Raw genomic sequence first — 57671 nt, forward strand, 5'->3', positions numbered from 1 at the left:
GCGGAGACCGCGGAGGCGACCGCGGAGGCGAGCGCGGCGGAGACCGCGGCGGAGACGGCGGCGGCGACCACTTCGACGACTGACCCCGAACCGACACACCCCGGCCCGCCGCAATCGAGCCGGAAACCACAACCCACACACGCACCACCGGGCCCGGACACCAGGCATCACACCCCTGGCGCCCGGGCCCACACCCATCCCCACACATCCCCCCACACACAGACCAGCCCACCCCCTCCCCTCATCCACTCCTCGGCACATCCCTGCACCAGGCCACTGATATCCACCCATTCGGCCGATAACAGCCGGCAGACCATAACCCCAGGAGATTCACAAACGTTTCACACAACGCGGGCAAGTACCCGCGATCACCTCCGAAAGGCAGACCCCATGAAACGGCCCATCCGCAACAGCGCGATCGCCCTCGCCGTCGCCTCTGGCGCCATGGCCGTCGCAGGACCGGCACACGCCGACTCCACAGCAAACGGCACCGCAACCGGATCCCCCGGCCTGATCTCCGGCAACGCCGTCCAACTACCCGTCCACATCCCCGTCAACATCTGCGGCAACACCATCGACGTCACCGGCCTCCTCGACCCCGCCATCGGCAACACCTGCATCAACTACGAACACACCACCCACACCCGCACACCGAGCCAGACCACAGCCGCCGCCCGCACACAGGACTCACCCGGCGCCATCGCCGGCAACGCCCTCCAACTCCCCCTCCAGCTACCACTCAACGTAAGCGGCAACACAGCCAACCTCGTCGGCGCAGGCAACCCCGCCCTCGCAAACGACTCCTCGAACTCCACGAACACCCCGGTCGACCACCCCAGCCAACCCGCCCGCACCACACCCCCCACCCACTCCACTCCGCCCATCCGCACCACACCCCCCACCAGCCCCGCACCACACAAGGCACCCACGCCACACACCACCCCCAACACCACACACACGACCACGCACAAACACACTGAAAGCTCACTCGCCCAAACCGGCGCTGACGGCACCTGGACAGCCGCTGCCGCAAGCATCACGGCACTCATCGGCGGAGCAACCCTCTACCGCCGCTTCCGCGCACCGACCACACGCTGAGAACGACCCCAGAGCAACACCACGCCCCCGCCCCCGCCAAGCACCCACCGACAAGCACCAGCCTGGCGGTGCAAGACACGCGGCACCGGTGTCACCCGGCGTTGAAAATGCCGACGAACTCTGACGGCGACGCCCCGCCGGTGGGTGTTCGGCGGGGCGTTCGCCGGCGAAGTGTCGCTCTCCTCGGCGAGGTGCCGGTGGATCAGTGCCTCCTGCCGGCCCGGGACTCTGGCCCGAGTCGACCGCCCTGGCCAGGTTGTGCTTCGGGATGCAGGCCGAGGCGCATGCGAACGTAGCGCGCGTTACCTGGACCAGGCCGATGATGTCCGTCCGGCCTCCATCCGTGCCGGGCGTAGAAGGCTTGTGCTCGACTGTTGTGTTCCCATGCCTCCAGCACGCCGGTGTCCAAAGACCCGTCTCGCAGAAACTGCACGAATGCCGCGTGCAGGTGGCTGCCGACGCCGCGTCCCCAACGGCCGGGGCAGACGTGAATCTGGTAGAGCTGCCCCACCGATGAGGCATCGACATCAGCTTCGCATGGAGGGCCCATGGACACGACGCCCACCAACTCGCTCTCTTGTTCCGCACACATCACAGTCCGGTCGTCGGACTGAATGGCACGCAGCCAGCTCTCCTGCCGGCTGGAGAGCATTCCGGCAGAAGCAAGCTCCATGTCCGACAGTCCACCTGCCTGGTAGTACGCCGTGCGAGCCAGAGTGTGCAGGTCAGCAATCCTGTCCACGTCATCAGGGTTCGCAGTGCGCAAGAACGTCCGAGAAGTCGTCACGCTCACGTGACGCACTCGCCTCGATCCGTGGTTCCCCGCTGACGGCAGCCCGGGCGGAGACCTCGTCGACGGGTTCCTACCACTGGCACACAGACGTACCGGCGCACACCGCAGGCTCCAAAGGTCGGACACTGGGCGACAGCCAGCCCCCACACCACACCCCACCACCCTGCGCCTGCACTAAGGAGACCACGGCCGCCACAACCCCTGGCGAGCGTTCCTCGTCAACGGCCGACGCGGACCGGAAGCCCTCGTCCTCCAAGGCGCCCCGAAACCCACCCCCTGGTCACCCGAACAACCCTGGACCACCTTCACCGTGTCCACATTCCTCAGCGTGAACCACCCCACCCAGACCTCCGGCCAATACGAATGCACCATCCACGACTTCTACCGAATCCACCCCCTCACCCCGCAAAGACACCCCCACAGACACCGCCGCCGAATGGAACACCGGCCTCCTGAGCACCCAACGCATCCTCATCGCAACAGGCGGCCTGCTCTTGCTCCTCGGAATGCTCGCCACCGCCTGGCACCGCCGACGCCGCACCGACAGCTCCGACGACTGACACCCCATCCAAAAGACGAACGGAAGCACCTCCGGACCCCGACCTCACACCACGTCAGGAACCCGAGACACCGCCATTCCAGCCGTACCAGCCACCGAACAACCCACCGCCGACAAGAGACCCCAACCACCCACGCCCGGACACCCCCGCGCCCCCACCCACACAACCGTCCCCAACGCGCCACCCAACCGCCGAACACACCAACACGCCATCCCCCACAGCCACATGAACCGCCGGCACACCACCGCCCGCCACTGCTCCACCATCCCCGCCACGCGGACCGGTACCAACACTCGGCACATCCCTCTTTCCCGGCACCTCGTCCGACACCCTCGGCGCCACCACCATCGGCGAACGCACGCCATCACCCGCCCCACGCCTCCCCGCAGAACGCACATGAACCAGCCGCCGCCCACGGTGACGACTCACACCGCCAGAACCACCCGACATGACCGAACGACCCGACACAGCCCGACGGCCGCGGCCCTCTAACCCACCCAGCCCCACAGAAGAACCACCACCCTCCGCAGAACCCGAGCCACCATCAGAGCCCGACGGGCTCGGTGAACCGGACGGGCTCGGCGAAGCAGAAGAACTCGCCGCACCCGACGACGTCGGACGAGGATCACGAGGACACAACACAGCAGGGTCCTTCACCCCGAAACTCAAACCCCACTCCCTGTCGCACCCGCCCCAATACGCCCTCACCCAACCGCAATACGGACCCTCATACCTACGACACGACCAACCCGCCCCTTCCCACCCCGGATCCGCGAACGGCAACCCCGACGACCCACCCGCACCCCATGAAGCCCCCACCGCACTCACCATCCGCACCGGCCCACCCCCAGAACTCCGCGACACCCAATCAGTGAAAAACAACGGCAACCCAATCACCGAAGCAGAAACCGCCACCCCCGCAGCAGCAACAACACACCGAGCCACACGCACGACAACTCCTCCCGACAACACAGCCAGCAAAAGACGCCAACAGACTCTGCGGACAGGTGCCGCCACAGCGAGCGCCGAAGCCGAACATATGCTTTACAGACCACCCAACAATTAACAAACCACCAACCAGACGACCATCCCTCACATAATTCACCCGGAAGGTCGAATCCAGGACTCCCGTACGCCCGGTGGAGTAGTCACAAAGGCTCCCCCCGCAGGACGACCGCGGGTGTGCGGTGGGCGATGCTGTGCGCTGTGACAGCTGATCTTTACCGAGCCGGAGACGGAGACGGACCCGCAGACGGAGATGGCGACGGAGACGGGGGCACCCGACCATCGTCCGCTCCACCGTCAAGCCCTGCCGAGCGCGCGCTCCGGCCACGCCGTGCCTGGCTGCGTCGGTGGCTGCGCCGCGCCGCTCTGGGCTGCGCCGTCGTGCTGGTACTCGTGACGGCGGCCTCGTTCGTCTACAACGGCGTCACGGCCGGGCGCGCCGCGCCGCCGCGGGGGCTCAGGTATGTGCAAGCCGCCGACATCCGCACGCGCTACCAGAGCTGGGGTACGGCCGGCCCACCCGTCGTCCTGGTGCACGGCGCCTTCGAATCCGTGGACACCTGGTCGCGCCTTGCCCCGCTGCTCGCCCGCAATCACCGCGTGTATGCGCTCGACCTGACCGGCGACGGATACAGCGAGCATCACGGCCCCTACACCGTCGACCATTTCACCCGGCAGCTCCTGGGCTTCCTGGACGCCATGCACCTCGGCGGTGCGGGCGAGGCCCCGCTGCTGGTGGGGCACTCCAGCGGAGCCGCCGTAGTCACCGAGGCGGCGTTGCGGGCTCCTGGCCGGCTGGGGGGTGTGATGCTCCTCGACGGCGACGCCCTCGACACGGGTGCCGGGCCGCCGCCGGCCTTCAAGTACGCGCTGATCGACCCGTACCGCACCAGCCTGCTGCGCATCGGGCTCGGCATCGACGCGGTGATCCGCAGCCTGTACGACGCTCAGTGCGGGCCCGCCTGTCCGCACCTGGACGCCGCCGGCCTCGATCAGTGGCGACGCCCGCTGCGGGTAGCCGGCGCGGAGAACGCGCTCTGGAGCATGCTGGCCGCCGGGGTGCCCGGTCTGCCCGCGGATGAGGTGGCCCGGCTCGCCGGGGTGCGCCTACCCAAGTCGGTGGTGTTCGGTGCCCAGGACGACGTGTTCACCCGGCAGACGCCGCAGGAGACCGCGCGACGCATCGGCGCACCGCCTGCAACGCTCATTCCGGGCGCCCGGCACCTGACGATGATCTCCAGTCCTGCGGCGGTCGCAGCGGCGGTAGACAGACTCACGGCGGCATCGACCGCGACCTCCCGGTGACTCCGCCTACCATCGCCCAACCGGCAGGAGAGAACCACAGAGCGTGGGGCTCCGGCCACATGCCCAGCCGGAGCCCCACGCCGTTCAGTACCTATCAGGCAGTACCTGTCGGGAACGCCCTCACGTCCGGCGTACGGCGCGGACGTGAGGGCGGATGCCACGGGCCGGGCGCGAGCCGGGTTCGGCCGCGGCCCGGCGCAGCGATCAGTACTGCTCGGTCTCCATGAAACCCGTGCCCCCGTTGTCGTCGGCGCCGAAGGCGTCCGCGGCGGCCGTGGGGTCGAATCCGGGCGGGCTGTCCTTCAGGGCCAGGCCCATGCCGGCCAGCTTCGCCTTGACCTCGTCGATGGACTTCGCACCGAAGTTGCGGATGTCCAGGAGGTCGGCCTCGGAGCGCGCCATGAGCTCACCCACGGAGTGGACGCCCTCACGCTTGAGACAGTTGTAGGAGCGGACCGTGAGCTCCAGCTCCTCGATCGGCAGCGCGAGGTCGGCGGCCAGGGCGGCGTCCGTCGGGGACGGGCCCATGTCGATGCCCTCGGCGTCGATGTTCAGCTCGCGGGCGAGACCGAACAGCTCGACCAGGGTCTTGCCCGCCGACGCCATGGCGTCACGCGGACGCATGGCCTGCTTCGTCTCGACGTCGACGATCAGCTTGTCGAAGTCGGTCCGCTGCTCGACACGCGTCGCCTCGACCTTGTACGTGACCTTCAGCACCGGCGAGTAGATCGAGTCGACCGGGATACGGCCGATCTCCTGGCCCACCTGCTTGTTCTGCACGGCCGAGACGTAACCGCGACCGCGCTCGACGGTCAGCTCCATCTCCAGCTTGCCCTTGCCGTTCAGCGTGGCCAGGACCAGGTCGGGGTTGTGCACCTCGACACCGGCCGGGGGCGCGATGTCGGCGGCGGTGACCAGACCCGGGCCCTGCTTGCGCAGGTACATCACGACCGGCTCGTCGTGCTCCGAGGAGACGACCAGCTGCTTGATGTTGAGGATCAGGTCGGTGACGTCCTCCTTGACGCCCGGCACGGTGGTGAACTCGTGCAGGACACCGTCGATACGGATGCTGGTGACAGCAGCGCCGGGGATCGACGACAGGAGGGTACGGCGCAGGGAGTTGCCGAGGGTGTAGCCGAAGCCCGGCTCCAGCGGCTCGATCACGAACCGGGAGCGGAACTCGTCGACGACCTCTTCGGTCAACGAAGGACGCTGAGCGATCAGCACGAGGTATTGCCTCCAGATTTTGGCGCCCGCTATCTGACGCCGTAGACACCACAAAGAGTACGGGCCTTGCGGCCTCATAGTGAAGCCGAACCGCCCGGCACCGCCCGTCTGCCGACCGACGAGCAGGCCCAACTCCTACCGAAGTGGAGTCGAACGATGAGCGAGGCAGCCACCAGCACGGGCGGTAGGCGCATACTAGGGGCAATGACAAAGCCTGCTGCACCGAAGCGACACTTGCCCACCAGCCCCTTCAAGGCTCCCGTCACACCGACCCCCAAGCATTTCACCGAAGGCGACCAGGTCACGCACGACGTGTACGGCCTCGGCCGGGTTATCAGCATCGAGGAGGGAATCGCAGCACTCGTGGACTTCGGCTCGGAGCAGGTGCGGGTCCTGAGCCCGTACGCCAAGATGACCAAACTTTAACCGCCCTATACCCGAGCACGACCATTGGCATAGACATCAGCACGCCCCCAGGATCGTCGCGCTGCTGGGGGCACCCCCCATGCTCCATCGCTCGGACCGGCTCCAGACGCTGGCCGACGCGTCGGCCACCGGAGCGGGGTCGGCTGGTTCGGCTGCGGCTGCGGCACGTCCTGCCGCAAGGCCGACGTCGCCAGGCAACTCGGCGCCCGCCCGCTACGCGGACAGCACCTCCGGCACACCGGTCGCCGAGTCTGTCCAGTCACTGGGCGGCGCCAGGGCTGTCCTCGCCACCGCCGAAATCCCCGAAACCGTTCACCACCACCCTGCCCGCCCCCGCTCCCGCCCTCGCGGGGAACTCGCGGTCGTCGGATCCGATGCCACCCCCTTTGGACGTCCCCCGCCCCAACCGCCCACAGGCGACTCCGTCCAGCACGGCATCCGGCCGATGATCGAGATCGTTCTGCTGGCCCGACGTGGACACCGCCTTCCAGACGATGCCGGCCGACGAGGCGCACTGGCCCGTCAGCGATCGCTTCGCCTTGGAAATCCGGTACGGCAGGAGGGCTTGCGGACAAACATCACACAGGCGCGGGCCGGCACACGCGCAGGCGACCGTCAGAACCCAGGGCCGGGCGTTTCCGAGCGATCGGACACCCCGGTCCGCACAACAGGAGGCGATCGACATGGGCGCAGGACCCATTCTTGTCACCGGCGTCGGCGGCACGGTCGGCGGAGTCGGAGACCTGGTTCTCGACCACGTGCGTGCCAACGGGGTGCCGGCGAGGGCTCTGGTGCATCACGACGACGAACGGGCCGCTGCGCTGCGGGCGCTGGACGGCGTGGAGGTGGTGGTCGGCGACCTCACCCGCGGCGCCGACGTGGTCGACGCGCTCTCGGGCTGCCGCCGCGCCTATTTCGGGATGAGCGTGTCCCCCGCGTACCTGGAGGCCGCCACGACGGTCGCGGCGGCCGTCCAGGAGGGTGACGGCCTCGATCTGCTGGTGAGCATGTCGCAGATGACGGTGTCGCAGATGAGCCTCACCAGCGCCACCGAATCCCGGCAGCAGCGACTGCACTGGCTGTCCGAGCATGTCCTCGACTGGTCGGGGGCGCCGGTCGTGCACGTGCGCCCCACCGTCTTCATGGAGAACCCTCTCTTCGCCCAGGTCACCGCCGCCTCGATCCAGCGTGACAGCACGATCCGCCTCCCGTTCGGCTCCGCCCGGACCTCTCCGGTCGCCGCGGCCGACGTGGCGGAGGTGATCGCACACCTTCTGCTCGCCCCGACCGCGCCCTCCCGCCGGGTCTACGAACTGACCGGCGAGCAGTCCCGTGACATGAATGCCATCGCCGCCGAACTCTCCACGGCCCTGGGTCGTACGGTGACCTACGTCGACGTGCCGTACGAGGAGTGGCTGGAGAGCGACCTGAAGCAGGCAGGCCTGCCGCCCCACGTCTTCGAGCACATCGCCACGATGGCCCGGCTCCACCGCGAAAACCGCTACGACCGCGCCACGAACGACATCACCGAACTCCTCGGGCACCCCCCGCTCGGGTTCGACCACCTCCTGAGGAACACACCGGCCCCGTAGCCCCAGATCCGGTCGTGATCTGGACTCGTTTGTCACGGCCTGGTGCGTCGCCGTGCATTACCGTGCATCGCCGTACGATGCCTGGCCGTCGGGCAATGCGTCTGGGGTCCGCCTACCCGAAGAGCTCGGTGCAGACCGTCGGCGCGGTCAGCTGAAGAACGGGCCGTCCACGACGTGGCCCCAGCCACACGGCACGTGCCGCGGCGCCTGCTCGCCTCACGAGGGGGATGTGCGGCTGGAGTTGGAATGCAGTGCTCTGTTGCCAGCTGGGCGACGAACGCACCGATGTACGCGGCCACCTGGTCGGCCACCTCAAGCGGCGAGACGTGCCCGGTGTCCTTCAGGACGGTCAGCGAGGCGGTCGGGGTCACCGACAGCAGGTGATCGGCGAGCACGGTTGGGGGGCGACCCTGACGTGACTGCCCCGAGCACCAACGCCGGCTCCACGATGGCCGAGACACCGGCCGAGACGTCCTGGACCAGGCCCTGGCACGGCCACGCGAGACGGACTTGGTCGCCACCGCGCAGGCCGTCCTCGCCCACCTGCCGGCGCAGTTCGGGACTCAGCCCGCCGTGGGCCAGCATCAGGTCGATGCTCTGAAGAACCGCCTCCTCGTTGTCACAGGCGTGGCCCCTCGGGCCTGCGGGCGGCCGGCATCTGAGCCACCGTGCCGCCCATCGAGTGCGCGACGAGCACATGGCTGGAGCATCCGAGCACGTCGATGACCCGCTGTGCGTCGTCCGCGAGCTGCTCCAGGTCATAAGGCCCCGGCACACTCGTGGAGTCACCCCCATCCGCGGTGGTCGTAGGCCACGGAACCCAGACCGGTCCAGGCGCTGCAACACGGGGATCCAGGCGATTCCACGACACCTTCGGCATCACGACCACGGCACATCGTCGCGCCTTCCAACACCGGGCTTCGAACTGCCCGCTGCGCGCTGCGAGTCAAGATCGATTGTCAGTGGTGCGTGAGACGGTAGGAGCATCGAGTCGGAACGAGAACGAGGGGGAGCTGTCTTGTCCGGAAGCCAGAACTACATCAATCACGTTGCCCTTGTGCTGGATGCCAGTTCGTCCATGTCGCATCTGAGTCGCAAGGTCGTCGAGGTCGCCGACCAGCAGATTGCCTATCTTGCCCGTCGGTCGAGGGAACTGGACCAGGAGACTCGCGTCACCGTGTACGTCTTCGCGGACAAGGTGGAGTGCGTCATCTACGACAAGGACGTGCTGCGGATGCCGTCGCTGAAGCAGTTGTACCGGGTCGGTGGCATGACTGCGCTGCTGGCGGCCGCTCTGAAGTCACAGCGGGAGCTGGCGCAGACGGCTCAACTGTACGGCGACCACAGCTTCTTGACGTTCGTCCTCACCGACGGACAGGAGAACGCAAGTCACCGCTGCTCCGATGCACCTGCCAGGGATCCGCGTGAGCTGGTCGAAGGTGTGGCCAAGATGATGGAGACCCAGGGGGACAACTGGACGCTGGCCGTGCTCGTGCCGGACCAGATGGGCAAGCGCGAGGCCATGCAGTGCGGTTTCCCCAAGGACAACATCGCCATCTGGGACGCCACGAGCACACAGGGCCTGGAGGAGGCCGGGCAGGTCATCCAGCAGGCCACCGAGAAGTTCATGGTGGGTCGCACCCAGGGTATCCGGGGATCGCGGGCGGTGTTCTCCACGGGCGCCGAGGCCGTCAACAAGGACACCATCAAGGCGGCCGGCCTCACCCCGGTGAATCCGTCGCAGTACCAGCTGATCCCGGTGACTCGCGACGCGGCGATCCGGGACTGGGTCGTGGCCAGTGGACACACCTACCGCACCGGTGGTGCGTTCTACCAACTGAGCAAGTCCGAAAAGGTCCAGGCGCGGAAGCAGATCGCGGTGCTGGAGAAGAAGACGGACCGGGTGTACACAGGACCTGAGGCCCGGGCCCTGCTGGGCCTGCCGGACGAGGAAGTTCGCGTCAAGCCGGACCACAACGACGACTTCACCATATTCGTGCAGAGCACCAGCGTGAACCGGAAGCTCGTCCCGAACACACGGCTCCTACTCATGGTCTGACGCCCCGAGGCCCACTGGACGGCCTGCGCGCCGGAGGCGACGACCCTGTGCACCGGCCGGTGTGTAGTGACTGTCCTGCCGCCCCGGCCGGCGCCCTCGACATCCCGCCCACACGGAACACCGCGCCCGAACGGGCCTATGGACGCCGGAACTTGGCTCGGCCCCCGGGCCGGTTGAGGCGCCCCCCTCATACCCTGCGAACTGAACCACGACAGCGTCACCGAGCCGCGTCGTACCACTCCCGCCACAACCAGGGCGCAGAAAGCAGGACAGGAAGCAGTGGCCGGACGCGGCCCGCCAGGACGGCTTGAGTCTGGTCCCCGGGGGGCAGGGGCCCTCAAGGTCTTTCGAGGGCGCCTGTCGCGTCCCGGGGCATGCCGGGGATCGGGGGCGTGTGCGTCGCGATGGCAGCCGGTCACGGGCGCGCGTCCAGGTCGTCGAGGCGTGATTCGTGGCGCATCAGGCCGCTCTTCCCAAGGAGCCCGGCATCCGTCGAGGGAGTCACCGGCGGCGGTGGGAACGTACCGCGGATGGTCTGGCGAACCGCCGAGCGTCCGCACGGGATGTCCCGGGGAAGGTGTGGGCAGGAGCGGCGGCAGGCGGTCCCCCGTCCGCAGCCGCAATCCGGGATCCAGGACGGGAGCGCTTCCGCCGCGCCGGACGCCTGGTCCGCTTCAGCGGGCAGGGCCCGACCACCTGGTTCACGGACAGCGTCGTGCCGAGCGCTTCCCCACCTACCGTTCCGCACCGCGCGGCCGGGGCGGACGGACAGGCCTCCGGCATGACGGCGGGCAACCGGCCGCTCCTCCCTGGAAACGGGTGCCGGACCAGCGGCCCGGCGGTGAGCGTGAGCGCCCGGCCCCACGACCTACCAGCCCCGGTGGCGATGTCGGATGGGTACGCGGTCCGGCGGGGAGGAGACACGGTCCGCCGTGCACCGAGGCAACGGCGCTTGATCCACAACCACGCCCGGGCACCCCTCAGGCAGCGGGACGTCGGCCTCAGCCGACCACCGCGTCCTGCCGGATACATCCAATGGAGGACGTTACATCCTGTTTGTTCTGCGCTCGGTGTGACCTCCTCCATTGCGGCTGGCGTGTCGAAACTGTGAGCCTTCGCGCGGGAGCAGTCACCAAAGAAGCCGAACAATTCTCCGAGTAACCGTTATCGGCGCCGCACCCAGCGGTCTCCCAGATATCGGACAGCACCGTTCGGCGTCGAGCACAGGGAAGTTTTGATGAGTACACAGCGCACGGAGGAGACGGCGGCACTGGTGAACGCCGCCCGAGCGGGAGATCCGGCGGCCCAGGACGCCCTGGTCAGCGCCTACCTCCCGCTGGTCTACAACATCGTGGGGCGGGCACTGAACGGCTCCATCGATGTCGACGACGTGGTCCAGGAGACCATGCTCCGCGCCCTCGACGCGCTCGGTGATCTGCGCACCCCCGAGAGCTTCCGCTCCTGGCTCGTGGCCATCGCCATGAACCGCGTGCGGGCATACCGGCACAACCGGCAGTTCGCCCCCGCCGACGTCGAGGAAGCCGGTGAACTCGCCGACCCGGGCGCCGACTTCGTGGACCTGACCATCATGCGACTCCAGCTGTCCGGGCAACGGCAGGAAACCGCCCGTGCCACCCGCTGGCTGGAGCCGGACGACCAGGAGGTGCTGTCGCTGTGGTGGCTGGAGTGCGCCGGTGAACTGACCCGTGCCGAGGTCGCCACGGCCCTGGAACTGTCACCCCAGCACGCCGCTGTCCGCGTGCAGCGGATGAAGGCACGCCTCGAAGCGGCCCGCGTGGTGGTACGGGCACTCGACACACGCCCGCTGTGCGAGGACCAGCGTGCCCTGCTGGCCACCTGGGACGGCCTGCCCTCGGCGCTGTGGCGCAAACGAATAGCGCGCCACGCCCGGGACTGCGCGCGCTGCGGCGGTCTGTGGCAGGGCCTGCTGCCCGCCGAGGGCCTGCTGGCCGGACTGGCCCTGGTCGCGGTGTCGTCGGCGCTGCTCGCCGCCACCCGTTCGTCTGTCGCCGCGGCCCTGGCCGCGGCAACCACCCCGTTCCCGGCGCAGCCGTACCCCGCCCCGGCTGATGCCGGCGCGGGGTACGGCGTCCCCTCCGCTGCCGAGCCGTACACGGGCGGCGGCTATGCGGCCGCTCGTCCGGGCTCCGGTCCGAGCGACGCAGCACCGGCCTCCGCGTCCGGCGAAGGCCCGGGCGGCGCCGGGCACCGTGCGACGCCCGGCCGCCAGGCGTCCCGCAGCAAGGCCCGGCAGCGCCGACGCATACGACGGCGAGCCGCCGGCACGGCCGTCGCGGTGGCGGGCCTGGCGGGCGCCTGCATCTGGTACGCCGGCTCGAACCCCGCACCGCACACCGCTGCCGCCGCCCGCTCCGCCGACGACCCGTCCGTCGACGCCGCGAAGCCCGACGCGGCACCGGCCTCGTCCTCGTCCGCGGCCTCCCCGTCCCCCTCCCCGGCCCACACGAAGAAGAAGAGCCCCGTCAGGAAGAGCCCCCGCCCCGCCAGGACGACCGGCACACCTGCTCCCCGACCGTCCGTCACCACCAGCGCTCCCGTCCCGCCGCAGGCACCGCCGGCGGCCTCCGGAGAGGTCGCCCAGGTCATCGCGCTGGTGAACCAGCAGCGAGCGGCCGCCGGATGCTCGCCGGTCAGCGAGAACGCGGATCTGGACAAGGCCGCCCAGGGTCACTCCGACGACATGGCCGCCCGCAACTACTTCGATCACGTCAGTCCGGACGGCACCGACCCCGGACAGCGCATCACCGCGGCGGGCTACCACTGGTCGACATACGGCGAGAACATCGCCAAGGGCCAGTCGACCCCGCAGGCCGTGATGGACGCGTGGATGAACAGCCCCGGCCACCGCGCCAACATCCTCAACTGTGCCTTCAAGGAACTGGGCGTGGGTGTCAACAAGGCCTCCGGCGGTCCACTGTGGACCCAGGACTTCGGCGCCAAACTCTGACAGGCCTCTGATCGTGGGTCGGCGCGCGCCGGACAGTCCGGTCGCCCGACCCACAAGGCCGGGACATGGTCCTGCCAGCCCTGCACTCGGGATCCGGGACTGCCTCCACGAGCTGCGGTCCCGGCTCAACTTCCGTGATCGGTAACGCCGGGCCATCCGGTCCCCGCATGGTGCCGGGTGCCATAGGAACTCCCTATGCCCCCTGCTGATATTTCGTCTTTGCCTCTCAATCTTTTCTCTACGTACCGTGAAGCAGCTCGCCGAGATGTCCAGCGAGATTCCATTTACACGATCGAGAGGACCGATGGCATGACGACGATCGACAACGGATCGGGAACGCGAGAACTCAAGGGAAAGCGAGCCTTGGTCACGGGTGGTTCTCGCGGAATCGGAGCAGCCGTCGTGCGCCACCTGCTGGACGCGGGTGCCGAGGTGCTCACGACCGCCAGGTCGGCGACGGGCACAGTGCCGGAGGGGGCCACCCTGGTGGCGGCCGACGTCCGGACACGTGCCGGTTCGGAGACGCTCGCCGCGGCCGCGCAGGAAGTGCTCGGCGGGGTGGACGTCCTGGTCCACAACGCGGGTGGGGCACGACCGTACAAGGACGCTTCGGCCATTCCCGACGAGGAGTGGCAGGACGCGCTGGACCTGAACTACCTGGCATCGGTTCGGCTGGACTCGCTGCTCGTACCGGGGATGCGGGAGCGGCGCTCGGGGACGATCGTGCACGTCTCCTCGGCCGTGGTCCCCACCCCGGTCGGCCCGTTCCTGCACTACACGGCGGCGAAGGCGGCGCTGGAGAACTACAGCCGGGGACTGGCCTCGGAGCTGGCCCCGTTCGGGATCCGGGTCAACACCGTGACTCCCGGCAAAGTCGCCACGCCCGGCGGCGAGGCAACTCGGGAGCAGTGGGCGCGCCTGGACCCGACGCAGGGCGGGAACACCGCCACCGTGCCGTTGGGGCGCGTCGGCCAACCCGACGACATCGCGCACGCGGTGTTGTTCCTCGTGTCCGACAGGGCGAGCTGGCTGACCGGGAGCAATCTCGTCGTGGACGGCGGCGAATTCCCCAGGGGGTGACGCCGCCGGATTTCCGGAATACGTCGTCCAACAAAGGGAATTCAGCAGCGCCTGCTTCCTTCCGGGCCGTCAGGAAACCGGTGAGAAGAAAGCGGACTCGGACCACGTCTCCTGACGCAGGAATTCGAGCAGGGCCGTCTCCGCCGGGCCCGCGCCGGCCCTGAGAACGGCGATGACGGGCTGGGACACGACCGGGAACACCGGGCGCACGAGGTGCTCATGACCGTGCGGCACCACGGAGGCCGGGACGAGTGTCACCCCCAGCCCGTGGGCCGCCCAGCGCACGGCCGTCGCCGTCTGGGACACGCGGGCGACCGTGGTCGGGGCCAGATCGTTCTCCCGCAGCACGTTCAGCAGCACGCCGTCGAGCGCGCTGTCGCGGTCGAACCGCACCCACGGCTCCCCCTCCAGCTCGCGCAGCTCGACCCGGTCCGCGGCGAGCTGCCGGTGCCCGGGGCCCAGCACCACGACGAACTCCTCGTCGCCGAGGTGGTGGGCGTCGGCCGGGCTCCGCTCGCACGCCGCCATCAGGGCGAGGTCCAGCACCCCCCGGCGGCACAGCCGCTCCAGCTCTGCGGAGCTCGGCTCCTCGAAGACGGTGACCTCCAGCCGCGGGTAGCGGTGGCGCAGCGCGCTCAGCGCGCCTGGCAACTGCCGCGTGCCGAAGCCCAACTGTGCCGCGACCACCAGCTCGCCCACCAGTTCATCGGCGCCGGCCCGCGCCGTCGCCCTCGCCCGCCGCGCCGCGCTGACCGCAGCCTCCGCCTCCCGCAGGAACGCGCGGCCGACCACGGTGGGCACCAGCCCGGTCGGGGTGCGGGCGAACAGTTCCACGCCGAGTTCCCGCTCCAGGTTACGGATCTGCTGGGACATCGACGGTTGGGCGACGTGCAGCAGCTCCGCCGCCGCCGTCACCGAGCCCTCCGCGGCGACGGCCAGGGCGTACTCGAACTGACGAAGGCTCATCGGCTCCCGTTCCCTCCCCGCGGCGGACCGCGAACCCGTCCGCTGTCAACGTCGTCATGGTAAGTGAGCAGGACGACGAGTCGCACTGTAGGGCAGCGAGGGCAGACCACCGTGGTGCCGAGGTCGCGCACCGTATCTGATGGCCGTTCAGCGGGCGGTGCCGGGGATCTCGGCTGCGAGGACGTCGGTTGATTCGATCGTCGGCGGGTGCGCGAACGGTTCCTGGAGCGGGGCGGAGGCGGAGTGCCCTCCGCACGACGGCGCCCGGTTCTCGCGCGGTGCCGGCCTCGCGCACGGCTGTGCGCGAGGCCGGCCGGTCCTGGGTCAGTGCCACGTCCCGTCGACCTCGACGCCGTTGCGGTCCCAGACCACCACCTGGCTCTGGTATCCGGGGCCGTCGTAGTACCAGGCGCTGGCGTCCGAACCGTTGGTGGTTATCTCGCGCGGGAAATCGCCGATGAAGCCCGTCGTCCCGTTGTGATCACGCCGGATCCCGGCCCAGCAGCCCGCCGAACCACCGTCGGTGTAGAACCGCATGTAGTCGTGGGCGAGTGAGCCCTGAAGCTCCACCTGCTCGTAGACGTGGCAGGTGACGTCCTGGTTGATCGCATAGCCCGCGGCACTGGCCGGAAGCGCCAGGGCCGCGGTGACGGCGCCTGCGCCCACCAGCATGACGCACAACCGTCGAGCGGTCCGCATCTTCAGCATTCCTCTTCCCTCCCGTAGGCAATGCGACGTCGCCCTGAGCCAGGGCAGAGGACTCGTCTCGCATCCCCCGCGCCGTCGCATCGGTCGGCCTTTCGACGCCCTCAAGCTACGGCGCGGGCACGGGACGGCGCTTTGGCGCCGAGTGCCTGGATTCTTGTCGCTGAGGCACCGTCGCAGGGTTGTGGCGGTAGTCCTTGGGCGAGGCGCCGTAAGCCGAGCGGAAGGCCTTGGTGAAGGTCGGGTGGTCCTTGGAACCCCAACGGGTCGCGATCAGGTGGATCGGCACGGTGTGCAGTGCCGGATCGGCGAGGTCATGGCGGGCGTATTCCAGACGTTGTCGGCGGATCCAGGCAGCGACAGTGGTCTCGCGGGTCCGGAACAGGCGGTGCAGGTGGCCGATCGAGATGTGATGGGCGGCAGCGACGGTTTCCGGCGACAGCTCCGGATCACCCAGATGCTGTCGGACGAATCTCTCGATGCTCAGCATCAGCGTTCTTCGGCGCGAGTCGCCCGGCACCGCGCCGTCCGCTTCGAGATGGTGGGCGACCAGGTCAGCAGGTCCTGGGCAAGCACGCCGAGCCGGGGCAGGTCCTGGGGCCGGTAGGCGGTGGAGCCCGAGGTGACATCGGTGAGGAACCGCGTCAGCAGCCCCTCGAACCCCGCTCCCGTCGGTAGCGGTCGCGCCAGCCGCCTCTCCAGCCCGTCGGCGGGTAAGCCCAGCAGCGCCCGGGGGATGTGGGCACGCAGCAGCCTCGTCGCCCCGCCGCCCTGCGAGAACCGGATACGGAACGGCTGCGAACTGTCGTACAGAACCGGCTCATCGGCGCCCACCGCCCTGTCGCGCCCGGCCTGGCTGACCACCAGCCGGCCGTTCAACGGCACGATGACCGAGCACAGTTCGGGGTCGGCCCGCCGGATCAGCTCCGGCGTCCGCAGCACCTCGCACGGCGAGACCGCCAGTCCCACCACGTTCACCGCCCCGAGGTCCAGCATGCGCACCGTCGCCCGGAACCGCTCCGGGGTGTCGCTGATCACCCGCATGGGGTGCGCGTCGTTGGCCCAGAGTTCGTCCACGGCGGCAAGCCGGTCCTGCGCCGGCAGATCCCCACTGCGGAACACCGCCTCACTCAGCATGCGCATCCCCCACCATCGGTCATGACCCCGGCAGTTACCACCGAACGGCCCGTCAACCGCAGGCCGATGGACAGGCGACAAACAGGGGCTTCGGCGGCGGAGTCCAGAGGTCGGCGTGCTGGGCGAGGGTCTGGCCGATGTGGGCCGAGCGCCAGGCGATGGTGCTGAACGGCGGCGGTTCCGGTACCGGGAACGCCCAGTCCGGTGTGGTCGTGCCGGCGCGTGCGGCGCGCAGGGACCAGCAGCCGTCGGCCGGCTCCCAGACGGTCAGCCGGCCCGGTGGGGTTCACGGGTTCGGGGTTGCGGCCGGATGCGGCGGCCACTCGACCGCCGCGTCCATGTCCGAGCCGGCGCGGTGTTCGCAGTCCAGGCCTGTGCTACGGCTGCCCTGTGCCGCCGTTGACGCATTCGGAGAAGTGAGTGCCCCTGCCCACTCCGGTGATCGAAGCGAGTGCGCAGAACAGCGTACGGCCCGTGTCCACGGACGGCGCTGTGGCGACGCTACCGGCGTCGCCGCTGTCGGCATGGGCTGGAGCGGCCACGGCGATGGTGGCCAAGGCGAGCGCGGCGGTGGTGATGATCTTTCGCATAACCCGGCAACGATCTCGACAGCCAAGGGGACACGGAGCGGTGCCGATCAGCCCGAGGGGGAGACCCGTCCGGCGGAGGTTCCCCTGTCCGACGAGCCCGGAGGGCGGGCCGGGTCGCTGCGGATCCCGGTTCATGTCCCTGTCCCGCACCAGCCGTTCGGGCGCACACGGGCTTCCGTCGTTCGTGGACGGCAGCGGCAGTCACCCGTTTGCCCGAGTGGCCCTCCCTGAAAACGTCGTCGGCGGCGGCTTCGCTGGCGACATAGGCACCCACGACAACGATCTCCGTGAGGAGGGGTCATGCCACCCCGTACGCTCATCAAGCCGACCGCCGGGTCGGTGGCCGCGCTGCTGCTGGTGACGGGCGCCGGACTGCTGGCTGCCTGCGGCGCCCGGACGAGCAGGGCCGTCGGCGGCGGCACGGACGTGGTCGCGGCGCAGGCCGCCTTCCCGGATAAGCACCTTCAGTATCCCGTACGGACCACGGACGCGGACTGGCAGCCGGTCGCCGCGGCCCTGGGCCGCACCGGAACACTGGCGGGGAGCGTCGTCTACGGCATTCCGCTGCTCCGCACGGATCTCGACGTCACCACCGAGGGCGTCACGTTGAAACCGGGCATGTTGCTCGGCGGCTACGCGGCCTTCGCCCAATACCACGACGGCACCATGCTCATGGGCGATCTGGTCGTCACCGAGGACGAACTGCCCAGGGTCACCGACGCCTTGCAGGCCGCCGGCATCGACCAGACCGCCCTGCACAAGCACCTGCTCCAGCAGTCCCCGCCGATCTGGTGGGCCCACCTCCACGCCATGGGCGACCCGTTGAAGCTCGCCAGGGGTCTGAAGTCCGCGCTCAACGCCACGGCCATCCCGCCCGCTTCGCCGCCTCCGGCCACTGAGCCGCCCGTCGACCTGGACACGGCGGGCATCTCCAGGGCACTCGGCCGCAAGGGCACGGCCGAGGGCGGCATCTACAGGTTCACCATCGCCCGTCACCAGAGCGTCGATGACGGCACCCACGTACTGCCGGCCGCCCTCGGCCTGACCACCGGCATCAACTTCCAGCCCCTCGGCGGTGACAAGGCCGCCGTCGACGGCGACTTCGTCATGACCGCACCGGAGGTGCAGCACGTCATCCGGGCGCTGCGCAGGGGCGGCATCGACATCGTCGAGCTGCACAACCACTCCCTGGACGACCGGCCCCGGCTGTTCTACCTGCACTTCTGGGCAGCCGCCGACGCAGTCACCCTGGCCAGGGCACTGCGCCCGGCCCTGGACGCGACCGCACCGGCGCCCGCGTCATGACCAGCTGGGCCGGGCCGACTTCGGCCGGGCCCGCATGTGGCTTTCGACGAGCGTCGGACTCGGCGTGATCCTGTGGCTGCTGACCAGCACTGCCCGGCGCGTGGGTCGCCGAAGTGTCTATGCGGCCCGTGGCGGCGGTGCGGTGCCGTTGCGCCGGCCCGACGGCTACGTCACGGAAGAGGCGCTGCATCTGTACGAGATGGTCAACACATCTCCCTTCGACGCCCTGGACGATGCGTGTGAACTCCACGTCATGGAACTCTGGGAACGTTGCGACGAGGCGGTGGACCCGTACATCACGGCCGTACGCAAGGACAATCCGGTGGCGGCCCTGTTCCACGGTCTGGGCCCGCCGCGGGCCCGGAGGTTGCCGGGCCGGGTGGGCGACGTGGTCCTGACCGCCGCCTGGGTGCGTGCCCAACGTGGAGTGCGCCGAGGCCGTGCTCGCGCTGTCCGGAGCGCGGCGCGAGCAGGCGATGGGCCGCATCGACCAGCCGCTGCGGGTGTGGAGACAGGCCGCTGTCTCGGGGCTGGGCCTGCTCTCTTCCCGCATCTGGTTCTGAGATGGGTTCACCCGAGGCGGGCGACCGGGGCCGCTGAGCCGGTGTCACGCCGCTTGCCGGGCGGAGGCCTGATCTCTCTCCTCCGCCCGGCGTAAGGCCACGGCAGGGCCCTACGCCTCGGGCAGTGGCTGGACGGTCAGGTGGTAGTCCTGAAGGATCCTGCCGTCGTCGTCGAGGACGAGGAAGACCCGGGCGGCCCAGGCCACTTGGCCCAGCTGGGTACCCGTGGCGTACGTCAGCCGGATGGTGAGCATGACGATGTCGTCGTGGACGGTGACGTGGTCGTCGTGCGTGACGTGGTAGGTGCCGGACGCGACGAACAGCCCGTACGCCTCCGCGACCCGGTCGGCCAGTGCGTCGTGGCCGCGGAACCGGGTGCCCTCGACGAACTCGACGCCATCCGGGGCCCACAGCTCGGCGACGGCGCGCCGGCGTGCGGCAGCGTCCGCCTCGCTCCAGAGGGCGACGTAGCGACCGACGACCTGGTCGACATCGATGGCGGTGGTGATCTGCGACATGGAGATCCGTTCCCTTGCTCGGTGTGTGGCGGCCCGGTTCCGGCCGTGGGCATCAGGCTTCCGGCGTCCGTCGGGGGAGAGTCAAGGCGCGGACTCCGCCGGACTCTCCCCCTGCGGGAGGCCGCACAATCGACGGGTGACGAGCCACCTGACGATCGGCGACTTCTCCCGAGCCACCCACATGACCGTGAAGACCCTGCGGCACTACCACGAGATCGGGCTGCTGGAACCCGCCGATGTCGATCCGCGCAGCGGGTACCGGCGCTACTCGGCCGAGCAGATCCCCACGGCCCAGATCGTGCGCCGCTTCCGCGACCTCGGGATGCCTCTGGACGAGATCAGGACGGTCCTGGCCGCCTCCGACGTGCCCACCCGCAATCGGCACATCAGTGCGCATCTGCACCGGCTGGAGGAGGAACTGGGCCGCACCCAGCGTGCCGTGGCGGCACTGCGCGACCTCCTGTCGCCACCCGTCTCCGCCGACTCCCCCGGTATCGAGTTGCGCAGCGTGGGCGCCGTCCGGGCCGCGGCGATCACGGCGACGGTCGAGGTCCAGGACATCGCAGCCTGGTTCCAGGGCGCCCTCGGCGAGCTGTTCGCGACCGTGGCGAGCCAGGGGCTGCAGGAGACCGGGCACGCCGGCGGCGTGTACGCGGACGAGCTGTTCACCGTGCACCGGGGAGAGGCGACCGTCTTCGTGCCCTGCGAAGGCCCCCTCCGGCCGGTCGGGCGGGTCGAGCCGCTGCTCGTGCCACCGGCCGAACTCGCCGTGATCGAGCACTGCGGGCCGCCCTCGGAAGTCGACCGCGCCTACGGCACCCTGGCCGCCTACGTCGCACGGCACGCACTCGCCGTCCAGGGCCCGATGCGCGAGTACTACTTGCACGGCCGGCGCCACACCCCCGACAGCACCCGGTGGCGGACCGAGGTCTGCTGGCCCGTCTTCCGCACCGGCACCACCGCCGACCCCACGTAGCACCGCGGACGCCCAGGGGGGCCTGCATGCATGCGTGGAGGGCGCCGAAGGCGCGACGGGACGGCAGTGGTGATCTTCCACAACTGGCGGGCGGACACCGGGAGTTGAGCTACGTCGTCAGCCGAACCACCGCGTGAGGGCCGCTTCGAGGGGGGTGCGGTCGGCGGTGGACCAGGCGATGTAGCCGTCGGGCCGGATCAGCAGGGCCTCGACGCCGTCGACGTCCTCGTCGGTCTTCGCCCTGACGTGCCCGACCCGGTCGGAGCGGTCCCCCACGGCCCTGTGCCTGCCGTCGAACGAGAGCAGCAGGCCCCGGCCGGAGTGCATCAGCCGGCTCACCCGGGTCGGGCCGGCCTCGGTGGTCAGTTCCAGGTCGATCATGCGAGGGCCCAGCCCGGGGTACTGGATGTCGAGGCCGGACATCATGCCCGAGATGTACCTGTTGGTGTCGGGCAGGCGCAGCAGCTCCGTCGCGAGGGCGCGGACGGCCGCGAGCTCCTCGTCCTGGGCGGGGTTCGTGAGCACGGCCTGGGCGCGGGTGTGCGCCAGCACCCGCGCCGCGACCGGGTGCCGTTCGTCGTGATAGCTGTCCAGCAGGCCGGCGGGTGCCCAGCCGCGCACGTCGGCGGCCAGTTTCCAGCCCAGGTTGACCGCGTCCTGGACGCCCAGATTCACGCCTTGGCCGCCGATCGGCGCGTGGATGTGTGCCGCGTCCCCGGCGAAGAACACCCGCCCTTCGCGGTAGCGCTCGACCTGCCGGACGGCGTCGCTGAACCGGGACGCCGCCCGCAGCTCACCCAGTTTCGTCTCCGGCCCGTAGACGGCGAGCAGTGCCTCGCACACCTCGTCGGCGGCGACGGGGGTCTCGCGGTCCGGGCCGTCGCCGGAGAGCTTGCCGAAGAGCAGCCGGTACCGCTCGTCGCCGTCGAGGGGGTGCAGGATGGTGAAGTAGCCGCCGCCGGACCGGGGGTACTGGCTGAAGTGCCCGTGGCCCGTGGGGACCGTGTCGGAGCGGGACGCGAGGGTGAGGTCCGCCGCCACGGCGGACATCCGGCCGGGCCTTCCGGGGAAGGGGACGCCCAGGGCGGCCCGAACCGAACTGTGCGCGCCGTCGCATGCGACGAGGTAGCTGCCGCGTATCCCGCCGACCGTGACGCCGTCCGCGTCCTGCTCGACGGCGGACACCTCGTGTCCGCGGAGTACGGGCACGCCCTGTCCGAAGAGGCGCTGTTCGAGGAAGGCCTCGAGCCGGGCCTGCGGGAGCGTGACCGGGTACGGGTGCCGGGTGCGCCAGGGACGGCAGTCCAGCTCGACGGGCAGCATGGCGAAATGTCCTCCGTGCGCGTTGCGGGACGGAGCGTCCGCCAGCACGGGGTCCAGTAGTCCGCGCAGGTCGAGCACCTCCGCTGTGCGCGGCTGCAGTCCACCCGCCCGGGACTGGGGACTGCGCGCACGCTCCCTTTCCAGGACGACGACCGGCACGCCGGCCAGTGTCAGCTCGTAGGCCAGCATCAGCCCGGTCGGACCGGCGCCCACCACGATGATCTCGGTTCGCACGACACCTCCTGAAGTGCACTCAGTGCAAGAATGCACTCAGTCTACCATGGAGTAGACTGAGTGCATGGATCAGCGGATGGGCCTGCGGGAAAGCAAGAAGGAACGCACACGGGAGACGATCTCGGCGACAGCGATCCGGCTGTTCCTCGCCGAGGGCTTCGACCAGGTCTCGATCACCGAGATCGCGGCGGCGGCGGAGGTCTCCCGGCGGACCCTCTTCGCGTACTTCCCGACGAAGGAAGACCTCGTCCTGCACCGGTTCGCCGACCACGAGAGCGAAGCGGCCCGCATCGTGCGCGCCCGTCCCGTCGGCCTGCGCCCGCTCGACGCGCTGCGCGAAGCGCTGCTGGACGCACTGGCGCGACGCGATCCGAACACCGGCCTGAACGACACGCCCGAGGTCGTCGCCTTCCTGACGATGGTCATCGACACGGAGAGCCTGGCGGCGCGGCTGACGCGGTACATGTCCCGCGGGATCGAGGCGCTGACCGAGGCGCTGCGGGAGGCCGGCACCGATCCGCTCGTCGCGCGCCTCATGGCCGCCCAGGTGATCGTGGTGCAGCGGCAACTGGCCGACATGAACCATGTGTGTCTGACGGACGGTGAGTCCGCCGACGAGCGCTACCCGGAGGCGGTCCGAGCGGCCCGCCTGGCGTTCGACCTCCTCGACCACGGCCTGGCGGCCCGTCGCACAGGTACGGAACGGCCCTGAAGGAGGGTGGATGAAGACCCGAACACCGATGGCCCGAACAAGCCGCGCCTCGGCGCGCGTCGGCCCCTGCCCGGTGCCCGGGCGCCGGGCCTCGCGGCCTGAGTCACCCTCGGCGGTGGAGCCGTAGGGCCAGGGCCGGGCACTGGTTGACGGCGCGGCGGGCGCCGTGTTCCTGCCAGGGGGCGACCGGGACGGAGTTGGAGGTGGGGTAACCGTGCGGACCGAGACGCATCAGGTCGGGCGCCAGCACGGCACACAGACCATGGCCGGTGCAGCGGGACCAGTCCACCTCCAGCCGGGCGCCCTTCTCGGGCGGGAGGGGCAGTACGCCGCGTACGGGACGGCCGCAGCCGGCGCCGGACAGGTGGGCGTCGAGGTCCTCGGAGAAGACCTCCAACGCGGTGAGCAGGAAGCGGGCCGTGCCGTCCGGATGCGAGCAGGCGCCACCGCCCTGGGCCGCAGCGAGGGCACGCCGGGCGTCCTCCAGCACCGCGGGTTCGGCGGCACCGGCGGCCAGCACACCCATGGCTTCGGCGGCTTCGGGCAGGCCACGTTTGCAGGGTCCGCACTGGCCGGCGGACTCGGTCGCCAGCCAGGCCGCGATCCGGGCGATCTCGCCGAGCGGGCAGGTGTCGTCGGGGAGCGCGGCGATCGCGCCCGCGCCGAGGGTTCCGCCGAGGTCGGCGAGTCCGGCGCGGGAGAGCGGCGCGTCGACGGCGTCCCACGGGCGCAGCCAGCCGCCGTGGTAGCCGCCCACCAGCACGCCGGCGCCCGGCTGAAGGCCGCAGGCGTCCAGCACCGGGCCCAGCGGGGTGCCGGTCGGGACCTCGACCACCAGCGGTTCGGCGACCGGCCGGTTGACGGTGAGGAGGACCGTGCCGGGTTCGGAGGCGGTGCCGAGGGCGGCGTAGGCGTCGGGTCCGAGCCGGGCCGCGACGGCGAGCTGGGCCCAGCTCTCGGCGTTGGCGAGCAGCGTCGGGCGGCGACGCACCCCGCCCGGTCCGCCGTCGGCCGCGCGGGCCTTCACCGGCGCCGGAACCACCGGCAGGCCGTTGACACCCCGGATCAGGGCGCCCGATTCGCCGGAGATGAAGCGCTCGGGCAGGCATACGGTCCGGGCCGGGCACGGAAGTTCACGCTCGGCGAGGGCGGCGGGGACCGCTGTCTCGCCGGGGCTGCCCGCGGCGACGCCGATCACGATCTCCTCGGCGCCGAACGCGGCCGCGGCCAGGCAGGCGCCGTCCAGTACCAGGTGCGGAGTGCGGCCGAGCAGCGTCTTGTCCTTGGCGCTGGCCGGTTCGCCCTCGGCACCGTTCACCACGACGACCGGCGGTGCGCCGGTGCGGTCGGCGGTGGCGAGCACGGCCTGGGCCTTGCGGGCGAACGGGAAGCCGGCTCCGCCGCGACCGGACAGGTCGAGGGCTTCGGCCAGGGCGAGCAGGGCGTCCCGGTCCGGCACGGGAAGTGGCGAGTGGACACGGGTGTGGGCGGCGAGATCCAGGTGCGGGTGGCGGTCCAGGCCGGCGGTCAGCCGGGCCGAGTCCAGCCAGCGCACCTCGGGCAGCTTCAGCGGGGCGTCTCTCACTCGCCGCTCCTCGGCTGGGCCAGGCGCAGTGACCAGGACCCGGGTCTCGCCGCGTGCTTGGGCTGTCCGGGTACGCCGTCACTCGGTACCGAGCGGCGAGCCTCCGCCGTCGGCGCCGCGGGCCGGGCGATGGGGCGGCCGACGGTGACGGGCCGGGCAGAACGAGTGGACAGGGCAGCCAGTGCGGCCGGGTCGAAGTCGGCGGGCCGGTATGCCTTGGCGCCGCGCCGTCGTCGGCTCCGGGTTCGGTGGCGGCCCAGGTAGGAAAGGGAACGGACGAGCAGTGCGAGTGCCACCAGGGCCGCGCACAGGCCGTACCCCCAGAGCACCCACGCGTGCGCCGTGCGTCCCGCCGTCAGCCCGTGCGCCAGTGAGATGGGCCAGCAGACGTACGCCGTCGAGTGCAGCACCCGCCACAGCCAGGCGCGGCGGCGGCCGGCGAACCGGCCGCGGAGCACGCCGGTGGCCATGATCAGGACGAGCAGATCGGTTGCGACGGTGCCCAGGCTCACGGCGACGGCGGCACCGCCGGTGAAGGGGGCCACCGCGGTCTGGGGAGCGGCGTGCCGTTCGGCGACCTTGACCGCGATGTGGGTGGCGAGGAAGCCGAGCGCGGCGACGGCGCACGCCCGGTGCACCGACTGGACGGCGACCCGCAGTCGAGGGGTCAGCACCAGCCGGTCGGTGGCGGCGAGGCCGCACACCAGCACGGCCGTCAGCGAGAGCAGGGTGAAGACGCCGGCGAAGTAGTCCAGGAAGGCCATCAGCCGGCCGACCGCTCCGGCCCACACTGCGCCCACCCCGGGACGGGCGAGCAGGGCGACGCTGGACATGGGGCACCTTTCATCCTCGTGACTTCCTCGTGCGCGGGCTTCCAGCCGCACGACAGCGCACATCGTTAGCCCGTGTCCCAGCCTGTGACAACGGCTCCGGGTACGGCCCACGGCCGTATCGAGAGCCGCCGTCGGCGACGAACCCTCGGGCGCCGGTGGGAGTTGCGGTCTACGACCGCGCGTAGTAGCCGCCGAGCGGTATATGACCAAGCTCACCCGTACGGCTTCCACGGGGAATCAGGAACGCGCTGGTCCGAGTGGTCGTGGGGCCGTGCGGAGTCGTCCGGTGCGGCCTGCGAGCATGAGGCGCATGCGAAGCAGAGGTCACATACGGGCAGCCCTCGGCGCAGGCAGCGGCGCCTTGTTGGTGCTGTCCCTCGCGGCGTGCGGCACCGGGGGGCACCGCAGTGCCGCCGCGCGTGTCCAGGCGGACGACGCGCGCCCCCGCAAGACGGTCCTGAAGCGGGTACCCGGCATCGGGGACCGGTGGTGGAAACAGGTGCCGGCCGACTCGCGTCAGGTCGTGGCCGTGTTCGGGGCGGGCGAAGACTCCCCCGACTCGACGGTGGCGGTCTTCACCAAGCACGGCTCCGTCTGGCGGCAGGAGCGGTCCTGGCCGGCACACAACGGACGCAAGGGCTGGACGTCGCAGCACCACGAGGGTGACCTGCGCAGCCCTGTGGGAGTGTTCACGCTGAGCGACGCGGGCGGTGTGCTCGCCGCACCCTGGGCCAAGCTGCCGTACACCCGCTCCGCGGGCTTCCAGGCCCCCCGGTCCTGGAAGAAGACGTACTGGCACGACTTCGACTACGTCGTCGCCATCGACTACAACCGTGTCAAGGGCACCCCGCCAGACGACCAGACGCGGCCGGAAGGGCAGTCGAAGGGCGGCGGCATCTGGCTGCACATGGACCACGGCAGCGGCACATCGGCGTGCATCAGCCAGTCCAAGTCGTCGATGGAGTACCTGCTGCGCACGCTCGACCCCGCGCTGCACCCCGTCGTGGTGATGGGAGACCGCGCGGCGCTGAACGACTGACGGGAGCGGCAACTGCGCTTGACGACCGCATAGTTCACGGAATGAGAGGTTCCGCACGACTGTGATCGCGCATGCTCATTTTCGGTCAGGAATGAACCGACCACCCCGTGTGAGGGGCGCCACTCGAGCCGCTCCTCGCATCCGGGCGGGCACCTGTCCCCACCGACCTCGCGACGGATGCCCGGTGACAGTAATTCATCCGGGAAGAACCTTGTTTATGTGAAACTTTTCCTACCTTGGCGCCAAACAGACGCAAGAATCGACCGAAAGTGACCGCGATCCTTTGACTCCTGAGCGGCTGTTCGGTGAATGTCGCTCACATGTCCGTCACATCCCGAGCCGCCACCGGTGGCCCGATGCGCATACGCGACTTCCGGCTGCTGCTCGCGGGAGCTGCCACCGGACAGCTCGGCGCCCAGGTCACGCTGGTGGCCCTCCCCCTCGTGGCCGTCCTCGAACTCCATGCATCCGCCTTCCGGGTGGGTCTGCTGACCGCCGCGGAGACCGCCGCCTTCCTGCTCGTCGGACTGCCCGCCGGGGCCCTGACCGACCGCATGCGCAAGCGCCCCCTGATGATCCGCGCGGACCTGGTGCGCGCCGTGGCCATGGCCACCGTCCCCGCCGCCGCGCTCGCCCACGTCCTGACGATGGCCCAGCTCTACGCCGTCGCGCTCGTGACCGGCGTGGCGACCGTGTTCTTCGACGTCGCCCACCAGAGCTACCTGCCGCAGATCCTCCCCCGCGACCAGCTCGTGGCCGGCAACGGCGCTCTGGAGACGGTCCGTTCCACCGCCCAGGTGACGGGCCCCGGCGTCGGCGGCGGACTGGTACAGCTCGCCGGGGCGCATCTCGCCGTCATCGCCGACGCCATCGGCTACCTGCTCTCCGCCCTGTTCCTCCTGCGCGTCGAGCAGCCCGAGGAAACGCCCGCCTCCGCCGGCGGCGGGTCGCTGCGCAGGGAGATCGGCGAAGGTGTCCGGTTCGTCGTAGGCCACCCGCTGCTGCGTGTCATCGCCCTCACCACCGCCCTCGCCAACCTCTGCACGGCCGTCCTCATGGCGACGCAGACCGTGCACCTCGTCCGCGTCGTCGGGCTGAAGCCGGGCGCGCTCGGGCTGGTGCTCTCCGCGTCGGCCGTCGGGGGACTGCTGGGCGCCCTGTGCGCCGGGCGCCTCGCCGCCCGGCTGGGCCAGGCCCGGGTCATCCTCCTGTCCGTCGTCGTGACCGGCCCGTTCGCCGTACTGTGGCCGCTGTCCGGCCACGGAGTCCTCGGCGCGGTCCTCTTCGCCACCGGATCGACGGTCGTCTCCTTCGGCGCCGTCGTCTACAACGTCGCCCAGGTGAGCTTCCGCCAGGGGCTGTGCCCGCCGCAGCTGCTCGGCCGGATGAACGCCACCCTGCGCTTCCTCATGTGGGGCACCCTGCCGCTCGGTGCTCTCCTCGGCGGCGCCCTCGCCGGATCCTTCGGGTCGCGTACGGCGCTCGCCTGGTGCGCCGCGGGCTTCCTCGCCGTACCGCTGCCGCTGCTGCTCTCCCCGCTGCGCCGGATGCGGGACCTGCCCGGACCCGACGGCCTCCAGGCCGACGCGGGCACCGGCGCTCCGCAGGAGAGCACCACCGCGGGCGGTGCCGGACAGTCCACGCCCACACCCACCCGCTGACCGGCCCACCCGAGCGGCCCCGCCGCAACAGCTCGGCCCGTGCATCGCTTACCCGTACGGCAGGCCGCACATCGCCCGTACCCACCACCGCCCCGTGCCGCGCCACCGCGGCCACGACAGTGAGGACCAAGTGCCCAGCATCACCGGCCAGTACCTGGCCCGCTTCCGGCGTCTCACCGCCGACGACCGGTCCGACGCGCTGCTGCCGGTCACCGGGGCACAGCGCCGCTTCGTACTGGTGCGTTCGCTGGACCCGTCGGGACGCCCCGACGTGGTGCCGATGTTCTTCGCCTTCCCGTACGGAGCCGTCGACCCCGAGCGTCTGCGGACAGCGGCCCGCCGGCTCGCCGCGCGGCACACCGTGCTGCGCTCGCGGCCGGCTGTCGTCCGCGGGACCCCCGTCCTGCGCGTCGGGCAACCGGACGTCCACGTGACCCGGCCGACTCCCGCTCCGGGGGAACGGCCCGCCGACACCCTGCGCCGTGCGCTGGCCGACTGGGATCCTCAGGGCCCGCCGCTGAGGCTCTTCCTGATGCGCGACACGGATCGCGAGGAGGACATCGTCGCGGTCGTCCTGGACCACGCGGTCTGCGACGGCCGCTCGCTGGCGCGGATCGTCGAGGAACTCGGCGCCGCCTACGCCGAGGACGGCACCGGGTCCCGTCCGGCGCCCGAGGAACACGAGCGGGCGGAAGCCGAACGCATCGCCTACCGGGAGACGGTCCTGCTCCAACTCGCCGCCGAGGAACGGGCGGAGACACCCGAGGCGACCGCGTACTGGGCGGACCGGCTGCACGCCCTGCGCAGCCGGGCCGCCGCGGCCCGCGCCGCGCACGCACCCGGCAGCACGCTCACGAGCGGTGCCGCGCAGGCCCGGCTGCCCGCGCCCGACCACGGCGTACCCTTCCCCGCGCTGCTCGACGCCTGCCGCTCGGCGGCCCGCGCGCTGTACGGGCCGGGCCATGTCGTCCCGCTCGGCTACCCGTGGGGCGGCCGCCCCGCCGGTGCGGACCCGGTCATCGGGTGCTTCCTGAACACCGTCGTCTTCCCCGCCGAGACCGGGCACGAGCCCGCGGCGGAGGCGACGGCCGACGCCTGGTGGGACGACCTCGACCGGGCCGACGTCCCGTTCGACGTGGTCGTGGCCGCGGTGCGGGCGGCGGGCTCGGGCTGGACCGGCGCTCTCGACGGACTGCTGACCGTGGACGACGACACCCGCCGGCCACCCCTCAGGCTGGCCGGTGTCGAGGGACGGGAGATCCACGTGGACGGCAGACCGGTCCGCGCTCCCTTCGCCGTCTCCGTCACCCAGGGAGCGGAGATCCAGCTGCGGATGGTGTGGGACCGCGCCGCCCTCGACGACGACACCGCGCACCGGGCGTTCGACGCGCTCACCGACGCGCTGCGCCCTGCGGCGCGGTCCGTGCGCTGAGCGTCAGCACCCGAACGCGCCGGTATCGCCGCGCGGTTCGGTGAGGCAGACCTCGTCGTCCGCGAGTCCGTCGCCGTGCCGACAGCGCGCCTCGGCGCACCGGATGTGCGAGACCCGAAGCACTCCCACGAACCACGAGCCACGAACCGCCCCTCGGACCCGGCACCGCGTGATCCGCGGAGCCGCCCGTACGACCACCGCCGGCCACGACCGTGACCGGCCCCGGACACCGACCCGACGACCTCAGGGATCGCCCATGCTTCCGCTCTCCTCCTCGCAGGAGATCGTCTGGCTGCACGAGCAGATGCAGCCCGGCAGTCGCGCCTACAACTTCACCGCGTCACTCGACCTGTGGGGCACCCTCGACACCGAGGCGCTGCGCCGGGGCCTCGCCGCCACCCTGGCCCGCCACGACGGTCTGCGGCTCGAACTCGTCGCCGCCGCAGGATCCGTACCGGGCCAGCGGGTCGCGCCGCGGTGCCTGCCGCGGCTGCGCACCGTCGACCTCGGCGAAGAGGCCGACCCCGAAGCCGAGTTCGCACGTCTGCTGCGCACCGAGGCCGAGACGCCGCTCGACACGTTCGAGGCACCGCTGATCCGCTGGACGCTCGTGCGGCTCGCCGCGCGTCATCACCGGCTGATCCACGTGGAGCACCATCTGATCCACGACGGGCACTCCTTCGCGATCCTGCTCGACGACGTCTTCCGCGTCTATCGCGCCCAGGTCCTCGACGAGACCCTGGAACTCCCGCCCGCCCCGTCGTACGCGGACCACGTCCGCTCCCGCGCCGAGGCCGCCCTCGCGCCCGAGTCCCTCGACTTCTGGCGTGACGAGCTGCGCGACCAGCCCCACGACCTGCCGCTGCCCGGCCTCGCCCGCCCCGGCGCCCGTCGCCGGCACCACGGCGGGCAACTGCGGCAGACGATCGGCGCCGATCTCGCCGAGCGGCTGCGCGGGCACGCCCGGTCCCGCGGTCTCACGCCGTTCGCCACGCTGCTCGGCCTGTTCGCGGAGCTGCTGCGCCGGCACAGCGGCCGCTCCCGGATGGTCATCGGCACCGCCGTCGGCAACCGCCCCCTCGGCTACGAGGACACCGTCGGCATGTTCGTGAACACCATCCCGCTGGCGCTCGTCCTGGACGGCGCCGCCCCCGCCCAGGACACCATGGACGACGTCACCGACACGCTCATCCGCGCCCTGCCGCACCAGGACGTGCCGGTCCAGGAGCTGACCCGGGCGCTCGGCATGCACACCTCGGGCGCGGACAATCCGCTGTTCTCCGTGATGTTCAGCGCCCACGACGCGCCGCTGCCCGAGATCGACGTACCCGGCCTCGACATCACCCTCTTCGAAGGGTTCAACACCGGCACCACCCGCTTCGACCTCGACGTGGTGCTGCTGCCGGACGACCGGCGCGGTGTCACCCCGCGCCATGGCGCGCCCGGGATGACCCTGGTCTGGGACTACGACGCCGACCTCTTCGGCGAGGACGTGGCCCGGTTGCTCTCCGGTCGCTTCCTGGACCTGCTGCGCGCCTACCTCGACACCCCGGAGGCGCCGCTGGCCGCGCTCGCGCCCGCCGCCGTGGAGCCGGCCGCCCGGCCCGTTCCGGTCGCCGCCGACCGCGATCTGCTCGACCCCGTGGCCGCTCAACACCCGTCGCTGCCCGCCCTGTTGTGCGGCGCACGCCGTCTCACCTACGGCGAGCTCGACGAGCGCGTCGGCTCGCTCGCGGAGCGTCTGCGCGCCGCGGGTGTGACGCCAGGCCGGCCGGTGGCCGTCGTCCTGCCCCGCGGGGCGGACTCGGTCGTCGCCCTGCTGGCCTGCCTGCGGACCGGCGCCGTCTACTGTCCGCTGTCCCCGTCCGACCCGCCCGGCCGGCTCGGACTGCTGCTGGAGCGGCTCGCCCCGGCGCTGGTCCTCACCGGCGAGGCCACCCCGGCCCTGCCGGACACCCTGGTGACCGCCCGGACCGACGCCCCGGTGCTGCCGCGCGCCCATGAGGCCGACGTCATGCCCGGCACCACCTACGTCATCCACACCTCCGGCTCCACCGGAACGCCGAAGCCGGTCGCCGTCGGCCGTGCGGCGCTGGAGCACCATCTGACCGCGACCGCGGACCGGTTCGGCCTCACGACCTCCGACCGGGTCCTGATGTTCGCCCAGCCGTCCTTCGACGTGGCGCTGGAGGAGGTGCTGCCGACCCTGCACGCCGGTGCGTGCCTGGTCGTGCCCGAGCACGAGGTGCCCACCGGCGCGGAACTCGCCGAGCTGCTGGCATCCGCCCGGGTCACCGTCGCCAACCTGCCCACCAGCTACTTCCTCGCCACCCGCGAGGACCTGCGCCCCGCCCTGCGCGACGAGAGCTGGGCGCCGAGGCTCCTGGTCCTCGGCGGCGAACGCCTCCCCGCACCGGCACTGCGCGGCATCCTCGCCGACACCGACGCCACCGTCCTGAACGTGTACGGCGTCACGGAGGCGGCCATCAGCTCCACCGTCCACGAGGTCTCCCGCGCGGCGCTCGCCGAGGGTGCCGAGGTACCGCTCGGCACCGAACTGCCGGGCGAGCGCGTCCATGTGCTGGACGACCATCACCGGCCGCTGCCGTCCGGTGCCGTCGGTGAACTCGCCATCGCCGGCCCCGGCCTCGCCGAAGGGTACGCGGGCAACGCGGAGGTGACGGCCGCCCGGTTCGTCACCGTCGACGCGCTCGGCGGGGAGCGCGTCTACCTCACCGGAGACCTCGGCTACCGCGGCGCGGACGGGCTGCTGTACTTCCTGGGACGGCGCGACAACCAGGTCAAGCTGCGCGGTCACCGCATCGAGCTGGAGGAGATCGAGGCGGCGGCGTCCGCCGCGCTCGGCGGCCGGTCCTGCGCCGTCGTGCTGGACCGTGAGAGCTCCGGCGGGCCCCGGCTCGTCGGCTTCCTCGAAGACGGCGCCGAGCGCGCGGAGTTCGACGAGAAGGCGCTCCACGCCGAGCTGAGCCGCCGGCTGCCCGGGCCTCTCGTGCCCGCCCGGTGGGCCCTGCTGGACGCCATGCCGACCCTCTCGGGCGGCAAGCCGGACCGTACGGCCCTGGCCCGCCGCGCTGCCGCGCTCGACCCCGCCACCGCCGCCGACGCCGGGACCCACTCCGGCTCCGAGACCGTTACCGGCTCAGAGACCGATGCCGGGTCCGCGCTCGGGCCGACGGCCGCCGGGTCCGACGATCCGATGACGGCCCTGGTCGCGGAGGGCTGGCGCGAGGTTCTCGGCCACGGCCGCTTCGACGCCCGCTCCCACTTCTTCCGTTGCGGGGGCCATTCCCTGCTCGCCGCCGAGCTCGCGGCCTGGCTGGAGCCCCGGCTGGGCACGCGCCCGCCGCTGAAGGTGCTCTTCCGCAACCCCGTGCTCGCCGACCAGGCCGACGCCCTCGCGGCCGTCGCCGACCGTTCCTCGGAGTCCTGATGAACCACACCCCGCCCGTCCCCGACGCCGGCTCCACGACACCCGGCACCATGCTCAGCATCGCCCACGGTCCCGCCGCCGAACCGACCCGGGTGCTCGCGCGCTTCGAGGAGTGGACCCGGCGCGCCCCGCGGTCGGCGGCCGTGATCGACGGCGCCCGGACCTGGACGTACCAGGAACTCGACACCGCCGCCGCGGACGTCGCCGCCGCCCTGCGCGACCGCGTACGCCCCGGGGACCTGGTCGGCGTCTGCCTCGACCGCTCCACCGCCCTCGTGGTGACCGCGGTCGCGCTCGCCCGGCTCGGCGCCGTGTACCTGCCGCTCGGTCCCCGCCCCGGCGAGCGCCGCACCCAGGCGGTCACCGAGGACCTCGACGTCGCCTGCCTGATCGGCGACCCCGGCGTCCTGCCCGAGGGACACCGGACCGGGGAACACTTCCCGCTCCCCCTGCCCACCGACGGCGTGAACGCCCCCAGCGCCGTGGTGGCGGCCTTCGCGGCAAGCGGCCGTGGTACGCGGCGCGCGCCCGAGGGCGCCCTGTACGCCGTCCTCACCTCCGGATCCACCGGCCGGCCCAAGGCGGTCGCCGTGGCCGAGGCATCGCTGTCCGTGGCCCTCGACTGGTACCGGGCCGAGACCGGACTGGCGCCGGGCGACCGCCAGTCCCTGCTCATCGGTGTCGCGTTCGACCCGCACCTGCTGGAGCTGTGGGCCGCGCTGACCTCCGGTGCCGCCCTCGTCCCGGCCCCCGACGACACCCGCTGGGACGCGCAGGTACTGACCGACTGGTGGCGGGACACCCAGGTCACCGTGTCGGTGGCGGCCACCCCCACCGTGGAACCGCTCCTGGACCGGCCGTGGCCCACGGGTCTGAGGCTGCGTCACCTCTTCGTGGGCGGCGACCGCATGCGCCGCCGCCCCGGCCCCGACGTCACCGCGACCGTCCACAACGCCTACGGCCCCGCGGAAGCCACCGTGGTCACCACCACCCACGCCATGCGGAGCACCGACGCGCAGGCGGGCGAGCAGTCGCCGCCGCCCATCGGCACCCCGCTGCCGGGGGTCACCGTCGTCGTCACGGACCACGACGGCCGGCCGGTGGCCCGCGGGCAGGACGGCGAGCTGCGGATCGGCGGCCACTGCCTGGCGCTCGGCTACCTCGACCCCGAGCTCACCGCGCACCGGTTCACGGCCCCGCCGGAGGAACCGGCGCTGCCCGCGATCGACCGTCTCTACCGCACGGGCGACCGGGTACGGATGGGTGCCGACGGCTGCCTGGAGTTCCTGGGGCGCCTCGACGACCAGGTCAAGATCAGTGGGGTGCGGATCGAACCGGCCGAGGTGGAGGCGGCGTTCGAGCAGGATCCCCGGGTGCGCAGTGCCGTCGTCACCGTGCTGCGCGACAGCTCCGGCCACGCCCGCCTGGTCGCCCACGTCCGGCCCGCGGACGGCACCGAATCCGGCGCCGGTGACCTGATCGCCGCGGTGCGCGCCTGGCTTCCGGAGCAGGCCGTCCCCGCCGCCGTCCGGATCGTCGACGGCTACCCCCTCGACGCCAACGGCAAGGTCGACCGGATCGCTCTGGTGGCCCAGGCCCAGGCCCACGGCGCGGTTCCCGAGGCAGTCGTCGGCACGGACGACCTCACCGACGCCTCACCGACCGAACAGCTCGTCCTGACGGCCGTACGCGATCTCCTCGGCCGCCCCGGGACCGGCCTCGACGACAACTTCACCGACGTCGGCGGCACCTCCGTCGTCGCCGCGCGACTGCTCGTGGTCGTCGAGCGCGCGACCGGAGTACGGCCACGCGCTCGCGACCTGTTGCGCAGCACCGACCTGCGCGCCTTCGCCGCCCTCCTGGACCAGCGCCGGACCCCGCACCCGGCAGGAGCCTGACATGACACCCAAGACATCCATGACCCCGCAGTCCCTTCCGGAGCGGCGTACGGCCCTGCCGGCGCTCGCCGTCCGGCACGCCGAACTCGCCCCGCACGCCCTGGCCGTCGTGGACGGCGACACCGCCCTCACCTACGGCGGTCTCCTGCGGTCCGGCCGCGCCCTCGCCGCGCACCTGCGGAAGCACGAGGTGGGCCGCGGCGACCGGGTGGCGCTGCTGACCACCCGGTCGGCCCGCACGGTCGTGGCGCAGCTCGCGCTGTGGCTGGCCGGCGCCGTGTGCGTGCCGCTGGACCCGGCCCAGCCCCGGCCGCGCACCGAGGCGATGATCTCCGACGCGGGGGTGACGCTCACCGTCGGCGACGCGAAGCTGCTGGAAGCGGCCGCGCTCAGCGGGCCCGTCCTCGCCCTGCCCGAGGAGCCGCTGCCGGGCGGCGGGCCGCTGGACGAGTCCGATGCGGACAGCGCGGCGTTCATCATGTTCACGTCCGGCTCCACCGGTCGTCCCAAGGGCGTCGCCGTCCCGCACGGTGCCGTCGCCGAGCTGGTGACCGCGCCGGACTATGTGACCCTCACCGCACGCGACCGCGTCCTGTTCCACTCGCCCATGACCTTCGACGCCTCGACGTTCGAGATCTGGAGCGCGCTCGCCAACGGCGCCGCCGTCGTCGTCTGCACCGTGCAGCGGCCCTCTCTGGAGGATCTGGCCCGGCACGTCGAGCGCCACGGCGTGACGGTGGCGTTCTTCACCACGGCCCTCTTCCACCAGCTCGCGGCCCGTCACTCCCGCGTCTTCGCGCAGCTCCGCTCGGTCGTCGTGGGCGGCGAGGCCCTGGCCGCCGCACCGGCCCGCGAGGTACTCACCACGTTCCCCTGGCTGGAGCTGGTCAACGGCTACGGGCCGACGGAGACGACCACCTTCGCCACCGCCCACCGGGTCACCGCGCGCGACTGCGACGCTCCGCCGCCGATCGGCAGGCCGATCGCCGGGGCCACCGCGCACATCCTGGACACCGACGGCCACCCGGTCCCGGCCGGTGAGCGCGGCGAGTTGTGGATCGGCGGCAGCAGGCTCGCCCTCGGATACACGGGTCTGCCGGAGCTCACCGCCGAGCGGTTCGTGGACGACCCCGTCGCCGGGCGGCTCTACCGTACGGGTGACATCGCGTCGTTCCGCCCGGACGGCATCCTGGAGTTCCACGGCCGCAACGACGACCAGGTCAAGGTCCGCGGCTTCCGCATCGAACCGGCAGAGGTCGAACACGCCCTGCGTCAGCTGCCGGAGGTCGACGACGCCGCCGTCACCGTCGACCGCGCCGGGACGTTCGAGGCGCGCCTCGTCGGGTTCGTCGTCGCAGCGCCGGGGCCCGTGCCCCGGGCCGAAGCCCTGCGCGAGCGGCTCGCCGCTCTCCTGCCCGCCCACCTGGTGCCCGACACGGTCAGCGTGGTGGAGCGGCTTCCCCTCACGCCGGCCGGCAAGGTCGACCGGCGTGCGCTGGCCGAACGCGCCGTGCCGGCCGGCGACGACCCAGCCGACCGCCCGGCGGGCGCGCTGACCCCGCTGGAACAGGCCGTCGCCGAGGTGTGGAGCCGGGCGCTGGACAGCGAAGTGACCCGCGCGGACGCCGAGTTCCTCGCCCTCGGCGGCCACTCGCTGCTCGCCCTCGCCGTCACCGACGACCTGCGCGAGGAACTCGGCGTCGAGCTCTCCCTCGCCGACTTCTTCGCCGCCCCGACCGTCGCCGCACAGGCCGACCTGGTCGAACGCGCCCTGCTGGCCGCCCACAGCGACCTCCACCCCGAGACCCCGGAGCACAGCGATGCCCACTGACGCCGACTCCACGTCACGGAACCGACAGCAGCAGCTCCAGCGGGAGCTGCTGCGTCGGGCCCGCGCCGGAGCCGCCCGCCGCACTCCGGCCACCGACTCCGATGCGGCTCCAGTCGACACCGCCCGCGCGCCGCAGGACAGTCCCGGCACCGCCTCGGCACACGACCGCGTGCCCCTCTCCCGCGCCCAGCGCCGCATGTGGCTGATGGAGCGGCTCGGCGGCGCCGGCGCCTCGTACCATGTACCGTTCGCCACCCGGGTGCGCGGCCCGTTCGACGCCGCCGTCTTCGAGACCGCGCTCACCGCGCTGGTGGCCCGGCACGGGATCCTGCGCACCCGCTACACGGAGCATGAGGGCGAGCCCTGGCAAGTACTGCTCGCGGCGCCGCGCACCGTCCCCGTGCCCGTCGTCGACACCGACGCGGCGCACGCCCCCGCACTGCTGCGGCGGGAGGCGGCCCGGCCGTTCGACCTCGCGGCCGGGGAGGCCGTACGCGCACTCGTCCTGCGCCACGGGCCGCTGGACCACACCATTTTACTGACCTTCCATCACATCGCCGTCGACGGTGGGTCGTTGGATACCGTGGCTGCCGAACTCGGCACGCTCTACACGGCGGCCACGGACGGGCTCGGCGAGTCCACCCTCACGGCGCCACCGCAGTACGCCGACCACGCGCGCCGCGAGCACGACGGCATTCCCGGCCTCGCTGCGGAACTGGACCGCTGGAGCGGTCTGTTGGCCGACGCCACCCCGCCCCGGCTGCCCCGGACGACGGCTGCCGCGCCGCATCCCGGCAGCCGGCCGGCGGCCGTGCACACCGTGCCGCTCGGGTCCGCGCTGCCCGACGCCCTGCGCAGGCTGGGTGCCGAACGAGGCGCCACACTCTTCGCGGTGTCGCTCACCGCGGCCTTCGCCGCCCTGCACCGGCTCACCGGCGACGACGACCTGGTCATCGGTGTGGCGGGCACCCACCGCAGCGGAACCGCCATGCGCGGCCTGGTCGGTCTGTGCGTCAACACCCTGCCCGTGCGGGTCGACGCCTCCGGCGACCCGTCCTTCACCGAGCTGCTGCGGCGGGTGTGCGCCGCGCTGCTGGAGGCGCAGCGTCACCGGCACATCCCCTTCGACCTCGTGCTCGAACGCCTCGGCGCCACGGCACGCGGCGGCGACGGCACCGCGCTGGTCCGCGTCAGCGCGGATGTGCTCGGCGAGCCGACGGTGCTCCGGCTGCCTGGCACCTCGGCCGAGTACGTCGATGTCACCACCGACGGCGTGAAGTTCGCCCTGTCGTACGCCCTGGAGCTGGGCGATGCCGTACGTCCCGTGGCACTCGTCCAGTACGACGGCAACGCACTGGACGACTCCGCGGCACAGGCGACGGCACGGCACTACGCGGCTCTGCTGGACGCAGCGGCGACCGCACCGGAGCTCGCGCTGAGCAAGGTCCTCGGCCCCGATGCCGGGGCCGGTGCGCCCACGAATGCCGGCAGCGGCGATGTGGACGGCGCCCGCCACCCGGCGGCACAGGCCCTGCGTGCTCAGCCGCAGGTCGCCGACGCCACGGTGGTCCAGCCCGCCCAGGGGCCACCGGTGGCCTACGCCGTCCTGCGCGACAGCGTCGGTCCGTCCGGCCAGGAACTGCTCGGTCTGCTGCGGCGGACGCTGGAGCCCGAGAACGTACCCGCCACGGTCACACTGCTCGACGCGCTGCCGCGCACGGTCACCGGAGAGCTCGACGACGACCGGCTGCCCGGGACATCCGCGCCGCGCACCCTGTCCGGTCCACGGGCCGAAGCCGTCACCGGGGCCTTCACCGAGCTGCTCGGTCCCGCCCCGGCGCCCGACGACGACTTCTTCGCCCTCGGCGGTCATTCCCTGGTCGCCGTGCAGCTCGCCGAACGACTGCGCACCGGGCTCGGGCTGCCCCTGACGGGTCTCGATGTGCTCCAGGCACGTACGCCCCGGGCGCTGACCGCACTCCTCGACGAACGCGCGGCGCAGCAGGCTGCTGCGAAGGCCGTGACCCGGCCGGGCCGATCCCGGACGGTGCGACCCGGGACCGTCCTGGTCACCGGCGCGACTGGCGGCGTGGGCGCGTTCGTCCTGCGTGAACTGGCCGCTCAGGGCCGCCCCGTGCTGGCTCTCACCCGGCCCGAGTCCGCCCATCTGATCGCCGCCGAGGGAGTCGACGTCGTCGAGGGCGACCTCTCCGACCTGGCCGGACTGCGCGACGCCGTCGCGAGCGCGGACGCGATCGTCCACGCGGCCAGCACCTTCACCCGCCCCGAGGTCGACGTGGCGGCGATGGGGACGATGGTCGACGCCTGGCGGCGGGGCCCCTTCGTCTTCGTCAGCAGTGTGGACGCCTACGGCCACCCCCGAGCCGACCGGGTCGCCGAGGAGTCCCTCATGTGCGAGCCCGTCAGCCCGTACGGCAAGGGCAAACTCGACTGCGAGGCCGTGCTGTTGCGCGCCGCGGGCACCGGGGGGCGCGGGGGCGCGAGCGCCGTGCGTTCACCGATCGTCTGGGGCGCGCACGACCGGCTGCGCGAACAGCTGCGCTGGGGCGCCATCGGCAGCCTCTACCAGGCAGCCCGCCGAGGCGACGCGATCGAGGTGCCGCGTCCGGGCACCGGCGGACACGCCTGGTACGGGGTGGCCTGGGTGCACGCTGCCGCCTTGGCCCGCGCGGTGGCCGAGTGTCTGGACCGCCCCGTCCACGGCGTCGCCAACGCCTGCGGCGGCCATGTGTCCTGGCACGACCTGGCGCACGACCTCGGCGAACTGCTCGGCTCCCGGCCCGACGTGCGTGAGTCCGGCGAAGTCCCCCAGGACCTCGACCACCGCTGGCACTACGACAGCGCACGCCTGGCCCGTGCCCTGCGGGCACGGCCGGGAGAGGACCGGCGGACCGTCCTGTCCGAGATGATCGACGGTATGACGGGCGCCGACGACTGACGCCCCGACGGCGCCCGGAGCCCCTGCGAAGGCACCGGGCGCCGGCTGCTGCCGTGCGGTGGCGTGGCACGGGCACGGGCGTAGCGTCGGCCCGAGGAGAGCTGTGCTGAGCAGGCTCGGACGGGACGGGCCGCGGTGCGTCGCGCGGACGACCCGGAGTGGCTCCGGCATGAACCTCGCATCGCATGGGGTGAGCAGCGCCCGGTCGCACCCGGACCGCGCCGCGCTGCGGCTCGGGGACGACGTCGTCACGTATCGCACGCTCGACCGGCGCACGGCCGGTACGGCCGAGCCGCTGCGCGGGCGCGGTGTGCGACCGGGAGACCGCGTCGAGCTCATGCTGACCGACAGACGACACCGCCGTGGTCCTCCACGCCTCGGGAACCACGGGTGGGCCGAAGGGAGCCGAGCTGACGCACGGCACCCTCACCCGCAACCGCGACATCGTGGCCACCGGTCTGCTCCGGCTCACTGCCGACGACGTGGTCTTCGGTGGGCTGCCGCTGTTCCACGCCTTCGGACAGACCTGCATCCTCACCGCCGCCATCGCCTCCGGCGATGCTCGTCGGGCACGGCGTGACCGTCTTCGCGGGGCTGCCGACGATCTTCAGCAGGCTGGTGCGGCAGCCCGGCCGAGGTCGTCCCGGGTGCGTCCAGTGGCCGCCAGAGGGCCCGGTTCGCATCGACGGCGACGGGGTGAGCCCGGCGGACGCGTGGAACAGCGGTTCGGCGGAGGTCGTGCAAAGCTGGGATTCCGGGTCGGCGGGCCGCACGGCGGTGTCCCGTCGTCGTAGCGGTGCCCCGTACCCGGGGCCGTGTCGACACCGGGGACGGTGAGTGCGGATGGGCCCGAACCCCGCGGAGGACCCTGGTCCCGGGCCGGCCGGTGCCGGCGACCGGCCCGCCGTCTCCCGTCGGGAGTTCGACGCGCTCTTCGAGGCGGTCCGCACATGGGGCCGTTGGGCTCCGGCCGACCGCGGCGCCTGGAACCGGGTGACCGCGGAGCACGTGCGGCGGGCCACGGCCGCCGTGCGGTCCGGGAAGGCCGTCCCGCTGGGGCTGCCCTGGAACACCGTGCCCGGCCCCGACAACCCCAGGCCCGCGCTGCACCACATGACCGATCTCGGTGACGTGGAGAGCCCGGAACCCTCCACGCACAAGGACTTCCTCGCCGCCGAATACCACGGCAAGGCCGTCACCCATCTCGACGCCCTGTGCCATGTCGCGTACCGGGGGCGGCTCTACGACGGCCGGAGGGCCGAGGACGTCGTGGCTGCGGCAGGCGCCCGGTTCGGAGCGGTGTCGGCGCTCGGCCCCCTCGTCACGAGGGGAGTTCTCCTCGATCTCCCGACCGTCCTGGGGGTCCGCTGGCTGGAGCCGGGGCGGGCGGTGCACGCGAAGGACGTCGTCGCGGCGGAGGAGGCGCTCGGCGTCCGGATCATCGAGGGCGACGCGGTGCTCCTGCGCTCCGGGCACGTCCGCCGCCGCGGTGACCTCGGGGCCTGGGACTCCGCCGCGGCGAGCGCGGGCTTCCACGTGGACGCCGTACCGCTGCTGGCCGAGCGCGGCATCGCGCTGCTCGGCGGTGACGGCGACAGCGACGTCCGACCCTCACCCGTCGACGGCGTGCACTCGCCCGTCCATGCCCTGGCCCTGGCCGCGATGGGGGTGCCGCTGCTGGACAACCTCGATCTGGAGGCCCTGTCGGCGGCGACGGCGGAGGCCGGGCGGTACGAGTTCCTGCTCGTCGTGGCGCCGCTGAACGTCCCGGGTGGGACGGGCTCGCCCGTCAATCCGGTCGCACTCCTGTGACCACTCGTTTTCAATGCCCGGTTTCTCACCTATGTCCTACTAGTTCTATTGTTTGGAAAAGGAACTCTTGCAGGCTCGAGTGAGGCGGCGCGTGATTCGGCCCGGCGGGAAAACGACACTGATGGCGCGTGCGACGGACGGCGCGGGGCCCGCTCGTTCCCGTGAACGTTTTCTTGAGGGTGAACCGGTCGAAGACTGCGTACGGGCCCCGATCTCGAACTCCTGGCAGCGCTGCCGGGCCCTGGGGCTCTCGCCCGACCAGTCCGGCCCTCCCTTCCACGCCGACTTCGATCGTGAAGCCCGTATCGTCCGCGCGGCCGTACCGGTGCTCGACCGGCTGCAGTCCTGGTTCGCCGACAGCTCGATGAACATCTGCGTCGCGGATGCGAGCGGGACGGTCCTGCTGCGCCGCTTCGGATCCGCGTCCCTGGCCAGAAGCCTCCCGGCGTTCCAACGCGTGCCCGGATTCGTGTTCGCCGAGCAGTACGCCGGCACCAACGGGATCGGTCTCGCGCTGGCGGAGCGCCGGCTCATCCAGGTCTACGGTGCCGAGCACTTCGCCGAGCGCTCCCAGGGCAACGCCTGCCGCGCGCTTCCCGTCCGCGACCCGCTCAGCGGCCGCATCGAGGGCGTGCTGTGCCTCGGCTACCCCCGGGGCGCCGAGGACCCGTCGCTGGCCACCGTGATCCGCAGGGCGGCCCACGCCATCGAGAGGCGGCTGCTCGGGCAGAGTTCCGACCGGGAGCGGGCCCTGCTGCGGGCGTACCTGGACACCGGCGCCGAGGCCGCCGCCGGGCCTCACCACAGCGTCGGGGTCGGCGACTTGGCCCTCGCACTGCGCCCCCGTGACCGCGAGATCCTCATGGCACGGGCTGCCGAACTGATCTCCTGCGGGCAGCGGGCCGCGGTCCGTGTCCGTCTGTCCGACGGCCGGCGGGTCACACTCGTGAGCCGTCCGATGACGAGCGCCACCGGGGTGGAAGGCTTCGTCGCCGAGGCCGTCCTGGCCGGCCCCGCACCGCACGAACCCCTCGTCGTCCCGCCCTCGGCCGAGCAGCCGCGGCGCCTGTCCGTCGCATCCGCCGTCCCGGCCGCCTCCGGTGCCTGCGTCGTCCCGCCGTCCGGGGCGGCCCGCCTCACCACGGCGCCCGGCCTCGCGCCCGCCCGCACCCGTGCGCGCACCGAAGGTGTCCCGATGGGCGAACCCGGCGCCGCGGCAGGCCGCCGCCCCGGCTCCCCGCCCCCGGCCAGAGGGCTCGTGCTGGTCGGAGAGCCGCACGTGGGGCGCTACGCCCTCGCCGCACGCCGCCGCCTGGAGCTGCTGACCGACGCGAGCACGCGCATAGGCACCACCCTGGACGTGCTCCGTACCGCCCAGGAACTCGCCGAGACGGCGGTGCCGCGACTGGCGGACTACGTCACGATCGACCTGCCCGAGGCCGTACCACGCGGCGAGGAGGCCGCCGACCCCCTCACCAGCCTGTACCGGACGGTGGTCCACGGCATCCGTGACGACCGTCCGTTCCACCCGGTCGGCAAACGCGTCGACTACGCCCCGACCACTCCGCACCTGCGCTGTCTGACCAGCGGGCAGGCGGTGCTGGAGCCGGACCTGAACGCAGCGGCGGGCTGGCTCGCCCACGACCCCGAGCGCAGCCAGGAGCTGCTGACCCACGTCCACTCCCTCATCGCGGTCCCCCTGATCGCCCGCGGTGTCGTCCTGGGCGTGGCCGCCTTCTACCGCGGGCAGGACCCCGCCCCCTTCGGCGACGACGACCGTTCGCTGGCCCAGGAACTCGCCACCCGCGCCGCCCTGTCCATCGACAACGCCCGGCGCTACACGCGCGAGCGCGCCATGGTCCTGGCCCTCCAGCGCAGCCTGCTCCCGCACAGTCTGCCCGACCAGGACGCCGTCGAGGTCGCGCACCGCTACCTGCCCGCGGAGTCCGACGTGGGCGGGGACTGGTACGACGTCATCCCGCTGTCCGGCATCCGGGTGGGCCTCCTGGTCGGCGACGTCGTCGGCCACGGCATGCTCTCGGCCGCCACCATGGGCCGGCTGCGTACCGCCGCACGCAGCTTCGCCGAACTCGACTTCCCCCCGGACGAGGTCCTCACCCAACTCGACAACCTGGTGGGACGCCTCGACCGGGAGGAGCCCGCCGCGGGCGAATCGGGCATCATCGGCGCGACCTGCCTCTATGCCGTCTACGACCCGACCACACAGCGGTGCGCCATCGCCCGCGCCGGGCATCCTCCCCCGGCGCTGATCAGCCCCGACGGCACGGTGTCCTTCCCCGACCTGCCCGCCGGGCCCCCGCTCGGCCTGGGCGGACTGCCCTTCGAGGCCGTCGAGCTGGACCTCCCCGAGGGCAGCGGGCTGGTCCTCTACACCGACGGACTCATCGAGGACCGGGAGCGCGACGTCGACGTGGTCCTCGACCAGCTGCGCGGCACCCTCGCCCATCCGGAACGCACGCCCGAGGAAACCTGCGAGGCGGTCCTGGACACCGTGGCACCGGCCCACCCTCGCGACGACATCGCCCTGCTCGTCGCCCGTACCCACGCCCTGGACCCGCGGCGCGTCGCCGCCTGGGAGCTGTCGGCCGACCCCGCGCTCGTCAGCGAGGTCCGCGCCGCCGCCCTGCGGAAGCTGGCCGACTGGGGACTGGAGGAGGCCTCCTTCGCCGCGGAGCTCGTGCTGAGCGAGCTGGTCACGAACGCCATCCGCCATGGCTCCGGACCCATCACGGTCCGTCTGCTGCGCCACCACACCCTGATCTGCGAGGTCTCCGACACCAGCAACACCGCCCCCCACCTGCGCCGCGCGGCCACGACCGACGAGGGCGGCCGCGGCCTGTTCCTGGTGGCACAGCTGTCCCAGAGCTGGGGTACGCGCTACATCGGGCAGGGCAAGGTCATCTGGGCCGAATGCGGACTCGACGCCGCCTGAGGCCGTCGACGCGGTCGGACCGTCGGCGTCGCCATAACCGATAAATCCGTAATAGCAGGATTTTCTCCACTAGTATCACTGGCGAAAGTCGGGAAGAAATCACCCTGCCGACCCCCGGAGACGTCCGTGCCCGACCCTCCCGACACCTCTGCGTACGCGGTCAGGGACTTCGAGGACGGCCCCTTGGTCAGCATGCGCGGGCTGGTCAAGCGGTTCGGCGGGACCCTCGCGCTGGACGGGGTCGACCTCGACGTCCGGGCCGGCAGCGTCCTCGCCCTGCTCGGCCCCAACGGCGCCGGAAAGTCCACGCTCATCAAGGTGCTGGCAGGCGTCCACCATGCCGACGCGGGCCGGGTCACGGTCGCCGGACATCCCCTCGGAAGTCACGCCGCCTCCCGCTGCATGTCCTTCATCCACCAGGACCTCGGGCTCGTGGAGTGGATGACGATCGCCGAGAACTTCGCCCTGACCATCGGATATCCGCGCCGCGCCGGACTGATCTCCTGGCCGCGGACCCGGGAGCGCTGCGCCGCCGCCCTGGCAACCGTCGCCGGACACCTCGACCCCGACACGCCGGCCTCCCGGCTCGGCCCCGCGGACCGTTCACTGGTCGCCATCGGCCGGGCCCTGGCCGCCCGCGCACGGCTCGTGGTCCTCGACGAGCCGACCGCCCGCCTCCCGGCCGCGGACTGCACCCGGCTCTTCCAGGTCCTGCACACCCTGCGCGACCGGGGGCACGGCGTCCTGTACGTCACCCACCGCCTGGACGAGGTGTACGAGGTCGCCGACACCTTCGCCGTCCTGCGCGACGGCCGGCTCGTCCGCCACGGCCCGCTGGCGGGCCACAGCCCCGCCCGGCTGGTGCACGACATCGTGGGCGAGGAACCGCCCCGCCCGCGCCCCGCCGCGGTCGCCGCGGACGGGCCCGTCGTCCTGGCCCTCGACGGCGCACGGACCGCCGGCACGGGGGCGGTCGCCCTGCGGCTGGGGGCCGGGGAGGTCCTGGGCCTGGTCGGCCTCTCGGGCGCCGGACACACGGACCTGGGCCGCGCTCTGGCCGGCGCCCGGCCCTTCCTCGGCGGCCGGGTGCTCCTCGACGGCAGGCCCTACCACCCCCGCACGGTCACGGACGCCGTCGCTCGCGGTGTGGGCCTCGTACCCGGCGACAGACAGCGGGAAGGCTGCGCAGCGGGGCTGACCGTACGCGAGAACCTCCTGGCCAATCCGCGCGCGGGAGGCCTGCCCGCGCTGCGCTGGATCGGTCCGCACCGTGAACGCGCCCGGGCGGCGGAGCTGATCGAGCGGTTCACGGTGCGTCCGCGCGACAGTGAGGCCCCGCTCGCCACCCTGTCCGGCGGAAACCAGCAGAAGGTACTGATCGGCCGGTGGCTCCGGTTGGGCCTGCGCCTGCTGATCCTGGAGGAGCCGACCGCCAGCGTGGACGTCGGGGCCAAGGCCGCGCTCTACCGTCTGCTCGACGAGGCGCTGGCCGCCGGTCTCGCGGTCCTGCTCGTCTCGACCGACTTCGAGGAGGTGGCGGGCGTGTGCGGGCGCGCCCTGGTGTTCGTCCGCGGGTGCGTGACGACCGAGTTGAGCGGTGCGGGCCTCACGGTCGCGGGGCTCACCCGGGCGGCCTCGGCCCTGCCGGACCCCGGAACCACCACGGGCTCATGACCGCCCCGCCCCCACCCCTCTCGCCGCGCCCCCGGCCGCACCGCAGCGGCCCGGCCTGGCAGTTCGTGAGCGCCTACGGCCTACTGGTCCTCACCGCGCTGCTCTTCCTGGTCTTCTCTCTCACGCTGCCGCACACGTTCCCCACCCGGGGCACCGTCGACTCCATCCTCTTCAGTCAGTCGATCCCGGCCGTCCTCGCGCTCGCCGCCATGGTCCCCGTCGTGACCGGTTCGTTCGACCTCTCGCTCGGCTACGGTCTCGGCCTGGCCCATGTCATGGTGCTGCGACTCGTCATCCACGACGGCTGGCCCTGGCCCTGGGCCTGCCTCGTGGTGATCGTCGGCGGGGCGGTCGTGGGCACCGTCAACGGCGTGGTCGTCGAGTTCGGCCGGATCGACTCGTTCATCGCCACGCTCGGAACCGGCAGCATGCTGTACGCCGTGACCGGCTGGGTCACCGGCGGCGGCCGGATCGTCCCGGGCCCGGGCGGTCTGCCGACGGCCTTCACCGACGTCTACGACTCCCGGCTCCTCGGTCTGCCGCTGCCCGCCTTCTACGTGCTCGGTCTCGCCGCCGCCCTCTGGGTGGTGCTGGAGCGGCTGCCGCTCGGCCGGTGCCTGTACGTCATCGGTTCCAATCCGCGCGCCGCCGAGCTGGTCGGCATCCCGACCCGCAGGTACACCGTCTACGCGTTCACCGCATCGGGGCTCATCGTCGGCTGCGCCGGTGTGCTGCTGGCGGCTCAGCAGGAGATCGGCAACCCCAGCGTCGGCCTCGACTATCTGCTGCCCGCCTTCGCCGGCGCCCTCCTCGGCTCCACCGCGATCAAACCGGGCCGCCCCAACGCCCTGGGCACGGTCGTCGCCGTGGCCGTACTCGCCGTAGGCCTCACCGGCATCGCGCAGATGGGCGGCGACTTCTGGACCACCCCCCTGTTCTACGGCGGCACTCTGCTGCTCGCCGTCGGACTGGCCGGCTACTCAGCCCGCCGCCTGCGCACCGGCGCCGACGCGCCGGCCGGCATGCCGCAGCCGCCGTCGTCGGCCCCCGGCGGCGGAGCCCAGGGCACCGTCCCATGATCCGCGCAGGGGCCCCGGCGCCGGACCCCGGACGCACCCCGCCGCTCGCCCCTCCGCGAGGAGCTCCCGTGCACCGCAACCGCAAGGCCATGCCCCGCGTCCTCACGGCCCGGTCCGTCGCCATCGCCCTGCTGGCCGCCGCGGCCGGCCTCGCCGGCTGCCAGCGCGGCTCGTCGAACGGCCCCGCGGTCTCCACCACGGGCCCGCCCGGCTGCCCTGCGGCCCAGGCCACGGCCGAGGCCGCCGTCGCCCGAGCGGAGAAGACCGACGGCGCCCGCAACGGACCGGCCGGCGGCCCCGCGGCGGTCTCCGGCAAGTCGATCGTCTACGTCGCGCAGACCATGACGAACCCCGGAGTCGCGGGTGTCGCGAACGGCGTCCGGGACGCCGCGCGCGTCATCGGCTGGAACGTCCGGGTCATCGACGGGGGAGGCAGCCCCGCCGGTATCCAGGCGGCCATGAGCGAGGCCGTGGCGCTGAAGCCCTCGGGCATCGTCATCGGCGGCTTCGATCCCGGTTCGACCTCACAGCAGGTCACTCAGGCCAACACGGCCGGCATCCCGCTCATCGGCTGGCACGCGCTCGCCTCCCCCGGCCCCAGCAAGCGGCCCGCGCTCTTCACCAACGTCACCACCCGCGTCGAGGACGTCGCCGGCATCAGCGCCCAGTGGGTCATCGCACGCTCCGACGGCCGGGCCGGGGTCGTGCTCATCACCGATGCCTCCATCCCGTTCGCGAAGAGGAAGTCGGACCTGATCAGGAAGGAGCTCGCCACCTGTTCGGGTGTGCGGCTGCTGGCCTACGAGAACATCCCGATCCCGGACGCGAGCAGCCGTACCCCGCGGGAGGTCTCCACCCTCCTCTCCCGCTATGAGAACGGGTGGACACACTCGATCGCCATCAACGACCTGTACTTCGCCGACGCCGCTCCTGCCTTCCGAGCGGCCGGCAGGCAGGGCTCCGCTCCACCGTTCAACATCGGTGCGGGCGACGGCGACCCGTCCGCCTTCCAGCGCATCAACAGCGGCCAGTACCAGGCCGCCACCGTTCCCGAGCCGCTGGCGCAGCAGGGCTGGCAGATCGTCGACGAGTTCAACCGCGCCTTCGCCCACCGCCCTGCCAGCGGCTACGTCGCCCCCGTCCACGTCGCGACGGCCGCCAACAGCGCCGGGGCCACGACCTGGGACCCGCCGGGCTACCGGGAGACGTACCGGAGGATCTGGGGCAGATGAGTCCCACGCGTCCGATCACCCGTCGCGAGGCACCCTCCGCTGTGCCTCGTCGAACGCGGCCAGCGGGTCGCCACCGGCCCCCCAGGGCCAGGCGGTGACGATGCCGCCGAGCGCCTCGAAGGCCGCGCCGGCTTCGCGGCGCCGGTCGGCGGCCAGCAGCGTGTACGCAAGGAGGTTGAGGTCGGCACGTGCCCGCGCGTGCCGGAGGAATCCCGGCTGCACCCAGGTGTGGGCCACGCGGTCGAGGGCCTGGACAGCCGTCGCCTGGGACCAGTGGTTGCGCGCCACCAGCGCTTCGAAGCCGCCCCGGTCGAGCACGGAGTGGTACTGGAAGACCTGGGCGGTGAGTTCCGTCCCCGCGCAGGGTGCGTTCGCGGGCATACGGGCGCGCAGGGCGTCCACGAACTCCAGGACCTGCATGCGCGAGCCGGCTTCCTCCGGGGTGAGATAGCGCAGCATGGTGAGGTAGGCCTCGCGGTTCCAGCGGTCGCGCGCGAGTATCTCGTTCCACACGCCGAACACCCGCTGCTGCTCCCAGCGTTCCAGCCGCGCCGCCGTCAGGACGACCACCCACGGGGTGGGGTCCTGGGGGGTGAGCTCGGCGGCCCGAAGACAGCTGTCGATCACGTCGGCCGCGTCGTCCAGCCTCCCCTGCGAGCGGGCGCGGGCCACCTCGCTCCACGCGTACAGCACGAGTGCGTTCGCGTTGCGCGGCTCGCGCGTGGCCCAGGAGCGCGGCAGCCGCGATCCCGCCAGGAACTCGGCCAGGACGCCCATGCGGTGCGCCCGACGGTCCCAGTCGCCCGGCGCCTGCTCCAGCAGACGGGACATCTGCGCCACGCACATGTCGGTCATGGCGATCGCGCTCGTCCTCGCGGTCGCCAGCAGGTTCTTCATCAGCCTGCCCAGATCCTCGTCGTCGAGTTCCGGAGCGAGCCGGGACCGTCTGCGACGACTTGAAAGAAAAGCCATGCCCGGAGGCTAGAGCGGACCACGCGTCACACAAGGCCTGGGCCGAGATCGTTATGGATTACTTGTCTCGAATGAGGTCGCTCGCTCATGATTCCGTCCGCGTACTACGCAGATGTGCCGGTACTGCCCACCACTGGTCCGGGCGGTCCACGACCAGGGCGCCGGGGCCGGTCTCGCCGTACCGGGCGAGGCGCAGCAGGTAGGCCGCGATGCCTGCCGCGCCCTGCATCCACGTCGTCCGGGGCGGCAGCAGCGGCGGGTCCTGGCGGTGTTCCAGAAAGCGCCAACGGGCGCCCGCGTCATCCCTGATGACCCGGTCGACCAGCGCATCACCCATCCGGTGCGCGGCCCGCAGCAGGGTCTGTCTCCTGTCCGCCGCCCGGCAGTCCTGGGCGGCGTCCAACAGGACGTCTCCGACGCCTGCCGTTCCGCAGCAGCGGCCGTCGTTGTCCCAGAAGCCGGGACGGAGGCGTTCCGGCAGGCCCGAGGTGAGGATCGAGGTCAGACAGCGCTGCCGCAGTTCGTCGACGTCGTGGCCCGCCACCTCGGTGACCCCCGCGTGCGCCAGCGCGGTGAACAGGTGCGAGGTGCCCGCCGGGCCGTGGCACCAGGTGTACGTCACCGGTTCCACCTCCCGGCGCGACGGCGGGATGGTGTGCGGGACGACGAAGCCCGCGTCCTCCAACGACCCCACCGAGAGGACGTGCCGGGCGCCTTCCACCGCGGCTTCGACGAAGTCCTCGCGCTCCAGGGCGGCGCCCGCGACCGCCAGCGCGGCCGCGACCCCGGCGGTGCCGTGCGAGTAGTTCGGCGCCCTCGACGGCCTCCCCGGCGTCATGCCCCAGTCGAGGCCCGCTTCCGTACGGTCCGCCACCCGCAGCAGGGCCTCGCCTCCCGTCGTCGCGATCGCCTCGGTGAACTCGCTGCTCGCCCAGACCGCCGTCATCACCACGCCCGCGGTACCCATGATGACGTCGATGAGGGGCGCGTCGGAGCCCGGCTCGAAATCGAGCGTGGTCTTCCACCCCTCGTCGGTGGCCAGGACGGCCAGCCGCCGCAGCGCCACCGCTTCCTCGCCCGGGGCGAGCAGCCTGAGCGCCGTCGCGTCGCCCGCGAGGCCGTCGTACAGCGAGGGCTCCGTCCGCTGCCCGGCCTGTGCCGACAGCCTGGTCACGATGCCGGTCGCCAGCGCCGCTTCCGTCGCGCTCGGCTCCCGGTACTGCGCGATCTCGGCCAGCACCGGGGCCAGGTCGGCGATTCCCGCGTACAGCGAGTCGCGGTCCTGTGCCAGTGACGGGGCTTCCGGACCGCCCTCCACCACCGTCTCCACGAGCCACGGGCCCTCGTCCTCGCGTACGTGGTCCAGCACCCATGACCACGCCGCCTCGGCCACGTCCCGATACAGGTCGCTCCTCATCCGGCCACGCTACAACCGCCGGAGCAGCCGGATTGCGCGGTGAGGTGTTGCCGGTCCGTCAGTTCCGGCCGTCGTGGTCACCGGCCTCCGCGGCCGTCCTCAGGTCACGCAGCCAGGCTTCGAGGCCGTCGCGCAGGATCTTGGTCGCGGTGGGAACGTCCGCGTCGACCTGTGCGCCGGTGTGGGTCTCTTCCGTGCGTACGAGGACACCGCCCTTGACCTCGGCGAAGTTCCAGACGTGAACGCCGTCGATGCGCAGGCCCTCGCCGATCGCGGGGCCGGTCCAGCGGATGCAGGAGTCGCGCCGGAGCTGCCGGACGGTCGAGGTGATCTCCAGCCGAGTGGCCGGAGTCGAGGGATTGGGGGGCACGGGCGTCGTCCAGCGGAACGCCGAACCGCGGCGCAGGGGACCGTGGTCGAGGCGTTGCGCGGTGGTGACCGACGGCTGCCAGGACGGCCAGCGGGCCACGTCGGTCTGGAGTTTCCAGATGGCGGGCAGTGGCGCGTGGATGACGGTCTGGGTCCGGTAGCGGACCCGTGCGTCGGGATCGACGCCCTGCCCACGGCAGGTGAGGGACGTCCCGGGGCGCTGCGGAGTGGCCCCTGCGGGGACGCGGCGAGGACGCCGAGGACGAGCGGAGCGGTGAGCAGAGTGGCGAGGGCGCCGGTGCCGCGGTGGCTGGACATGGTGTTCTCCATCGGGTTGCGGGAGTTAGGAGCACATTCTTTAGTTAGAAGGTATAACTAGCGGCGTCGGGGCCGGTCAAGGGGTTTCGTGATAACCTCTAACGGAACCTTCAATGTGTAGTCGACGGCGCGGGAACGGGGTGGCAGGGCATGGGCGACACCGGTGCGCAAACGCCCCGGGAGCGGTATCGCGCTCAAGTGCAGGCGGAGATCAAGGAACGCGCCTGGGAGCAGATCGCCACGGCGGGCGTGCCCGCGCTCTCTCTCAACGCGGTCGCCAAACAGATGGGCATGAGCGGGCCCGCGCTCTACCGCTACTTCGCCGGCCGCGACGAGCTGATCACCGAACTCGTCCGGGACGCCTACCGGAGTCTCGCCGGCACCTTCCGCGCGGCCTCCGACACCGGCGCCGACCTGGCCGGACTGGCGCACGCCCTGCGCGACTGGGCCCTGGCCGACCCCCAGCGGTACTTCCTCATCTACGGCACCCCCGTGCCCGGTTACCACGCCCCCGAGGACACGACGGGCCTCGCCGACCAGATCATGACGACCCTGCTCGACGCCTGCACGGCGCTCGCGGAGGACCGGCCCGCGACGCCGTTCGGCACGCACCTGGAGGGCGACCGGCACTGGGCCGCGGACCATCCCGCCCCGCCCACGGCCCTCCATCTGGCCCTCACCTTCTGGACCCGGCTGCACGGCGTGCTGTCCCTGGAACTCGCCGGACACTTCACCGGGATGGGCTTCGACCCCGCTCTCCTCTTCGCTGCCGAACTGGACGACCTGCTGTCACCCCGCACCTGACGCCGCATCCGCGACCGACCGCGACACGCCGACCGGCACGGGAGTTCTCCCGCGAGCCCGGCCCGGGGCCGAAGTGCGGATGCGGCGCACAGGGGCTTGCCGCGCGCCCCCGCGTCTGGTTGGGTTCCAGCGCCACAGGCACGTGGGACGTGTCAACCGGGCGGGGAGTGGAGCGGGCAACGTGCACACGACGGAACGGCAGGACAGCGCGTGGTCCTTGCCCGACGGGCTCGCACAGGCGATCCGGGGCACGGCCGATGACATCGCCACGCTGGTGCGGAGCGCAAGCGACACGGGGCTCGCCGTGCCCGGGTCACAGTGGACCGTCGGCGAGGCCGCCGCCCATCTGGCCATGGCCAACGAGCTGATGGCCGACCTCGCGGCCGGACGGGAACGCCCCTACGGCGACGGCACGCCGGAGAGCCTCGCCAGGGCCAACGCGGAGTCCCTCGCCGTTTTCACGGAGCGCCGGGCGGAGCCTCTCGCGACGATGATCACGGAGCAGGCCGAGGCGTTCCTGGACGCACTGTCGCACCACGCGGCCGACGGCCCGGCACCAGCCACTCCCCTGGGCCTGATGAACCGGTCCGTCCTCGCGTCATACCTGCTCACGCACATGCTCGGCCACGGATACGACCTGGCTCGCGCCCTGCGGCGTCCACACATGGTCGACCGGGCACGGGCGGGCCTGTGCATGCCGTTCATGCTCTCGGTCATGCCGCGTGTCGTGAACCCCGGAGCCACGGCCGGGCTCGCCGCCCGTTACCGGATCCAGCTGCGCGGCGGCGAGACGTTCGGCGTCTCGCTGGCCGACGGCGCCGTGCAGGTGACACCGGGGACACCGCTCCAGCGCGCGCACTGCACCATCCTGCTCGAACCTGTCGCCTTCCTGCTCATCGCGCTGGGCCGGCTGAATCCCTGGCACGCCATCGCCCGGGGACAGGTGCTCACCTGGGGCCCGCGGCCGTGGCTGGCCACCCGCTTCCCGACTCTGTTCACCGCGCCCTGAGCCATCCCCGGGAGGATCGCGCACGGCACACCGGACCCACCGGGCGGGAGCAGCCGACGACGTCCTGAACGGCGGGACCCGGCGGCCCGCTTCCACCGCACACCTCAGCCGTCCGCCCTCACCGCGTCCCTGATGAGACGGTGGGCGGCCGCGTCCGTACGGGCGGCGTCATGGGTCACCAAGCGGTCCTGGCACAGCCCCCGCAGGCCGGAGACGAGCAGGGTCGCCCCCGCCCGTGCCTGCTGCGGCGCGTGCCCCAGCCGCGCATACGCGTCGGCGACGGGGCCGACCATGACCTCGACGCTGTCGGCGGCGAGGCTGCCGTACTGCTCGGGATCGGTGGCGGCCAGGCTGAGCAGTTGCAGCAGCATGCGGATCGACCGGGACTGCTCCCCGACGGTCATCGCCTCCCACAGGCCCTGGGCGGCCGCACGCAGGCCGGCGGCGTCGCGGACGTCGTCGAACATCGCGTGGGCGTCGGGACGGGCGGCCGCCAACGCCTGGGCCAACAGGTTCTCGCGGCTGCCGAAGTAGTACAGAAGCATGCGCTTGGTGGTGCCGATCGACTCGGCGAGCGGGCTCAGCGACATCTGCGCGAGGCCGTGGTGCTGCAGGTAGTGCACCACCTGCAGCAGCAGTTCGGTGCGCTTCTCGGCGTTGACGGGTCGGGCCACGACTTTGACCGTACCGATCGGTACATGTATTGTCCAGCCGAAATAAGCGTTCCGATCGGTACATTAATCGGGTGGTTCTGTGAGACACCGGATCGAGCGTCAGCGGGGCATGTCCTCGGCCAGGACTCTGGCGGAAGCCCTGACGATCCCGACACTGCTCTTCCTCGGCCTGCTGTTCTGCTTCCCCACGGCCTTTCACGAGCCTCGGCCGCACCACGCGAAGGTGGTGATCGCCGACCCCGCTCTCGAACGCAGGGTCGACGCCTCCCTGCGGCAGCAGCACCCTGGTTGGTTCGACGTCACCGCCGCCGCGGACGCCCGAGAAGCCCGCCGAGCGGTGCTGGACCGTGCGGCCGCGGCCGGCTACGCGGCCAAGGGCAAAGACGCGGTGCTGTACGTGGCCAAGGCCAACGGCACGGCACTGGAGCAGGCGCTCGCCAAGGGGTTCGCCACGGTCGCGGCACGCCATCACCAGAAGCTCGCGATCACGGACGTGGCGCCCACCGTGAGCAAGGACGAGAACGGCACGACCCCGGTGTACTTCGGAGTCGCGTGGAACGTCCCCGGCTACATACTCGCCACGACCCTGCTGCGAGCGGTGACGTTCAACCGCCGCAAGAAGATGCTCGCGATCGTGGCGGCCTCCGCCCTCTTCAGCGTGGTGGGCTTCCTCATCGGCACAGGGCTGGGCTACTTCCCCGACGAGCCCTCGGCCCTGGGCATCGCCTTCTTGCTCAGCACCGCGGTGGCCACGTTCTCCCTCGGCATGGCGCCTCTCACCAAGCAGTTCTTCCCCCTCGCGGGCCTTGGTCTGTACATCGTGCTGAGCGTCCCCTCCAGCGGCGTCGCCCCCGTCCCGCTGCTGCCGACGTTCTTCCAGGACCTGCACGCGGTCATGCCCCTGGGCAACGCGGTCGACGCCCTGCGGGGGGTCCTGTACTTCAACGGCGCGGGAGTGCTCAAGCCGGTCCTCGTCCTGTGCGCGTGGATCGCGGCAGGCATGACCCTGCTGGGCCTCGACGCCTGGCGGCACCACCGCCCAGTCGTACGACTGGGCGCGGAAGACGACCAGGAGGACGTTCAGGACGTTCCGGAGCCGCCGGTGGAGGACCCGTCCGTCGAGGCACCCTCGCCCACGGCTCTTCCGGTCCATCCGCACCGTTTCGGCGAGCAGTTGCCGATGCTCGAAGGCACCGTCCGCGACGACGGCCAGCAGCCCGTCCGCCACGCCGCGGTGACCGTCATGGACGCCGGCGGCCGACAGTTGGTGCGAACCTCGACGAACGCGCAGGGCAGGTACGCCGTGACCGGCCTGCCCGAGGGATACATCAGCGTCGTGGCCTCCTCCCCCGGACGAAACCCGGTGGTTCACCAGACACTGCTGCAGTCCGGTGCGGCCGTCCGGAGCGACTTCACGATGCACGACCGTCGCGGCGACAGACAGTAGGCCGAGGTCGACGCCGTTCGGATCCGACGGCGGCACCGCTGGTGCCGGGCTGTGCTAGGGTTTCGGAGTTGCAGTTGTGGTACCCATGAACCTATGTGCGCCTGACAGGAATGTTTCTCCTTCAGGCGCATTATTTGTTTTCCGGCGTCTCCGGATGGGGCCTCTGCCTACAGAAGGAGAAGATCATGGCTCAGGGAACCGTGAAGTGGTTCAACGCCGAAAAGGGTTTCGGCTTCATCCAGCAGGACGGCGGCGGCCCCGACGTCTTCGCGCACTACTCGAACATCGCGACCCAGGGCTTCCGTGAGCTCCAGGAGGGCCAGCGGGTCTCCTTCGACGTCACGCAGGGCCAGAAGGGCCCGCAGGCGGAGAACATCATCCCCGCCTGATCGCCGGACGCGTATCCGCTCACCGGGGTCCCTGCCGTCATGGTGCGGACCCCGGTTTGTGCTGTTTCCAGGAAGGCAGACCAAACCGCATGTCCCGCAGGCCCCAGAAGCCGAACCGGCGCGCCTCGTCACCCTCACCGGCCGCGTCCGCGCCGAGGGAGTTCCGGCTGCCGGAAAGCACCACACCCGCACTTCCCGCCGTCGAGGACTTCGCCGCCCTGGACATGCCCGCAGGGCTGCTGAAGACCCTCACCGCGCAGGGCGTGACCGTCCCGTTCCCCATCCAGGCCGCCACACTGCCGAACTCGCTCGCCGGCCGTGACCTGCTGGGCCGTGGACGTACCGGCTCCGGCAAGACCCTCGCGTTCGGGCTGGCGCTCCTGGCCCGCACGACGGGACTGCGGGCGGAGGCCAAGGCCCCCCTCGCCCTCGTCCTGGTGCCCACCCGTGAACTCGCCCAGCAGGTGACGGACGCGCTCACCCCCTACGCCACGGCCGTGAACCTGCGACTGGCCACCGTGGTCGGCGGGCTCTCCATCACCAAGCAGGCCGGCACGCTCCGACGCGGCGCCGAAGTCCTCGTGGCGACCCCCGGCAGGCTCAACGACCTCGTGGAACGCGGGGACTGCGTCCTCGACCAGGTGCGCATCACGGTGCTGGACGAAGCCGACCAGATGACCGACATGGGCTTCCTGCCGCAGATCACCAGGCTGATGCAGCGCGTACGGCCCGACGGGCAGCGCCTGCTCTTCTCGGCCACGCTCGACCGCAACATCGACCGTCTCGTACGGCAGTTCCTGACCGACCCGGTGGTCCAGTCCGTGGACCCCTCCGCGGGCGCGGTGACCACCATGGAGCACCACGTGCTCCACGTCCAGGACGAGACCGACAAGAAGGCCGTCACCACGCGCATCGCGGCCCGTGACGGCCGGGTCATCCTCTTCCTCGACACCAAGAGGTCCGCCGACCGGCTCGCCAAGCGGCTCCTGGCCGTCGGCGTCCGCGCGGCCGCACTGCACGGGGGCCGCTCCCAGCCGCAGCGCAACCGCACCCTGGAACAGTTCAAGAACGGGCAGGTCACCGCCCTGGTGGCGACCAATGTCGCGGCCCGGGGCATACATGTCGACGACCTCGACCTCGTCGTGAACGTCGATCCGCCCACCGACCACAAGGACTACCTGCACCGCGGGGGTCGCACGGCCCGGGCCGGCGGCTCCGGCAGCGTGGTCACCCTGGTCCTGCCGACCCAGAAGCAGGACGTCACCCGGCTCATGTCGGACGCGGGCATCCGTCCCCGGACGGCCCGCATCACCTCCAGCGACGCGGCACTGGCCACCATCACCGGCGCCCGCGAGCCCTCCGGCGTGGCCGTCACCATCGAGGTCCCCGAGCCGGCGACACCGACGGCGTCCGGCCAGGACCAGAAGACCGGCACCGGCGCCAAGCCCGGCAGCCGATCCGGCCGCCGACGCCGTAACGGCGGCGGGGCCAAGCCCGCGACGGCGGCCGCCGACAGCACGGGGAGCCGGGGCTCCGGCCGTCGGAGCGCGGCCGGCACGCAGGCCTCTGAGGGCGCTACCGCGACCGACCGGCGCGGTGCGACCCGCCGGGCGGGGTCCAGTGGGTCCGCAGGCGGTAGCACCGGTGCGGGCGGCCGCGGTTCCGCCCGC

General features: G+C 71.9%; 45 protein-coding genes and 1 pseudogene (1 of these 46 running past the window's edge). 29 read left to right on the forward strand and 17 right to left on the reverse strand.

Annotation, left to right across the window (positions count from 1 at the left end; genetic code table 11):
• Positions 1–390: 390 nt before the first annotated feature.
• Positions 391–1098, forward strand: coding sequence for a chaplin (locus tag BIV25_RS20195; RefSeq protein WP_071373760.1), 708 nt, complete (start codon positions 391–393; stop codon positions 1096–1098).
• Positions 1099–1300: 202 nt separating this feature from the next.
• Here BIV25_RS20195 and BIV25_RS47205 read toward each other — a convergent pair whose 3' ends face one another.
• Positions 1301–1771, reverse strand: a complete 471-nt coding sequence (locus tag BIV25_RS47205) for an N-acetyltransferase family protein (protein WP_371273047.1) — start codon at positions 1769–1771, stop codon at positions 1301–1303.
• A 2066-nt stretch (positions 1772–3837) separates the two neighbouring features.
• Here BIV25_RS47205 and BIV25_RS20200 point away from each other — a divergent pair.
• Positions 3838–4761, forward strand: a complete 924-nt coding sequence (locus BIV25_RS20200) for an alpha/beta fold hydrolase (RefSeq protein WP_071373761.1) — start codon at positions 3838–3840, stop codon at positions 4759–4761.
• Positions 4762–4965: 204 nt separating this feature from the next.
• On the opposite strand, the gene BIV25_RS20205 is transcribed toward BIV25_RS20200, so the two are convergent.
• The gene (locus BIV25_RS20205; RefSeq protein WP_071373762.1) at positions 4966–5988 is read right to left on the reverse strand and encodes a DNA-directed RNA polymerase subunit alpha; all 1023 of its coding nucleotides are present in this window, start codon (positions 5986–5988) and stop codon (positions 4966–4968) included.
• A 204-nt stretch (positions 5989–6192) separates the two neighbouring features.
• Between BIV25_RS20205 and BIV25_RS20210 the strand changes: the two genes are divergently transcribed.
• Positions 6193–6414, forward strand: a complete 222-nt coding sequence (locus BIV25_RS20210) for a hypothetical protein (protein ID WP_071373830.1) — start codon at positions 6193–6195, stop codon at positions 6412–6414.
• Between the two features lie 259 nt (positions 6415–6673).
• Here BIV25_RS20210 and BIV25_RS50390 read toward each other — a convergent pair whose 3' ends face one another.
• Positions 6674–7099: a hypothetical protein gene (locus BIV25_RS50390; protein WP_143076662.1), complete on the reverse strand. Its 426-nt coding sequence runs from the start codon at positions 7097–7099 to the stop codon at positions 6674–6676.
• Here BIV25_RS50390 and BIV25_RS20220 point away from each other — a divergent pair.
• Positions 7098–8006, forward strand: a complete 909-nt coding sequence (locus BIV25_RS20220; RefSeq protein ID WP_071373764.1) for an NAD(P)H-binding protein — start codon at positions 7098–7100, stop codon at positions 8004–8006. The two genes, BIV25_RS50390 and BIV25_RS20220, sit on opposite strands and share 2 nt — an antisense overlap.
• Before the next feature lie 619 nt (positions 8007–8625).
• Here the strand turns inward: BIV25_RS20220 and BIV25_RS49355 are convergent.
• Positions 8626–8886, reverse strand: coding sequence for an alpha/beta fold hydrolase (locus tag BIV25_RS49355; RefSeq protein WP_143076663.1), 261 nt, complete (start codon positions 8884–8886; stop codon positions 8626–8628).
• A 138-nt stretch (positions 8887–9024) separates the two neighbouring features.
• Between BIV25_RS49355 and BIV25_RS20225 the strand changes: the two genes are divergently transcribed.
• From BIV25_RS20225 to BIV25_RS20235, 3 genes are all read left to right on the forward strand, one after another.
• On the forward strand, positions 9025–10065 hold the full coding sequence (locus tag BIV25_RS20225) for a vWA domain-containing protein (protein ID WP_071373765.1): 1041 nt from the start codon (positions 9025–9027) through the stop codon (positions 10063–10065).
• Positions 10066–11302: 1237 nt separating this feature from the next.
• A complete protein-coding gene (locus tag BIV25_RS20230; protein WP_071373766.1) occupies positions 11303–13054 on the forward strand; it encodes a sigma-70 family RNA polymerase sigma factor in 1752 nt (583 codons plus the stop codon).
• 309 nt (positions 13055–13363) lie between these two features.
• Entirely contained in the window at positions 13364–14134 is a 771-nt protein-coding gene (locus BIV25_RS20235) for an SDR family oxidoreductase (RefSeq protein WP_071373767.1), read from the forward strand.
• 69 nt (positions 14135–14203) lie between these two features.
• Here the strand turns inward: BIV25_RS20235 and BIV25_RS20240 are convergent, their stop codons facing one another.
• From BIV25_RS20240 to BIV25_RS20260, 5 genes are all read right to left on the reverse strand, one after another.
• A complete protein-coding gene (locus BIV25_RS20240; RefSeq protein WP_071373768.1) occupies positions 14204–15100 on the reverse strand; it encodes a LysR family transcriptional regulator in 897 nt (298 codons plus the stop codon).
• A 324-nt stretch (positions 15101–15424) separates the two neighbouring features.
• Positions 15425–15799 (reverse strand): hypothetical protein, encoded by a 375-nt coding sequence (locus BIV25_RS20245; RefSeq protein ID WP_177235344.1) that lies wholly within the window; start codon positions 15797–15799, stop codon positions 15425–15427.
• 115 nt (positions 15800–15914) lie between these two features.
• Complete coding sequence (locus tag BIV25_RS52930; protein ID WP_071373770.1) at positions 15915–16295, reverse strand: helix-turn-helix transcriptional regulator; 381 nt, start codon at positions 16293–16295, stop codon at positions 15915–15917.
• Positions 16295–16948, reverse strand: coding sequence for a hypothetical protein (locus BIV25_RS52935; RefSeq protein WP_071373771.1), 654 nt, complete (start codon positions 16946–16948; stop codon positions 16295–16297). The genes BIV25_RS52930 and BIV25_RS52935 overlap by 1 nt, the downstream gene beginning before the upstream one ends.
• A 371-nt stretch (positions 16949–17319) precedes the next feature.
• Positions 17320–17532, reverse strand: coding sequence for a hypothetical protein (locus BIV25_RS20260; RefSeq protein ID WP_071373772.1), 213 nt, complete (start codon positions 17530–17532; stop codon positions 17320–17322).
• 300 nt (positions 17533–17832) lie between these two features.
• Here BIV25_RS20260 and BIV25_RS20265 point away from each other — a divergent pair, with 300 nt between their 5' ends.
• Positions 17833–18837 (forward strand): DUF1259 domain-containing protein, encoded by a 1005-nt coding sequence (locus BIV25_RS20265; protein ID WP_071373773.1) that lies wholly within the window; start codon positions 17833–17835, stop codon positions 18835–18837.
• Positions 18838–19250: 413 nt separating this feature from the next.
• Positions 19251–19400: a hypothetical protein gene (locus tag BIV25_RS51150; RefSeq protein WP_177235345.1), complete on the forward strand. Its 150-nt coding sequence runs from the start codon at positions 19251–19253 to the stop codon at positions 19398–19400.
• 110 nt (positions 19401–19510) lie between these two features.
• Here the strand turns inward: BIV25_RS51150 and BIV25_RS20270 are convergent, their stop codons facing one another.
• Positions 19511–19918, reverse strand: a complete 408-nt coding sequence (locus BIV25_RS20270; RefSeq protein WP_071373774.1) for a nuclear transport factor 2 family protein — start codon at positions 19916–19918, stop codon at positions 19511–19513.
• 136 nt (positions 19919–20054) lie between these two features.
• Between BIV25_RS20270 and BIV25_RS20275 the strand changes: the two genes are divergently transcribed.
• Entirely contained in the window at positions 20055–20894 is an 840-nt protein-coding gene (locus tag BIV25_RS20275; protein WP_071373775.1) for a MerR family transcriptional regulator, read from the forward strand.
• A gap of 117 nt (positions 20895–21011) precedes the next feature.
• Here BIV25_RS20275 and BIV25_RS20280 read toward each other — a convergent pair whose 3' ends face one another.
• Complete coding sequence (locus tag BIV25_RS20280) at positions 21012–22451, reverse strand: FAD-dependent monooxygenase (protein WP_071373776.1); 1440 nt, start codon at positions 22449–22451, stop codon at positions 21012–21014.
• A 64-nt stretch (positions 22452–22515) separates the two neighbouring features.
• Between BIV25_RS20280 and BIV25_RS20285 the strand changes: the two genes are divergently transcribed.
• On the forward strand, positions 22516–23163 hold the full coding sequence (locus tag BIV25_RS20285; protein ID WP_071373777.1) for a TetR family transcriptional regulator: 648 nt from the start codon (positions 22516–22518) through the stop codon (positions 23161–23163).
• A 103-nt stretch (positions 23164–23266) separates the two neighbouring features.
• Here BIV25_RS20285 and BIV25_RS20290 read toward each other — a convergent pair whose 3' ends face one another.
• Positions 23267–24748 carry an NADH-quinone oxidoreductase subunit NuoF family protein gene (locus tag BIV25_RS20290; RefSeq protein WP_071373778.1) on the reverse strand — a complete coding sequence of 494 codons (1482 nt, stop codon included), beginning with the start codon at positions 24746–24748 and terminating at the stop codon, positions 23267–23269.
• On the reverse strand, positions 24745–25581 hold the full coding sequence (locus BIV25_RS20295) for a hypothetical protein (RefSeq protein WP_071373779.1): 837 nt from the start codon (positions 25579–25581) through the stop codon (positions 24745–24747). The genes BIV25_RS20290 and BIV25_RS20295 overlap by 4 nt, the downstream gene beginning before the upstream one ends.
• Positions 25582–25891: 310 nt before the next feature.
• Between BIV25_RS20295 and BIV25_RS20300 the strand changes: the two genes are divergently transcribed.
• The 13 genes from BIV25_RS20300 to BIV25_RS20355 all read left to right on the forward strand — a co-directional run bounded on the left by BIV25_RS20300 (position 25892) and on the right by BIV25_RS20355 (position 48602).
• On the forward strand, positions 25892–26620 hold the full coding sequence (locus tag BIV25_RS20300) for a hypothetical protein (protein ID WP_177235346.1): 729 nt from the start codon (positions 25892–25894) through the stop codon (positions 26618–26620).
• 320 nt (positions 26621–26940) lie between these two features.
• Positions 26941–28281: an MFS transporter gene (locus BIV25_RS20305; RefSeq protein WP_071373780.1), complete on the forward strand. Its 1341-nt coding sequence runs from the start codon at positions 26941–26943 to the stop codon at positions 28279–28281.
• A gap of 130 nt (positions 28282–28411) precedes the next feature.
• Entirely contained in the window at positions 28412–29713 is a 1302-nt protein-coding gene (locus BIV25_RS20310) for a non-ribosomal peptide synthetase (RefSeq protein ID WP_071373781.1), read from the forward strand.
• Between the two features lie 256 nt (positions 29714–29969).
• A complete protein-coding gene (locus BIV25_RS20315) occupies positions 29970–33164 on the forward strand; it encodes a non-ribosomal peptide synthetase (protein WP_071373782.1) in 3195 nt (1064 codons plus the stop codon).
• Positions 33164–35062, forward strand: a complete 1899-nt coding sequence (locus BIV25_RS20320; RefSeq protein WP_071373783.1) for an amino acid adenylation domain-containing protein — start codon at positions 33164–33166, stop codon at positions 35060–35062. Before BIV25_RS20315 ends, BIV25_RS20320 begins: the two co-directional genes overlap by 1 nt.
• Position 35063: 1 nt before the next feature.
• Positions 35064–36893: a non-ribosomal peptide synthetase gene (locus BIV25_RS20325; RefSeq protein ID WP_071373784.1), complete on the forward strand. Its 1830-nt coding sequence runs from the start codon at positions 35064–35066 to the stop codon at positions 36891–36893.
• The gene (locus BIV25_RS20330; protein ID WP_071373785.1) at positions 36883–39852 is read left to right on the forward strand and encodes a condensation domain-containing protein; all 2970 of its coding nucleotides are present in this window, start codon (positions 36883–36885) and stop codon (positions 39850–39852) included. The genes BIV25_RS20325 and BIV25_RS20330 overlap by 11 nt, the downstream gene beginning before the upstream one ends.
• Positions 39853–40214: 362 nt before the next feature.
• Complete coding sequence (locus BIV25_RS54445; RefSeq protein ID WP_107486211.1) at positions 40215–40646, forward strand: AMP-binding protein; 432 nt, start codon at positions 40215–40217, stop codon at positions 40644–40646.
• Positions 40647–40695: 49 nt separating this feature from the next.
• On the forward strand, positions 40696–41664 hold the full coding sequence (locus tag BIV25_RS20335) for a cyclase family protein (RefSeq protein WP_071373786.1): 969 nt from the start codon (positions 40696–40698) through the stop codon (positions 41662–41664).
• A 121-nt stretch (positions 41665–41785) separates the two neighbouring features.
• Positions 41786–44617 carry a SpoIIE family protein phosphatase gene (locus tag BIV25_RS20340; protein ID WP_177235347.1) on the forward strand — a complete coding sequence of 944 codons (2832 nt, stop codon included), beginning with the start codon at positions 41786–41788 and terminating at the stop codon, positions 44615–44617.
• Positions 44618–44743: 126 nt separating this feature from the next.
• On the forward strand, positions 44744–46291 hold the full coding sequence (locus BIV25_RS20345) for a sugar ABC transporter ATP-binding protein (protein ID WP_071373788.1): 1548 nt from the start codon (positions 44744–44746) through the stop codon (positions 46289–46291).
• The gene (locus tag BIV25_RS20350) at positions 46288–47370 is read left to right on the forward strand and encodes an ABC transporter permease (RefSeq protein WP_071373789.1); all 1083 of its coding nucleotides are present in this window, start codon (positions 46288–46290) and stop codon (positions 47368–47370) included. Before BIV25_RS20345 ends, BIV25_RS20350 begins: the two co-directional genes overlap by 4 nt.
• Before the next feature lie 68 nt (positions 47371–47438).
• A complete protein-coding gene (locus BIV25_RS20355) occupies positions 47439–48602 on the forward strand; it encodes a substrate-binding domain-containing protein (RefSeq protein WP_256255937.1) in 1164 nt (387 codons plus the stop codon).
• Positions 48603–48617: 15 nt separating this feature from the next.
• Here the strand turns inward: BIV25_RS20355 and BIV25_RS20360 are convergent, their stop codons facing one another.
• From BIV25_RS20360 to BIV25_RS20370, 3 genes and pseudogenes are all read right to left on the reverse strand, one after another.
• Positions 48618–49574, reverse strand: a complete 957-nt coding sequence (locus BIV25_RS20360; protein ID WP_071373790.1) for a hypothetical protein — start codon at positions 49572–49574, stop codon at positions 48618–48620.
• A gap of 85 nt (positions 49575–49659) precedes the next feature.
• Complete coding sequence (locus tag BIV25_RS20365) at positions 49660–50991, reverse strand: lanthionine synthetase LanC family protein (protein WP_071373791.1); 1332 nt, start codon at positions 50989–50991, stop codon at positions 49660–49662.
• A gap of 58 nt (positions 50992–51049) precedes the next feature.
• Positions 51050–51678 (reverse strand): annotated as a pseudogene (locus BIV25_RS20370) (SRPBCC family protein).
• Positions 51679–51828: 150 nt separating this feature from the next.
• Here BIV25_RS20370 and BIV25_RS20375 point away from each other — a divergent pair.
• Together BIV25_RS20375 and BIV25_RS20380 are read left to right on the forward strand one after the other, a co-directional pair.
• Positions 51829–52482, forward strand: coding sequence for a TetR/AcrR family transcriptional regulator (locus tag BIV25_RS20375; RefSeq protein ID WP_071373792.1), 654 nt, complete (start codon positions 51829–51831; stop codon positions 52480–52482).
• 181 nt (positions 52483–52663) lie between these two features.
• Positions 52664–53491 (forward strand): maleylpyruvate isomerase family mycothiol-dependent enzyme, encoded by an 828-nt coding sequence (locus tag BIV25_RS20380; RefSeq protein WP_071373793.1) that lies wholly within the window; start codon positions 52664–52666, stop codon positions 53489–53491.
• 104 nt (positions 53492–53595) lie between these two features.
• Here the strand turns inward: BIV25_RS20380 and BIV25_RS20385 are convergent, their stop codons facing one another.
• A complete protein-coding gene (locus tag BIV25_RS20385) occupies positions 53596–54165 on the reverse strand; it encodes a TetR family transcriptional regulator (RefSeq protein ID WP_071373794.1) in 570 nt (189 codons plus the stop codon).
• Between the two features lie 79 nt (positions 54166–54244).
• Between BIV25_RS20385 and BIV25_RS20390 the strand changes: the two genes are divergently transcribed.
• The 3 genes from BIV25_RS20390 to BIV25_RS20400 all read left to right on the forward strand — a co-directional run.
• Positions 54245–55612 (forward strand): carboxypeptidase regulatory-like domain-containing protein, encoded by a 1368-nt coding sequence (locus BIV25_RS20390; RefSeq protein WP_256255938.1) that lies wholly within the window; start codon positions 54245–54247, stop codon positions 55610–55612.
• 185 nt (positions 55613–55797) lie between these two features.
• Complete coding sequence (locus tag BIV25_RS20395) at positions 55798–56001, forward strand: cold-shock protein (RefSeq protein ID WP_071365560.1); 204 nt, start codon at positions 55798–55800, stop codon at positions 55999–56001.
• A gap of 89 nt (positions 56002–56090) precedes the next feature.
• Positions 56091–57671, forward strand: the 5' portion of a protein-coding gene (locus tag BIV25_RS20400; protein ID WP_071373796.1) for a DEAD/DEAH box helicase. The gene runs 156 nt beyond the window's last position; only the first 1581 of its 1737 coding nucleotides appear in the window; its start codon is at positions 56091–56093; its stop codon lies beyond the right edge, outside the window.

Origin of the sequence: Streptomyces sp. MUSC 14, from assembly GCF_001866675.1 — a bacterium.
Taxonomy (GTDB): domain Bacteria; phylum Actinomycetota; class Actinomycetes; order Streptomycetales; family Streptomycetaceae; genus Streptomyces.

Coding starts and splice junctions, on each gene's coding strand:
- BIV25_RS20235 (WP_071373767.1), top strand. CDS start 13,364: ATGACGACGATCGACAACGGATCGGGAACGCGAGAACTCAAGGGAAAG.
- BIV25_RS20240 (WP_071373768.1), bottom strand. CDS start 15,100: ATGAGCCTTCGTCAGTTCGAGTACGCCCTGGCCGTCGCCGCGGAGGGC.
- BIV25_RS20320 (WP_071373783.1), top strand. CDS start 33,164: ATGAACCACACCCCGCCCGTCCCCGACGCCGGCTCCACGACACCCGGC.
- BIV25_RS20315 (WP_071373782.1), top strand. CDS start 29,970: ATGCTTCCGCTCTCCTCCTCGCAGGAGATCGTCTGGCTGCACGAGCAG.
- BIV25_RS20305 (WP_071373780.1), top strand. CDS start 26,941: ATGTCCGTCACATCCCGAGCCGCCACCGGTGGCCCGATGCGCATACGC.
- BIV25_RS20365 (WP_071373791.1), bottom strand. CDS start 50,991: ATGAGGAGCGACCTGTATCGGGACGTGGCCGAGGCGGCGTGGTCATGG.
- BIV25_RS20295 (WP_071373779.1), bottom strand. CDS start 25,581: ATGTCCAGCGTCGCCCTGCTCGCCCGTCCCGGGGTGGGCGCAGTGTGG.
- BIV25_RS20195 (WP_071373760.1), top strand. CDS start 391: ATGAAACGGCCCATCCGCAACAGCGCGATCGCCCTCGCCGTCGCCTCT.
- BIV25_RS49355 (WP_143076663.1), bottom strand. CDS start 8,886: ATGCCGAAGGTGTCGTGGAATCGCCTGGATCCCCGTGTTGCAGCGCCT.
- BIV25_RS20325 (WP_071373784.1), top strand. CDS start 35,064: ATGACACCCAAGACATCCATGACCCCGCAGTCCCTTCCGGAGCGGCGT.
- BIV25_RS20265 (WP_071373773.1), top strand. CDS start 17,833: ATGCCACCCCGTACGCTCATCAAGCCGACCGCCGGGTCGGTGGCCGCG.
- BIV25_RS20260 (WP_071373772.1), bottom strand. CDS start 17,532: ATGCGAAAGATCATCACCACCGCCGCGCTCGCCTTGGCCACCATCGCC.
- BIV25_RS20230 (WP_071373766.1), top strand. CDS start 11,303: ATGAGTACACAGCGCACGGAGGAGACGGCGGCACTGGTGAACGCCGCC.
- BIV25_RS20210 (WP_071373830.1), top strand. CDS start 6,193: ATGACAAAGCCTGCTGCACCGAAGCGACACTTGCCCACCAGCCCCTTC.
- BIV25_RS20360 (WP_071373790.1), bottom strand. CDS start 49,574: ATGGCTTTTCTTTCAAGTCGTCGCAGACGGTCCCGGCTCGCTCCGGAA.
- BIV25_RS20340 (WP_177235347.1), top strand. CDS start 41,786: ATGGCGCGTGCGACGGACGGCGCGGGGCCCGCTCGTTCCCGTGAACGT.
- BIV25_RS20270 (WP_071373774.1), bottom strand. CDS start 19,918: ATGTCGCAGATCACCACCGCCATCGATGTCGACCAGGTCGTCGGTCGC.
- BIV25_RS47205 (WP_371273047.1), bottom strand. CDS start 1,771: ATGGAGCTTGCTTCTGCCGGAATGCTCTCCAGCCGGCAGGAGAGCTGG.
- BIV25_RS20335 (WP_071373786.1), top strand. CDS start 40,696: ATGGGCCCGAACCCCGCGGAGGACCCTGGTCCCGGGCCGGCCGGTGCC.
- BIV25_RS20285 (WP_071373777.1), top strand. CDS start 22,516: ATGGATCAGCGGATGGGCCTGCGGGAAAGCAAGAAGGAACGCACACGG.
- BIV25_RS20220 (WP_071373764.1), top strand. CDS start 7,098: ATGGGCGCAGGACCCATTCTTGTCACCGGCGTCGGCGGCACGGTCGGC.
- BIV25_RS50390 (WP_143076662.1), bottom strand. CDS start 7,099: ATGTCGATCGCCTCCTGTTGTGCGGACCGGGGTGTCCGATCGCTCGGA.
- BIV25_RS20395 (WP_071365560.1), top strand. CDS start 55,798: ATGGCTCAGGGAACCGTGAAGTGGTTCAACGCCGAAAAGGGTTTCGGC.
- BIV25_RS52935 (WP_071373771.1), bottom strand. CDS start 16,948: ATGCGCATGCTGAGTGAGGCGGTGTTCCGCAGTGGGGATCTGCCGGCG.
- BIV25_RS20245 (WP_177235344.1), bottom strand. CDS start 15,799: ATGCGGACCGCTCGACGGTTGTGCGTCATGCTGGTGGGCGCAGGCGCC.
- BIV25_RS20375 (WP_071373792.1), top strand. CDS start 51,829: ATGGGCGACACCGGTGCGCAAACGCCCCGGGAGCGGTATCGCGCTCAA.
- BIV25_RS52930 (WP_071373770.1), bottom strand. CDS start 16,295: ATGCTGAGCATCGAGAGATTCGTCCGACAGCATCTGGGTGATCCGGAG.
- BIV25_RS20300 (WP_177235346.1), top strand. CDS start 25,892: ATGCGAAGCAGAGGTCACATACGGGCAGCCCTCGGCGCAGGCAGCGGC.
- BIV25_RS20330 (WP_071373785.1), top strand. CDS start 36,883: ATGCCCACTGACGCCGACTCCACGTCACGGAACCGACAGCAGCAGCTC.
- BIV25_RS20350 (WP_071373789.1), top strand. CDS start 46,288: ATGACCGCCCCGCCCCCACCCCTCTCGCCGCGCCCCCGGCCGCACCGC.